Source organism: Vibrio sp. GLN_1 (genome assembly GCF_043106015.1).
GTDB classification, from domain to species: domain Bacteria; phylum Pseudomonadota; class Gammaproteobacteria; order Enterobacterales; family Vibrionaceae; genus Vibrio; species Vibrio parahaemolyticus.
In genome coordinates this window covers 287,207-344,877 of sequence record NZ_JBICMD010000014.1, presented here as the reverse complement: position 1 = coordinate 344,877, position 57,671 = coordinate 287,207, and the positions used below count along the sequence as shown (strand labels likewise).

Sequence of the window (57,671 nt, the reverse complement as noted above, 5' to 3'; positions counted from 1 at the left end):
TGGCCTTGAAGTAAAGCGCGAGCTGCTTGAAGGCGCGCTAAAATCGAAAGAAACTGCCATCTTCCCTGCAATTGCTGCGGTCGGTGGTATGTTGGCTCCGGCACTTATTTACGTTGCTTTTAATGCAAATGACCCTGAAGCGATCTCTGGTTGGGCAATTCCTGCTGCGACAGACATTGCATTTGCTCTGGGTATCATGGCGTTACTTGGTAAGCGCGTACCAGTGAGTCTAAAAGTATTTTTGTTGGCTCTTGCGATCATTGACGACTTAGGTGTTGTAGTCATCATTGCTCTGTTCTACACCGGTGATCTTTCTTCAATGGCATTGCTTGTCGGCTTCGTCATGACAGGTGTACTGTTCATGCTGAACGCGAAAGAAGTCACTAAGCTAACACCGTACATGATTGTAGGTGCTATTTTGTGGTTTGCTGTACTTAAGTCTGGTGTTCACGCAACATTGGCAGGTGTAGTGATCGGTTTCGCGATTCCGCTGAAAGGAAAGCAGGGCGAACACTCTCCACTGAAACACATGGAGCATGCTCTTCACCCTTATGTTGCATTTGGTATTCTTCCTCTGTTTGCATTTGCGAACGCAGGTATCTCGCTAGAAGGCGTATCGATGTCTGGTCTAACTTCAATGCTGCCTCTAGGTATTGCACTAGGTCTATTGATTGGTAAACCTCTAGGCATCTTTAGCTTTAGCTGGGCAGCTGTGAAACTGGGCGTTGCGAAGCTACCAGAGGGTATAAACTTCAAGCATATCTTCGCGGTATCAGTGTTGTGTGGTATCGGTTTTACGATGTCGATCTTTATCTCTTCACTGGCGTTCGGTAACGTAAGCCCTGAGTTTGATACATACGCTCGATTAGGTATTTTGATGGGCTCAACTACTGCAGCGATACTTGGTTACGCTCTACTGCATTTCTCATTACCAAAGAAAGCACAAGACTAACTTCGTATTTAACTGATTTGTAACTCAAAGCCTCCCACTTGGGAGGCTTTTTGTTTTTGAAGAGTGTTAGATAAAGCCTGATCGACAGGCGAAAAAAAGCCCAGCCGAAAAGTTGACTGGGCGGATACAAACATAGGAGTTAATAAGAAAAAAGCAGCAACGTAACAATTAGATTGAAACAAGTTTGACGGCCAGTGAAACTTTAAATGCCCTAGTTGTTACATCTATTCAGACCGAGCTATTTCAGAACAGTTCCATTTTTTTTCAAAAAATTTTGCACTAAATTTATTCGTTTCAAATTCATTCTTTTAAGTGGCTTATCTACTTCGTGGTCCGACCAATGTCTGGAAATGTGATGTTAATCATTTGTTAATCTAAAGTTTCGGGAGTATATTTTCAAACAGTTGTTTAATACGAGTGATTAAAATGGCCCCGAGAAGCACAACAAAAGAAAAAATACTCGATGTCGCAGAAGGACTTTTTGCTGAATATGGTTTCAATGATACGTCGCTAAGAACCATTACAGGCAAAGCAAATGTGAATCTTGCATCGGTGAATTATCACTTTGGTGACAAAAAGACGTTAGTGCGCGCGGTATTAGACCGGTACCTTGAAGCACTGATGCCAAGCATAAAGGCGTCTCTCATTGAGTTGAATACCCGCGAAAGCTACAACATGGACGAAGTGTTTGAATCATTACGTTTACCGCTGCGTACACTTAATGATGTTAGACCAAATGGTACAGCACTATTTATGTTGTTGATTGGTCGAGGTTACACCGATGTACAAGGGCATTTGCGTTGGTTTATCAGCACTCGATACTCAGAAGTATTGAATTTGTTTACTTTCTCTATCATGAAAGCAAACCCAGAGTTGACGGAAGAGTTGTTGTTTTGGCGATTACATTTCACGTTGGGAACGTGCGTATTTACGATGGCCTCAAGTCAAGCTTTGACCGAGCTGGCAGAAAGCAAATTTGAAAAAGAAATCGATGTGAAATCTGTCGTCGATTTACTGATTCCTTACTTGTCCGCTGGTATGTCGGCGAAATAGTCGCTCGATAACGACAAGTAAAAAGTGAAACCAATAATAAGGATTAGCCGCAAGCGGTGACGTGAACAAAAGGATCTGAACTATGAGCTCTCTACGAAGAAAATGGATTAGTGACCCAGCGTTTAAAGTGTTTAAGAAAGTTCTTCCTCCGCTGTCGAGTACAGAAAAAGAAGCGATGGAAGCCGGTAGTGTATGGTGGGATGCCGAGTTGTTTTCTGGCAAGCCAAACTTTACGACGCTACACCATTACCCAGCGCCGACGTTAACTGCTGAAGAGCAAGCGTTTATGGATAATGAACTTGAAACGCTCTTAGACATGCTAGACGATCAAAAAATCGTGAAAGAAGATCGTGATTTGCCACCGGAGGTGTGGGAATACTTGCGCAAAGAACGTTTCTTCTCACTGATTATCTCGAAAGAGTACGGTGGCCGTGAGTTTTCTGCATTGGCAAACTCAACGATTGTGTCTCGTATTGCAACGCGCAGTATTAGTGTTGCGGTATCGGTAATGGTTCCTAACTCGTTGGGTCCAGGTGAGCTTCTTTCTCACTACGGTACTCAGGAGCAAAAAGATTACTGGTTACCACGTCTTGCTGATGGTACGGACATTCCTTGTTTTGCTTTGACTGGACCGGAAGCAGGTTCAGATGCGGGCGGCATTCCTGACCAAGGTGTGGTGTGTTACGGCATGCACGACGGCGAAGAGGTGCTTGGTGTTCGAGTTAGCTGGAATAAGCGTTACATCACACTTGCACCTGTTGCGACTGTTCTTGGTCTAGCTTTCAAGCTGCAGGACCCAGACGGTTTACTCGGCGATAAGAAAGACGTAGGCATTACGTGTGCGCTCATTCCTGCTGACCATGACGGCGTTGAAATTGGTGAGCGTCACGATCCACTTGGTTCTGCTTTCATGAATGGTCCGACTCGTGGTGAAGATGTTTTCATTCCAATGGATTGGCTCATCGGTGGCTCAGATTACGCGGGCAAAGGCTGGCGTATGTTGGTTGAGTGTTTGTCTGCTGGCCGCGGTATTTCACTGCCAGCACTTGGTACTGCAATCGGCCACCTGACAACCAGAACCACTGGCGCTTATGCATACGTACGTAAGCAGTTTGGTATGTCTATCGGTAAGTTCGAAGGGGTAGCAGAAGCGATGGGCCGTATTGGCGGTCTGACTTATCTTTTGGAAGCAACGCGTACGTTGACGACTACCTCTCTCGATATGAAAGAGAAACCTGGCATTGTTACGGCTATTGCCAAATACCACATGACTGAAATTGCACGTACGATTTTGAACGACTCGTTCGATATTCACGCAGGTCGTGCGATTCAAGATGGTCCAATGAACTATCTTGCGAAACACTACTTGGGTATTCCTGTTGCGATTACAGTTGAAGGTGCAAATATCCTAACGCGTAACTTGATGATCTTTGGTCAAGGTGCGACCCGTTGTCATCCATATGTGCTTAAAGAGATGGAAGCGGCGGCGAATCCAGACTCAGAGCAGGGTGCGAAAGAGTTCGATTCTCTATTGTTCAAACATATTGGTCATGCGATGGGGAATACGTTTGGTGCGCTAGGTGCAGCACTAACAGGCTCGCGCTTTGTGAAAGCGAATATGAGTGGTCCAACTCAGCGCTATTATAAAGACATCACCCGCCTGAGCCGAGCGTTAGCAGTAAGCGCCGATTTTGCCATGTTGACGTTAGGTGGTGATTTGAAGCGTAAAGAGATGATTTCTGCACGTTTGGGTGATGGTTTGAGCTACCTGTACATGGCATCCGCGACGCTGAAGAAATACGAAGATGAAGGGCGTCAGCAAGGCGATTTAAACTTCGTGCATTACGCTGTCCAATACTGTTTGTACAACGCAGCTAAATCGCTGAACGAAGCGTACGCAAACTTCCCAGTGAAATATGTTGGTGGCGTGTTGAAAGGCTTGTTATTCCCACTAGGGAATCACTTCGACAAACCAAGTGATGAGTTAAGTGTCAGCATTGCTGAAGCCATGATGACCCCAGGCGTGCAGCGTGACCGTTTAACCCACTTGTGTTACATCGGTAAATCCGAAAATGATAGCGTAGGTTTGATGGAAAATGCCTTCCTAGCCATGTACGACGTCAAACCATTGGAGCGTAAGCTAATGAAAGCAGCGAAAGATGGCAAAGTGGCTCGTAAAGGTCTTCTTCAAGATCGCTTACAGCAAGCACTTGACGCTGGTGTGTTGACAGAGCAAGAGGTTGAAAAGATCAACGCTGCTGACCAACTTCGTTACAAAGCTATTCAAGTAGACCACTTCAGTCATGATTTCTCTGAAGTTCGTACTGATAGCCCGAAAAAATCACACTTGAATCCAGCAGCCTAATGAGTGAACCTCGGTAATGAAAAGCACCTCCTAGAGGTGCTTTTTTGTGTCTTTTATTCATGACAAGGAGAGATAGTGCTCCAACCACTTGCATTTTCGAAGCATTTTTACAGAAATTAGATGCGAACTTCGAACGAAACTTTTATCCTAACAAGGTTTTTTAAAGGAAGTTGAATATGATCATCAAACCTAGAATTCGTGGATTTATCTGTACTACAACGCACCCAGTTGGTTGTGAAGCTAACGTAAAAGAACAAATTGCTTACACAAAAGCGCAAGGCCCAATCAAAAACGCGCCTAAACGCGTTCTTGTCGTTGGTGCTTCAAGTGGCTACGGTCTATCTTCTCGTATCGCTGCGGCATTTGGTGGCGGCGCATCAACTATCGGTGTGTTCTTCGAAAAAGAAGGCACAGAGAAGAAACCTGGTACGGCAGGCTTCTACAATGCGGCAGCTTTTGAAAAGCTTGCTCGTGAAGAAGGCCTATACGCGAAAAGCCTAAACGGCGATGCTTTCTCAAACGAAGCGAAACAGAAAACCATTGATCTGATCAAAGAAGACCTAGGTCAGGTTGATATGGTGGTTTACTCACTGGCTTCACCAGTGCGTAAAATGCCAGAAACAGGTGAGCTTATTCGTTCAGCTCTTAAACCTATCGGTGAGACTTACACATCGACAGCGGTTGATACCAACAAAGACGTAATCATTGAAGCAAGCGTTGAGCCTGCGACAGAAGAAGAAATCAAAGACACAGTAACCGTAATGGGTGGTGAAGACTGGGAACTTTGGATCAATGCACTTTCTGACGCTGGTGTATTAGCGGAAGGTTGTAAGACAGTCGCTTACAGCTACATCGGTACTGAACTAACGTGGCCAATCTACTGGGATGGCGCGCTAGGTAAAGCTAAAATGGACCTAGATCGTGCGGCAAAAGCGCTAAACGAGAAACTAGGTGCAACTGGCGGCAGCGCAAACGTTGCTGTACTTAAGTCAGTTGTTACTCAAGCAAGCTCTGCAATTCCGGTTATGCCTCTTTACATCGCAATGGTATTCAAGAAGATGCGTGAAGAAGGTGTACACGAAGGTTGTATGGAGCAAATCTACCGCATGTTCAGCCAACGTCTTTACAAAGAAGATGGCAGCGCAGCAGAAGTGGATGATATGAATCGTCTACGTCTGGATGACTGGGAACTGCGTGAAGATATCCAACAACACTGTCGTGAGCTATGGCCACAAATTACAACTGAAAACCTAAAAGAGCTAACTGACTACGTTGAGTACAAAGAAGAGTTCTTGAAGCTATTCGGTTTTGGTGTCGAAGGTGTTGATTACGAAGCGGATGTAAACCCAGCTGTAGAAACAGACTTCATTCAAATCTAATTGATTGGATAGATATGCAAAAGGCGCTCATTGAGCGCCTTTTTTGTATTTGATGATTTAGTCGTTCCGCCAAAACGGTTAACTAAGAATAATCAATATGGTACCAGCTAGTGTCATTAGGATGTTGGCTATCGCATAAGTACCCGCATAGCCAAGAGCAGGGATAGTCGATTTCGCGTATTCGTTTACGACATCCATCGCTGGCGCACAAGTACGTGCGCCAATGATCGCCCCGAATAGCAATGCGCGGTTCATCTTCAAAATGTATGCACCAACAAGGTAAGCAATCACAACAGGCACGACACTAACAATAAACGCAAGGCCGATCACCTGTGGGCCAACTTGAGTCAAGTGCTCGAACATCTTGCCACCAGCACTCAAACCGATACCGACCATAAAGAACATTAAACCAAGGTCTTTGACCATGTTTAACGCGCCTTGGGGTACGTAGCCGAAAGTAGGGTGGTTGGCTCTAAGGAAGCCTAGTGTAATACCTGACAGCAAAAGGCCTACCGCGTTACCTAAGCTAAACGACACTTGACCAAATGTCATGGTCACTAGGCCAAACATAATGCCAAGAATAAAGAAGCTACAGAACGCCAATAAGTCGGCCATTTGGCTGTGAATCGAGATGAAACCGATTTTCTCAGCAAGGCCATGTACACGACTCTTCTCACCACTCACCTGAAGTACATCACCTTTGGCAAGAACAATGTCTAAATCCATTGGCATTTCGATTTGCGCACGAACTACGCGGTTAAGGAAACAACCGAACTCAGACAGGTTCAAATCAGATAGACGTTTGCCGGCAATCGCGTCGCTCTTAACGACAATCTCTTCTTCCACAATACGCAGATCGAGAAGGTTACGGTCGAACACTTCTTTACCGTTGCGGAAGCTTGGGTCCAAACGAGCGTGGCTGTCAGGGAAGCCTACCAGTGCTATTTCATCGCCTTCTTGCAAAATCGCATCACCATCAGGGTGGGCGAGAATACCATTACGGCGAATACGCTCAATGTAACAACCCGTTTGGCGATAAATACCAAGTTCTCGTAAGTTTTTGCCGTCTGTCCAATCGATAAGCTCCGGGCCAACTCGATATGCGCGAATAATAGGTAGATAAACTTTGCGCTGGCTTGAGTTACCAAGGCCACGCTCTTGAGCGATTTGTTGAGCAGAGTCTGAAAGGTTCTGCTTTTGTAACTTTGGTAGCAACTTAGCGAACATGATCATGCTGATCAGACCAATCAGATAAGCCATCGCGTAACCTACGGATAGATTTTCTAATACCAAAGAAAAATCCATATTGCGCGGTATTGTTGCAAGACCTGAGTTCAAAGCATCTTGAGCACCAACTAGAACAGGTGTCGCCGTCAATGCTCCTGCCATCATACCGGCAGAAAGACCGAAATCGAGGCCAAAGTAGTGGCTTAAACCGTAAGTTAAGCTCACTGCAGCGACAAGCACGGTCATACTGAGGATGAAGTAGTGTTTACCATCCCTAAAGAAGATGCCAAAAAAGTTAGGTCCAGCTTCTATGCCAACGCAATAGATAAAGAGCATAAAGCCGATGGTTAGCGCTTCAGCGTTAAAGGAAAAGCCTAAATGACCCATGATCAGCGAGGTAATTAGAACACCTATAGAGTTGCCTAACTGTAGGTTTCCAAAGCGAATTTTTCCGATGGCAAGGCCAATGGCTAATACGACGAAGATTAGAAGAATGGGGTTTTGATTGAGAAGTTGTACGACGTCTATGTTCACTGTGTGGCTCGGTAAAGTGTGTGCCAAAAAAGGTTTAGAACTGCGAATTGTAACTAAATATAGCAAAAAGATAAGTGAATTTTTTTAGGTTTTGCTATTAGTTGACTTAGGGAAGTAACAAGCTGAAAAATAATAAAAAAGCCGCATGATGCGGCTTTTAAAAAATCTAATGCTCATTACTCGTCGAATAGACCTAGGTGCTCTTTCGCGTAAGCTTCGAAATCGTCACAACCACCGATGTGTTCTTGGTCGATGAAGATTTGAGGAACAGTTTCAACTGGTTTGCCAACTGTCTTCTCAAGGTCTGCTTTAGAAATGCCTTCAGCTTGGATATCAACGTAACGGTAGTTAAAGTCATCACGTTTAGCTTTTAGTGTTTCTGCGTGTTCTTTAGCGCGAACACAGTAAGGACATGCAGGACGACCAAAAATAACAACGAACATATTCTTATTTCTCCTAAATCTATTCTTTTTTGAAAGCGTACAAACATAGAGGCTTGGTGCGCTCTCTTTTGTTGAAGTAACTATGCCTTATCCAGATACGGAAATAAAGCAGCAATTACCTCTTGTATCTATAGGCGAAATCTATCGGATAAAAACTAAACGAGCTTTAAACCAAAAGACGTAAATAACAGCTTACTCGGACAAAAATAAACCTTAAAAATGACATGGTAACTATGTGAAGTGACGCATAAAAACATACTTTTTGAAGGGTTATTAATGGCAAGGTGGATTGGGTCAACTTTTTTTAACGCAAACCATAGCAATCTATTAAAAGTTGTCGTTTTGGGGAGGAAGTGTATGTTTCAGTTTATGACTGCAACACGGATTATTTTCGGTGAAGGAGCGCTCCAATCTTCACTATCAGTTATCAATCAATTTGGGTATAGCGTCTTGCTCGTGACGGGAAAAGAGACTCAGCGCGCCACACCCATCATCAATTATCTCAAAGCTCAAAATATGCGTTATCAGCACGTCGCCATCAATGGGGAGCCCAACATTACGATGGTGGAAGAGACGGCGGTGCTCGGGCGAAAATTTCAACCTGATATGGTCATCGCGATCGGCGGTGGTAGCGTCATCGACATGGGCAAGGCATTGGCCGCAATCATCCCCAATCAGGGTAATGTCTACGATTATGTGGAAGTAGTTGGAAGAAACGTTCCTCTCAAAGCAAAACCGATTCACTTCATCGCGATTCCCACAACTGCGAGTACTGGCTCAGAAGTGACTAGAAATGCCGTTCTTAAGTCTGGGCAGGACAAAGTAAAAGTAAGTTTAAGAAGTCCGGACATGTTGGCTGACGTTGCAATTGTCGACCCAACATTGACTTATGGGACTGATCAATACACATCTGGACGAGGCGCTATGGATGCATTTACGCATCTGATGGAAGCTTATGTGTGCGGCGAGCCGAATCCTCTCACTGACATGGTATGCGAAGAAGGGCTTCGTCGATTGAGTCGATCAGTGATTGCAGGCTGCAAGCAGGATAATCATAAGGCTCGTTCGGATTTATCTTTTGCGGCTTTGCTTGGAGGGATGGCGATCACTAACGCTAAATTGGGCGCTGCTCATGGGTTAGCCTCTGCACTTGGTGGGAAACTTGATGCTCCGCACAGTGTGATAACTGCACGTTTAGCACCTCATGTGATGCAAGAAAACATCAATGCAGCAAAGCAAGCGGGCAGAAATGATGTGATCAATCGTTATCGAAAACTGGCTCAACTTGTCACGGACAGAGCGAATGCGAATGAACATGACGGCGTGCTTTGGGTCAAGATGGTGTTAGATAAGCTAGAATTGCCATTGCTTGGTAAGTTTGGTGTTTGCCAAACTTCGTTTGAACAGGTAGCAAACGATGCGCTTAAGTCTGTTGCGATTAAAGGTAACCCTTTACCTCTTAATCAGGAGCGTTTGGTGTTCATACTAAAACAGGTGTGCGATTGCAGTGGAGATTGCGTTGCAGAAAGCACGCCGCACATGAGTTCAGTAGAGGTATTGGAATCGAGAAGCGATTTATCAAGTGTGAATGAGTAAATACAAGTAAAGTCGTTGCGAGAAAAAATAAAAAGGGGAGCGAATTGGCTCCCCTTAATCAATGCTTAGTACTGACTTAGCTTGTCATAACGACTGTCTTTTAAGGCATCTTTCACGCGTTTTAGATTTTCGCGGAAACCTGTACCACGGCGAAGTGTAAAGCCTGTGGCTAATACGTCGATAACGGTCATTTGAACGACACGGCTTGCCATTGGCATGTATACGTCCGTATCTTCAGGAATATCTAAAGTGATAGCCAGTGAACTTGCTTTCTCTAATGGAGAGTCTTTCGCAGTGATAGCGATGACAGTTGCACCGTTCTCACGAGCCAGATTCGCAATTTCAACTTGGCTTTTCGTGCGACCAGTATGAGAAATGAGAACAATCACGTCGTTGTCGCTGCAGTTAATACAGCTCATGCGTTGCATGACAATATCTTCAAAACAAGTAATTGGGATATTAAAACGGATGAACTTGTTTTGAGCATCGCGAGCAACAGATGAAGACGCACCAAGACCAAAGAAAGAAATACGTTTTGCTTGAGTCAGCAAGTCAACCGCACGGTTTACTTGCATCGGGTCTAGGCTATTTTTAGCAACATCCAAACATGCCATTGTCGATTCGAAAATCTTATGCGTGTATGCATCTGGGCCGTCATCTTCTTCCACATTACGGTTTACATATGGCGTACCGTTAGCAAGGCTCTGAGCCAAGTGAAGTTTAAAATCCGGGAAACCTTTGGTATCCAGGCGGCGGCAGAAGCGGTTTACAGTGGGCTCACTCACGTCAGCCATTTTTGCTAACGTTGCAATGCTAGAATGAATCGCAGTTTGTGGAGACGCCATAATTACTTCTGCAACTTTGCGCTCTGACTTACTGAAATTCTCCAGATTTTTTTGAATTTTTTCTAATGTATTCATAGTGTTCACGAGGGTATAGAGAACAACTCGCTGGCTCTGTTAACGGGTGGAAACACATTGGTTTCTAAGTTAGAGATGGGCGTTAACGAAAACTACCAGCGCCATAGTTTCAGTATAAACCTGATCTTCAATCTGGCTAAACCAAATACGGTTACTATTTAGTGAGAATTTGACAGGCCTCAAACAAAATGTTGTAAAAACTACAGAATTGAATGTGGAATCGTAGTTTTGTTGCGCTAGTCGTACGAGAATGATGTTTGAGTTACATCAAAAAGAAAGAAATTTTCAAGTTGATGTAACTCATTCTTAGGCTTACGCGCCTAAAATATCTGAGGCCATTTCTTCGATTTTTGCTGTCAAACTTGGTGCTTGTTTGGCGATTTCGCGTTGTTCGTCCAGTACTGAGCTCAAGATATCCCTGGTCGTCAATGGGTTGGCTAGTACCACTCGGAATACGATGGTGTTCATTCTTTGCCATTGGTCAGGGTTCAGTCTTGTACGAGAAACAAACGATTTGCCCGTTTCACGTTGACGCTTCTGGATAAACTGCGTGAGCTGGTTGATGAGCTCGTTTAGTTTTTCCTTTTGAGTACCTTCCGCTTTATCTAGCGCTTCACGAATCAATGGCGGTAGATAGCGGTAGGTCAGTAGGCAAAGCTCCGGTTCAGAAACGAGTTCGAAGTCATCTTGCTGTTTGATGAGGTCAGCAAAGTAGCGCGCTTTCTCGATACTTTGATCGATCAATAGTTCGTAGCCTGGGCGACTAATAATGTGCATCGCCGCATACACTAACATGGCCATGCCTGAGCGAGAGCCTTCTAGTGTATGACTGCCTAAATCTTTTGAACCTTTACGTAAGATGTATTGCGCATGGTGTTCAATGGACTTCATCGCGTCGGGGTCTTTGAACAACACCATGCCTGCACCCATAGGGATGTACAGTTGTTTGTGCGCGTCGATAGTCACTGAGTCAGCCAGTTCAACACCTTCGAGAAGATGACGGTAATGATTAGACATCAACGTTGCACCACCCCAAGCGGCATCCACATGGAAGTGACAATTGTGCTCTTGGCACACTTGAGCGATCTGCGACAGAGGATCGACGCTCCCCGTTTCTGTCGTGCCAGCTACACCGATAACTGCAATTGGTTTGATGTTTTGTTCTTTAAGCTCGGCAATTTTTGTTTTTAGGTCGTCAACAACAATACGGTTGTTTGCATCGGTTTTCACTGCGACTAAACCCTCTTGACCTAAGCCAAGTACGTCTGCTGCTTTTTTCAGTGAATAGTGACCACGTTCAGAAACCAGAACTGCAAGGCCTTCGTAGCCATAGTGCTTCATGGCTTTGAATAGACCTTCTTTTTCTACCCCGTTGAAAGCACCATCTGCTTTCAACGCTTTGTTGCGTGCAACCCAAAGTGCCGTAATGTTCGCGATTGTGCCACCAGAGCAAAACGCACCAAGTGAATGGTTCGCGCTGTGCATCCATTTACGATAAAACTTGTCGTTTTGGCCGTAAATTAAGCGGTGTAACATCCCTAAAACTTGACGCTCAAGAGGTGTGAATGCTTTTGATGTTTCGATCTTAACCAAGTTTTGGTTTAGCGCGATCATGATCTTGGATAAAGGCATCAAGAAGTAGGGTAGCGCCGAGGTCATGTGACCGATAAAACTTGGGGCTGAAGTGTGAACCGAGTGCGACACTAACGTGTCTAGCAGGTGCTCGGTGTGGTCTGACACGAATTCAGGTTGCTCAGGAATCTGAGCAGAAGAAAAGTCTTTTTCGATTTCACGTAAAGGCTTTTCTTCTGCCACGATGTGTTCACGAAGAAATTGGTTTAAGTTTCGGGAGAGACTTTCGTCAATTTTTGTCAACGTAGAATCAGGACCTTCAGGTACGGTGAAGATCTTTAGCAAGCTCTCAAAGCTAACGTCAGCGGTTTTTTGTTCCTTAACCATGGCAAAGAATCATTTGTAGTTATTTTGGTAATGCGAGCGGCACAATCTAAACTAAAACGGGCGCAAAGTCCCGTTTTAATTATTGAAACCCATGTTACTGAAATGAAAGCGTGGTCATATCTAATCGCTCTAAACCGGAGGTTTTAGAGTCAGTTAGCGATTAGTCACACTTTTGTTTTTCAAGCTTCTCAATCGATTGGTTGTACTTGTTGAGTGCCGAGTCAATTTGTTGAGGGTGACTTAACAAATCAGCAAACGCTGAGCGAAGTTCGTAGTTTTTCGGATGATTGGTTGATTGACGATCGCTAAATGTTTTCTTAGCGGCTTCGCCTAAATCATCACTGCGACTTGCAAGCTGTTTGACATCGTGTTGCTCTAATTTCAACCAAGCTTCGATAGGTTGTTCTGTTGCTACGCGGCTTGGATCATTTTTAAGAAAGTAATGAACAGCCTCACGATTAAGTTCAAAGTGGTGTTTGCGACCATCTAAGAACCACTGGCTGACTTCTTTTAAGTCAGGATATTGGGAGACCGTTAAATCAACAAGATCTTGATACCATTGTAGTGAAGCATCGACATAGCCATCGTACTTGTTAGCAAGACACTGTTGATCTGCGGCAAACGTAAAAGTTGAGCTTGTAGCGAGGAGCGCTGCAACGACAAAGCGTTTCATTCTTCTTCCTTCTGGTTGTTATCCCTTCATTAACGTTAAAGCGCATCGAATGATGTTGCTCTTATCAATTGGATTTGTTGTATAAATCGTTGGGCTAAATAACAAAATTCAAATTAATAAGTTGTCAGTGTACTGACCACTTTAACGTTAACTGGGTATTTAAATTTTTGCCGTATTGTAATGGATGTTAAAGATAAAACCTGAGATCTAGCTAGCAAGTGATACAAAGAAAAGCATCATAACGGGCACAAGTAAACTCAAGATAAAACCACTAACAATAGCGACAGGGACGCAGCGGACGCCACCTGTGGTTTGAATCACAGGTAATGTAAAGTCCATCGCAGTTGCGCCCGCATAACCGATAGCTGTACAAGGGTAGCTACGGATAAAGAGTGGGATCGCGACCAGCGCTATCAACTCACGCATGAGTTCGATAAGGAAAGACGCCCCACCAAACACAGGACCAAATGCGTCGCCCATCAAAATGCCTGCTAATGAATACCAGCCAAATCCGGAAGACATCGCTAATGCTTGATAAAGTGGTAAGTCTAAAATCACAGAAGCGATAACGCCGCCGAGCATACAAGTGGCGATAACAATGGCAGCAATCGCCATGCCTTGTTTGTTGAGCAAGATCTGTCTCAGAGTTAAACCGCTGTTTCTGAGTTGAATGCCGATGAAAAAGAGCAGAAGAAAGAGGATCCATTCGCTCGCGGTATCTACCCACTCCAGACCTATCGGCAAAATGAGACCAGCAATTAAGCCTCCACCAACGACAACAATCAGTTTTACTGATTCTAATGCCATAGAAGAAAGTGGAAGCTTGTTTTGGTTGTGATTGGTCTGCAACGGAATAATCTTATCGATTATTGGCAGAGCGAGTAAGTTACATACACTCAAGCAGACGAAAAAAGTACCAGCGTACAGCAGTATACTCTGCAAGTTGCTACTCAAGTTGTCTAAGGCAGCTAAACTTAAACCCATCAACGAAAGAATGACGTAAATAAGGTATGAAGTTGATTGGTTAATTTTCTCTAGTAAAGCTGCGCGAGAAATAGGAATTAAGTACCCCACTACAAGAGGGGCAAAAATGAATAGCATCCCTGAGAACATAAAACTTGATAATTCCTTAGTGAGACAAGCCGGAGACAAAAGCCACTGACAAAACAACACTCGACCTTGAGTTTAATGTTTATCGTGGATGACGTTAGTTAACTTAATTACAAGCCGCTAGCACTGAGTACTGCGTTGATTTCGTTTCGAAAGTCAGTATCACTCATATTGCTTAGGTCATACAAGACCTCTGCACCTGTTAAATTGAATTCCACTTCATGTTCATCAATACGTTCGTCTTGATTACGGAACATCAATAAGTGGTTTGCAATTCGAGCAATGTCTAAATAACTGACTTCTGGACGAGCGGTAACAAACTTTTCGTTTGAAGAGACTTCTCGAAAATCGTTGTCGAACCCCCAGCGTTCTAGCACCAACTTACTGGTTGCAGAGCAGCGAGTTTGGAAGATTTGCAACGCGATATCAGGGTCAAGGTAATTGCCACTATCCAGATACAGGTGATATTCGTTAATGAGGCAGAACAAGCCAATATCGGCCAATAAGCCAACTAGAAGTGCCTTTTCCAGCTCCAGATGTGTGTAAACAGAAGGCTCGTGTTTGTGGAATTCTTGTACGACCAGCACCATCGTGGCGCCAAGCTCTCGAGAGACGGCCGCACTTTTTACCAGTATGTCATTGCACTCTTTACTCAGATTGACCGCGTGTTTCAATTGCTCGATAGCTTGTGCGGTCACGATGTCTCGAACGCGGAAGATGCCTAAACGAGAGACGGCGGTAGTTAAATCACTACAAGTAATGTTTCTTCGGTTAAAAATCACCGAGTTAGCTACGCGAATCACAATAGCAGCTAACCCTGGATCTTCTAAAAGGCAATTTGCGACATCAGAAACCGTGGTGTTTTCTTCTATACAAAGTTTTTGAATTTTGATGACTACATCGGGGATGGGTGGTAACGAAATTTTACCCGTAGATATGGATTGTTCGACCAATTGGGCGAATTCAGATTCAAGCGCTTGTATAAGCTTATCTTTGTTATTTGGTAGCCAAAAAAATGATAGATGTTCCATTGTGACGTGGTGTTAGAGAACTTTCGTACAGTGTACCCTTACCCGAAGAACATTATCAATGAAATGCGTACTAAGTTCTCTATAAATGGTATACGGATCATAACGATGCGTGGTTTTTGGCACGCCATGCGTCAAAAAAATATCGCTAAACACCCAATAAGTGTGAAACTAATCACGTATGATGAATTTATACTTTTTTATATGTGACCTATGTCCTAACTTATTTTTCAACGTTAAGTATGATTAAGCAAGTTGGTGAGCACAACTCACAAAAATATCGCCAACAAATCGACATTTTAAATTCGCTACAAGCTGCTGTTTATCTGGTGACATCGCTAATCGGGGTAATTTATTCAGATTAAAGAGGTCAATGGACATGACAGACCAAGCTTTTTTTAAATATGTACGCAATTTTAATGAGTATCAGAAACGTTCTATGTTTGGTGGTATCGGCTTGTTTAGCGATGACGCCATGTTTGCGCTTGTCAGCAATGATTGCTGTTATTTGCGCGGCGGTAATGGTTTAGACGAAGAATTTACTCTGCTTAATTGTGAAAAATACAAGCACGTCAAAAAACAGACGACGGCTACTGTAAACTATTATGACGTAACCGATTTATTTGAGTCCGGATTTACTGGCCTTGACGATTTGTTACGAAAATCTATTGATTGCTCAATTAAGGAGCGAAAATACCAAAAGTCTTCTGCAAGTAAACGTTTGAGAGATCTACCGAACATGCAGCTTACATTAGAGCGCATGGTTAAAAAGGCGGGTATTGATGATGTTGAAACCTTTTTGGAACTTGGTCCAGTTGAAGTGTTCAACAAAGTAAGAGTTGCTTACGGCAATGATGTTGACGTTAAACTGCTGTGGAAGTTTGCTGGTGCCATTGATGGTGTGCACTGGAAACTAATCCAAGAGCCGCGCAAAAAACAGTTACTGGCACTGTGTGAATAAGGCAACTGAACCACACAATGATTGACTCGTTTCTAATGGAGTTAGCGAGTCAGAAAAGTAAGTGTTAAAAGCAGAAAAGGGATGTTGATGTTTTTGACCACTTCATTTGAGTTAGTCATTTTATGAATGAAAAAACCGAGGCAATTGCCTCGGTTTTGCTTTTTTCACGCCAACTAGAACTTGAAGCGTGTAGTGAACATGATTTGATCACCGTAGAAATCGTTGATGCGAGCTTCAGCACCAAGAGAGAAAAGCTCTGTTGAATGGAAGCGCGCGTAAGCAGAACCTGTCCAATCGTCATCGTTGTCGATTGAAACATAACCAACTTTACCACCCACTTCAAGTTGAGGACCAAGCCATTGGCGAACGCCTAGGTTTAGCTCCATACCAACATCTGTGCTGCTTGAGCTTGTTGGCTGAACCACACGCATTAGCATTTCACCTGTAAGGTCTGCCCAGTTGTTTAGCGGTGAGTGAAAGCCAAAACCTGCTGCAGAATCAAAGTCGCTATCAAACTCAGAGTCGATACGAGCAATAACGTGCGCATTCGGGTGAATAGATTTGCTGAAGCCAGCACCAAATGTCACAGGGCTTGCGCCGATACGAGCTTCGAAATAATCGTAGCTAAAGTTGCTCATAGTTGCAGGCGCGTTGCGGTCTGCGGCTAGGGCATGGCTTGATGCCATTAATAGGGCAGCGGCTAATAGTGTTTTACGCATAACTAACGATAAACCTTGTTCTTTATTTCCATGGATTCAGGCAAATGCTTGAACCGTAATCTGATTTGTCCGACATCATAATAAAAACGAAGGTCTACGACCAACAAAAATGTGTCGAGGTTTTGTCAATTGACTTAATGGTGACGTAACAAAAGCAAAAAGCGCGCCACTAGTTGCTAGAGAGCTATTCTCAACTATTACTCTCCGAAGCTGGCTCTGCGATCTGCCATTGCATTCAAGATTGCTTCTGAATCGAGGATCGTTGTCCAAGACAACAAATTGTCATCATTTTCAATAACAAAGGCTGTTAACTGGGATGTAATGGCTTGTCTTAGCTCCTCACCTTTCCAAGGCTTGGCAATGTAATAATCTAAGCTAGCATGGTTTACCGCTTCAACGGTGTCTTCAAGACCCGCTTGTCCGGTTAGGAGTACTTTTCTTGCTGCTTTGGTGTCACCATTTTGACTCAGTTCTATAAGAAAGCTGATGCCCGTTTGTTCTGGCATGATGTGGTCGCACAAAATCAGCGCAAGCTGAACTTCTTCTTCCGCCATCTCTTCAATCACTTGCTTTGCTTCCGTAACGGACTCTGCACCCTCAACGATGAAATGTTCTTCGAATGGTGCTAAATCTTGAAGGACACTATCCAAGACTTCTCGTTCGTCATCGACACATAAAATCAGATACTTAGTCATGTTTCATCTCCTTCTTCAATGACTGGTAACCAGACGGTCATACAAGTAAAGGCATTGAGTTCCGATTGAACATCAATCCAGCCTTTGTGTGCTGCAACGATTTGTTGGCAAATAGACAGTCCAATACCTAAGCCAAAGTTGCCTTCTTTTTTGGTTGTAAAGTTGAGTTCAAAAATTGCTTTTTTCTGCGAATCCGGAATACCGCATCCATTATCTTCAAATGAAATCACGGCATAACGCTGTTGGTTTTTTTCAACTTCTCTCGTTTGTATTTTTAACGACCCTTTTTCAGGAAAGGCGTCAATCGCATTGGATATTAGGTTGGTCCATACTTGTTGCAATGCAATAGGTTGGCAAAGCATACGCGGAAGTGGGGCGTAATCTGTTGAAACTTGATGTACCTTTAGCTTGTTTTCGAAAATCACTAAAGTGTCTTCGATGCCTTCATGGATATCGGCGTAGTGCATGCGTTCATCATCAGATCTCGCGTAGCCTTTTAGGCTCTTCACCATGTCAGCGATGCGAGCGGCACAAACATTGATAGAACGGAGAGAAGCACCTGCTTGATGGTATTGTTCTAACGTCTCTAGCGTAGAGGAGGCATTGTCTTTCTTCTTGGCGAGCTGGGAAACGAGTTCGGAATCGCTCTCTAGGCCTAAATTGACGACTTTTTTGGCAATGGCACGATCAGGTAACGTGCTGTTGAGCTCTTTGACGCGTGAGCGCAGTTCCGCAGTCGAGGCTGGCTTGGCGGTTTGAGCTCTGGTTAGAAGCTGAACGCCTTTGATTTGTACTTCTGCTGTCGGAAGTTGAGTTAATAGCCCTTCGAGGGTATGAGTGAGGTTTTCTACACCACGCAAAATCGCAGCTATTGGGTTGTTCAGTTCATGGGCCACGCCTGCAACCAATTGGCCGAGCATGGCCATTTTTTCTCTTTCAATCAGTTGTTGATGAGCAGATTCAAGTGACTCGAGTGTTTTCTGCAATTGTAATTTTGTGTTGATACTTCTCTGTAATCGGCGATTGAAATGACGAAGAAGTAAGTTCGTAAATAGGGGGAGAAGGTTTGAGTCACTCTGCATTACTTTACGGAACACATTTCTATCAAGTTTAATTACTTCTGTTTCGGTAAGCGTAAGTGCAGTAGAAAAGGAGCATTCCCCAGTTACAAATGACATGCCGCCGACAATGTTCCCTTTGGTATGGCGAACCACTTCTCGCTGCATACCTTGTTCGTCTCTTTTGTAAAGCGCCACTTCTCCGCTGGTTATGAACCATAAAAAGCTGTTAGGTTCCCCTTCAACCGTCAGCAAATGCTCAGGAGAGTAGGTTCGACAAGCTTTTGTTTCGTCATTTTCTTTGAAAAATTGTTGCAAGGCAGAGATTACTTGTTCTGCCAGTTCATTATCAGACATCGAGTGATAGTCGTGTAAGAAACCTGCTTGGTAATTGCTCATCTGATTTTCGATATGAGCACGTAGCAATTTGTGCTGGTCCAAGATTTGGCTATAACTGAGCAAGTCTTCTTTGCAATTACGTAAGATAAATTGCGTCAGCTCTTTTTGAGCCGTATTAAAAAGGACGTTATCTGGTAGAGGCTTGGTCAAACAATGATCCAAACGACCTTCATTGACGGCCGTGAGTATCGCGTCAATATCTGAAGAGCAACTGATGAGAATTTTACGAGCGCGCTCGGTGTGCGGTGTTTTGTCCAGCCCAATGAGAAAATCCACACCATTAAAGTGCGCGTGATGGCTGGCGATCACTAACGCGACAGTTTGTTCTCTTTCTTCAAGATATTCCAACGCGCTTTGCGCTTCTTCTATCGACTCGACAGAAAAAATATCAAACTTGCTAGAGAAAGCCGACAGTTCCAATCGAAACTGCTCTGCACTGATTGGATTATTGTCGAGACACAATACAGCGTAACGATTCACAGGTGGTTGAGCTCCGGTTAAAACTTGGCCAAGCAAACTTTATCAATAAAACGGCGCAATGAGTGCGAGCTGCGTATGATTCCTGACTAATGGACTAGAATTAGCATCAATAGTCTGATTTATCTCAATGTTTTATCCGTTAATAGTTTCGGGTAGACTGAGCGCAAATACCTGAAAAGTGATGTTATGCAAAACTTAAAAAAACTAGGCGCCATCGGTGGTGCAATCTCATTGGCGTTGTGTTGGCCGCTTGCGGTTGGTCAAATTGGTCAGTCGATCATTGAAGACGGTATCGCCAATATGAACGATAAGATGATCAAAGGCGAAGTTGTTGAATACCAACGCGGCTACCTTTCTTCCGTTGTATTAACTCGATACTCAGTGGTTGACCCTGAACTGAAAACACAGTTTGAACGCGATGGTTTGCCGATTATGTTCGAAGTTACGAGTGATGTAAGCCATGGTTTAACTAGCCTGACAGCAGACTCTAAGTTGGTGGATAACGATTTTCTGCCGCTTACCATGCATAGCAAAACACAGCTTAATGGTAACACTGCGTTTACGTTGGATTTAGACAGCTGGAACTATCGCAATGAAGCGCAAGGCGTATCGGTTTCGACAAGTCCTGCGCAAGTGACTGGCGATGTTACCGTGCTTGGTGATTTGAAGTACCAAGTATCGATTCCTTCGGTTCAAGTCGATTTTGAAAATGGTGACGAGTTACACCTGAATGATCTGAGTGGACAAGGTAAGGGTAAGCAAGCGAAAGGTTATTGGCTTGGTGAACAAACCTTTTCTCTAGAAAAGTTAGATGTGGTTGATTCATCGCTTAAACAGGTATTTTTGATTGAAAAGGCGAGCTACAGTGGCAACACGTCGAATGACGAAACCGGTGAGAAGCTAAACAGCCAATTGAACATTAATGCTCAAAAAATGCGCCTAACGGATGGCACTGATGTTGATAACTTTAAGTTGAATTTTGCTATTGCAGATGTCGATAGTAATTCGTTCGATCAAATTATGTCGATCTATCAAAGCTCACCAGTACTTGATGAACAACAGGTGTCCGAATTAATGCCTCACATCGATACGCTATTTAGTAAGGGCTTTAAGCTTTCAGTTAATGAGCTTTCTTTGGCGTTTGGTGAAGGTAAATTCCGCAACGAGTGGCAATTATCTGTCCCTCAAGGTACAGACCATATCACGCAAGACCCAATGAAGTTGATGACCGCAACAAACGGCGAATTGAGTACTTACTTCTCAGATGAACTTGTTGAACACTATCCATTTATCCAAGAAGGCATTGATGAACTTTTGATCATGGAGTTGATTGAAAAAGTCGATGGTGGTTATGAACTTAAAGCTCAAATCGGTGAAGGCAAGCTTAAGTTTGAAAATGGTCATGAATTTCCATTGATTGGTCTGTTAATGCCCGCGTTGATGCAGAAATAAGCCGATTACGATTAGAGCTTTCCGTTAATTTGACGTTTTCAGTTTAAAAGAGGTCTTAAGACCTCTTTTCTTGTTTTTATCGCCATAAAAACGTGATATTAATTTCGTAATATTTACATAGCAGGAGCAATGAGCATCATGGAACAAAATACGGACAACGTATTTAACTTCAGTGCAGGGCCAGCGGCTTTGCCAAAAGCTGTCATGCAGCAAGCACAACAGGAACTGATCGACTGGCAAGGTCTTGGTACTTCGGTAATGGAAATCAGCCACCGAAGTAAAGAGTTCATCAAAGTTGCAGAAGAAGCAGAGCAAGATCTACGTGATTTGCTGAATATTCCAGACAACTACAAAGTACTGTTCTGCCAAGGTGGTGCTCGTGCTCAGTTTGCCGCTGTTCCGCTAAACTTACTTGGTGAGGCAGAAACTGCAACCTACATCGATGGTGGTTACTGGGCTGAAAGTGCAGTCGAAGAGGCGAAGAAGTACTGCGAACCTGACGTATTTGATGCCAAAACAGAGATTGACGGTAAAGTCGCTGTTCTACCTGCAAGCGAATGGAAAATTGCCCCAGAAGCGGCTTATGTTCACTTCTGCCCAAATGAAACCATCGATGGCATCGAAATCAATGATCTTCCAATCACCGACAAACCAATTGTTGCTGATATGTCTTCGACAATTCTTTCTCGTGAAATCGACGTATCGAAATACGGTGTGATTTACGCGGGCGCACAGAAAAACATTGGTCCATCAGGTATTGCCATCGCGATCGTTCGTGACGATCTACTCGGCATGGCGAAACAAGTGCTGCCAAGTATTCTTGATTACAAGGTTCTTGCTGAAAAAGAATCAATGTTTAACACGCCACCAACTTTTGCTTGGTACTTGTCTGGCCTTGTTTTCAAATGGCTTAAAGCACAAGGCGGCGTTAAGAGCATTGAAACAGTGAATCGCGAAAAAGCAAAACTGCTTTACGATTACATTGATCAGTCTGATTTCTACCGCAACGGCGTTCATCCATCGAACCGTTCATTAATGAACGTTCCTTTCCAATTAGCGAAGCCTGAACTTGACGCGACTTTCCTTGAGCTTGCAGATGCAAAAGGACTAAAGGCGCTAAAAGGTCACCGTGTGGTGGGCGGTATGCGCGCATCGATTTACAATGCAATGTCGCTAGAAGGTGTGCAAGCGTTGGTCGACTTCATGAAAGAGTTCGAGCAAAACTACGCATAGAGCACAAATTGAATGAGTTAAAAGCGTCGCAATTGCGGCGCTTTTGTTTATGTGCGTAACCAATTGAATGGAAGATTCTAAAGAACGAATTGCAGGATAGAGGATATGAACAAGCTGAATGTGGAAGTGCTTAAAAAACAATTCCCACTTGTAGAGCAACTGATCAACCTAGATGAAGTTTGCTGGTTTAATCCCAACGTGACCTCGCTTGAAGAAGGTTTGCCGCACGTCGGATTGAACGCAGAAGATATTCATGTCGCGAGTGCAAGGCTCAAGCGCTTTGCTCCTTATCTTATGAAAGCTTTTCCTGAAACCAAAGCCGCTTCTGGTCTCATTGAGTCGCCTGTAGTGGACATTCCAAAGATGAAAGCGGCTTTGGAAACTCAGTACAACGTCCCAATATTCGGCCGCCTTATGCTCAAGCTTGATAGTCACCTACCAATATCCGGCTCGATCAAAGCCCGTGGTGGCATTTATGAAGTGTTAGTTCATGCAGAAACACTGGCGATTGCCACAGGGTTGTTAAGTGAGAGTGATGATTACAGCAAGCTGCTGAGTGGTGAGTTCCGACAATTTTTCCAACAATACAGCATCGCGGTTGGTTCAACGGGAAATCTAGGCATGTCGATAGGCATGATGAGTGCCAAGCTTGGCTTTTCAGTATCGGTTCATATGTCCGCCGATGCGAGAGAGTGGAAGAAAAACAAACTTCGATCGCACGGTGTCAACGTGGTTGAGTACGAGCAAGATTATGGTGTTGCGGTTGAGCAAGGTCGAAAACAGGCAGAGAGTGATTCCAACTGCTTTTTTATCGATGATGAAAACTCACAAACCTTGTTCCTAGGTTACTCGGTTGCAGGTGAACGCTTAAAACAACAATTTGATGATTTAGGTATTGTGGTTGATGAACGTCATCCACTGTTTGTGTATTTACCATGCGGTGTTGGTGGTGGGCCAGGTGGTGTTGCTTTTGGGCTCAAGGTGGCCTTTGGTGACCACGTGCATTGCATCTTCGCTGAGCCAACACATTCTCCTTGCATGTTGTTGGGAGTACATACGGGTTTGCATGATGAGATAGCGGTGCAAGATATTGGTATAGATAATCTCACCGCGGCAGATGGCTTGGCAGTTGGTCGTCCTTCTGGTTTTGTTGGGCGAGCCATGGAGCGGTTAATTGATGGTTACTATACCGTTACGGATGAACGTATGTATCAGCTTTTAGGAGAGTTGAGCGAACGAGAAGGCATCAATTTGGAGCCCTCTGCATTAGCCGGAATGATGGGCGCGGTGCATGTATCGGGTTCTCTACACTACCAGACTCGTTTACAGCTTACGGATGAACGTTTGAAAAATGCCACACACTTAGTTTGGGCGACCGGGGGAGGGATGATGCCAGAAGCCGAAATGTCAGCTTACTTGGCGAAGTCTGGTCGTTAGAGCGTTCTTCAAATTTGTTGAGTTAGTCAATGAAAAAGCTCATCCGAAGATGAGCTTTTTTTAGTCTTACTTATAGAGATTGAAGCAACTGGTAGTAACGACCGTGTTGAGCGAGTAGCGTTTGATGGTCGCCTTGCTCAATGATCTCGCCCTGTTCCATAAGGCAAATGTTGTCCATGTTCTCTAATTCGATGAGTCGGTGAGTGATGAACACAACCGTCTTGTTGGCAAAATACTCGTTGAAAAGCGCCATGACTTTTTGTTCGGTACGCTTGTCGAGGCCTTCGGTTGGCTCATCAAGAAGCAAAATCGGAGCATCTCGAAGTAACGCTCGCGCAATACCAATACGACGTTTCTCACCACCGGAAAGCTGACGACCGCCATCACCCAGCCAAGCATCAAGACCCGGCTCTTCAAGCAGTGCACCCAGCTCTACTTTCGTTAGGATATCCGCCAGTTGCTCATCAGTCGCATTTGGTGACGCCATTAACAAGTTGTCACGTAGTGTGCCGTTTAACACGTCTACTCGTTGGCTCACTACGGTAATCGCTGAGCGCAGATCGGATTCGCACCAATCTTTTAGTGAAGCGCCACCAATGCGAATCTCACCTTGGTTTACATCCCAGTAGCGACAAAGTAGTTGAGTCAGAGTCGACTTGCCTGAACCCGTTTGACCAACAATTGCGGTTTTCGAGCCTAAAGGAAGTGAAAGCGAAAGGTCTTTCAGCACTTTCTGTTGTCCATCAGGGTATGCAAAATCAATGTTGATGAACTCGATATCCAGTGGCTTTTCTTCGCGTTTAGATTGCTCAGGGAAGACAACATCAGGCTCAGCAAGAATCACTTCGTTCAAGCGACGGGCAGAAGTCAGCGTTTGACCAAGGTATTGGAACGCACCCGCAATAGGCATCAAAATTTCAAAACTTGCCATTGTTGCAAAAGCGAATAGGGCGATCCAAGGATCAGGTGCCCGACCACCAACACCATCAGCAGCAAACCAAAGCATGACAACTAAAGTCAGGCCGTTCACCAACATCAGAAGTCCTGACGCCATACCAGTCAGATTAGCGTTTACAAACTGGTTTGAAAGCAGTTGTTTTTGCTTTTCAAGAATCAGGTTACGGTAGCGTTCTTCTGCACCAAAAATACTCAGCTCGCTATAGCCTTGTAGCCAATCGAGTGTCGCGACACGAAGCTGAGCTTTGTTATGCGTTAAGTGCTCACCATTGTTTTTGCCCAGTTTGTAAAAAAGCACTGGCCACACCAAAAGCATGATCGTAAGAATTGAGCCTAAAAGTAGCGCAAGATGCCAGTCAAAGAACGCTAAGACTGCGGTTAAACTCAGAATGCCAAAGATGCCAATAATGACTGGGCTGACAAGTCGCAGATAAACGTGATCCATTGCGTCCACATCGGCTACCAGACGGTTCAGCAGGTCAGCATCGCGCATTGTTGACACTCGGCCTGGGATCAGCGGAGCAAGTTTCTTGAAGAAGAAGATACGCAGGTCTGTCAGTAATTTAAATGTCGCATTGTGGCTTACAACGCGCTCACCCCAACGGCCAGCTGTTCGTGCCATTGCGGCACCGCGCACGCCAGCACCTGGCAGCATGTAGTTGAAGGTTTCACGCGCAACGGTTAAACCAGCCACTGCTGCTGCGGAGATAAACCAACCAGACAGAGTGAGCAAGCCAACAGATGCAGCAAGTGTTAGGAACGCCAATAGCATACCCAGTGACAAACCGAACCAATGTTTTTTATACAGTTTTAGATAAGGGAGTAAATCACGCATCTAGGTTCCCCTTGTCTGATTCACGCTGCGCTAGGTTGGCAGCTAACATGTCTTTAAACAAACCTTCTTGTGAGGCTAGGGTAGCGTAGTCGCCACGTTGTACGATTTGACCATCTTGCATCACGAGAATTTGTGAAACGTTTTGCAAAGGCGCAAGTTGGTGAGTGATCATCAAGTTAGTGGTGGATTGGGTATACTTATTAATTCCCTCCATCACCAGTTTTTCACTGCGCGCATCTAAGCTTGCTGTTGGTTCGTCAAGCAACCAGAAACGGCCGTTTTGTAGCATTGCTCGCGCAAGTGCAAGACGTTGAGCTTGTCCTACAGATAAACCGCCTGAACGGTCAGAGATTGCGTAATCCAGGCCATGCATTTCAACAAACTCAGCTGCGTAAGAATCGTTGAGCACTGTATTCACTTGTGCGTCTGGAATATCGTGTTTACCAAGCGTGACGTTATCACGAATGCTGCCGTGCAATAACATTGGGTTTTGACCAATCCAGCTGACAGCTTCGCGCCAAGTCGATAGATCAAGTTGAGACAACTCGCAGCCGTTAATTTTTAAACTGCCCTTGTATGGCATAAAGCCAAGAATGGTATTAACCAAACTGGTTTTACCTGCGCCACTTGGGCCAACAAGCGCAGTGCTTTGATTGGCTTCCAATGAAAATGACAGAGGGCCAGCCAATTGTTTCCCTTCAGGGCTGAAAACAACCAAATTTTGAGCTTCGATTTGAATTTGCGTGTTCTGTTCAAGAGATTGAGTTCCATCTTTCACTTGATCGACCTCTAGTTCAAGAAACTCGACAATACTTTCAGCAGCGCCCACCGCTTGTTGCTTCGCGTGATAGAAAGTGCCGAGATCTCGAAGTGGTTGGTAAAACTCAGGAGCTAAAATCAGGATGAACAGGCCAGCAAACAAGGTGACGCCAGCACCGTAGTAACCAAAGTTCAATTCACCGATGTAACTGAAGCCGAAGTAAACCGCAGTAATAGCGATAGAAATAGAAGTGAAGAACTCCAGTACCGCAGAAGAAAGGAATGCGATTTTTAGTACATCCATCGTGCGGGTACGAAATACCTCTGATGCCCCTTTTAGGGTCTCAGTTTCTGACTTTGTACGGTCGAAAAGGCGAATGGTCGTCATCGCTTGCAATCGGTCATAGAAGTGACCGGACAAGCGTTGCATTGCTTTGAAGTTTTTACGGTTCGCTTCCGCGGCTTTGATACCAACTAATGCCATAAAAATAGGCACTAGCGGGGCCGTCACAAGGAAGATTAAACCTGCCGCCCAGTTAACTGGGAATACCACAACCAAAATGATGAAAGGAACTAATACCGACAGCGACATTTGAGGTAAGTAGCGAGAGAAGAAGTCTTGCATGTTCTCAACTTGTTCTAGAATCAATGTCGCCCAACTGCCTGCTGGTTTGCCTTTAATGTAAGCAGGCCCAAGCTTGTGGACTTTGTCTAAAATGAGCTGTCGAATGTAAACTCGGATTTGTTCGCCACAGCGGTAGCCCGCAATTTCGCGGCCCCACGTACATGCAGCGCGGCCGATGACGGTTCCGACTAATCCGACAAAGTGCCAAATGAGCTCACTTTTATCGACTTGTTCGATGATTAATTGGTGAAGAATGGAGGCGAGCAGGGCTGCTTGAGCCAATAAAAACACGCTTGAAAGTACGCCTAGGCCTATCGCAATCATGAGCCAGCGCTTGGCTAACTTGCTCTGTTGCTTAAGCCACTTATTCAAGCTGCTTTGCTTTTTCTTATCCATCGTGAAGGCTTAATGATAATTGTTTTAATGAGGCGGTAGTATACAAAAGAAAACCCAGCGGGAATACCGCTGGGCTTTAAGGATATGACACAAATGTGAAAAGTTATTTGTCACTAAGTGCGTCTAGGAAGCGTTCCGCATCCAGAGCAGCCATACAGCCTGTACCTGCTGATGTGATTGCTTGACGATAGTTGTGATCCATTACGTCACCAGCTGCAAATACACCTTCAATGCTGGTTTGCGTCGCGTTGCCTTCTAGACCCGACTTCACAACGATGTAGCCATCTTTCATTTCTAGCTGGCCTTCAAAGATCTGGGTGTTTGGCTGGTGGCCGATTGCGATAAACGAGCCCATCACTTCAAGATCTTCAGTTGTGCCTGTGTTTACATCTTTAATGCGAACACCAGTTACACCCATATCGTCGCCCAGAACTTCATCTAGTGTGCGATCGGTGTGAAGAATGATGTTGCCATTTTCCACTTTGTCCATAAGACGATTAATGAGGATCTTCTCAGCACGGAATGAATCACGACGGTGGATCAGGTGAACTTCAGATACGATGTTAGATAGGTACAGCGCTTCTTCAACCGCTGTGTTACCACCGCCGACAACCGCTACTTTTTGGTTGCGGTAGAAGAAACCGTCACACGTAGCACATGCCGATACGCCGCGACCTTTGAACGCTTCTTCTGATTCCAGACCTAGGTATTTAGCTGATGCACCTGTTGAAATGATCAAAGCATCACAGGTGTACTCACCAGAATCACCTTTTAAACGGAATGGACGTTGAGACAGTTCAACTTCGTTGATGTGATCGAATACGATTTCTGTTTCGAAACGTTCCGCATGTTCTTTCATGCGTTCCATTAATGCTGGGCCTGTTAGGCCTTCTGCATCACCTGGCCAGTTTTCTACTTCTGTTGTAGTGGTTAGCTGACCACCTTGTTGCATTCCCGTCACAAGCACAGGGTTTAGATTCGCGCGCGCTGCGTATACTGCCGCGGTGTAACCTGCTGGACCAGAACCAAGAATTAATAGTTTACAGTGTTTTACGTCGCTCATTGTGGCTCCAAAGAGGGCTGAACATTTCTCTCGATTGTATGGAAATTCTTATAGCTTTAAAAGCATAAACGGCGATTGAGATCGAATAAATGGTTATAGATTAGAACTCACTATCGCGTGATAGAAATTGTCTCAATCCAGCATAAAATTCTATTTGCAGTAGAGAAATCTAGTTTCAAATGTTGCGTAAGCTTTAATCTGAAACATATACCTAATTTAGCTTTTGTTTATGGGTTTTCATCTCGTTTTTTTATTTATGTTGAAGCTATCAACGTTAAAAGCTGGCAATTGCAGAATATTTGCGTAATCTATGTTGTAAATTAAATGTTAATTAAATGTACCTCATTAAAGGAGTCAATGATGTTACATTCGCGTGAGAACACTCTACATTTAACTCAGCTCAGCATGGCAGCAATTGAGCAACTTTCGCCTTCATTTGAAGCGTTACCTCATACTGAGCACGCTGATGGGCAATATCGATTACGACGCTACTCAGTCGTGAGTTTTGAAGATGGACAAGTGATAGATTTGAACAAGAACAGCTTTGTACAGTCTTCAGATATCAACCGATTTCAGGGTGATGTCATTCGTCAATTTGAACCTATCGAGAAAGACATTTTAGCAAGTGAAGGCTTTCGCGAAATGTGTGCGCTATTCGTGAGCGCAAACCACCTTCCAAATGGTCAAGAAATCGAAATTCACCAGATTCGAATCACTGCATTAGATAGCGAAACGCAGGTCGCGCCAGAAGGTGTGCACCAAGACGGTTTTGATCATATCGCGATGGTTGGTGTTGGTCGTCACAACATCATTGGTGGTGACATCATGCTATACAGTAGCCATAACCAAGCCCCATTTTTCCGCAAAGTATTAGAAAACGGGGAAGTGGCGATGTTGGCTGACAGCAAACTTTGGCATAACGCCTGTCCAATTCGTTCTGTGATTGATGACCAAGCAGGCCACATGGATGTCTTTGTATTAACCGCAACGGACAAACGTAATGAACTTCAATCTTAATCAAATCAGAGAACAGTTTCCCGCGCTGGCTCAGTATCATAATGACAAACCAGTTACGTTTTTTGATGGGCCTGGCGGCTCGCAAGTTCCTCAATCTGTGCTTGATTCAATGGTCGGCTACCTTGGGCGTTTTAATTCCAACTTGGGTGGGCATTACTTCTCTAGCCAAGCTACAGTCGATGTCATGCAGAGTGCGCGCGAGTCGGCACAAGCGCTATTGAATGCCCCTTCGTCTGGTAATATTGTCTTTGGCGCGAACATGACATCACTGACGTTCCAGTTAAGCCGTGCAATCAGTCGTGATTGGCAAGAAGGGGATGAGATCATTGTCTCAGCGCTTGACCATTACTCGAACGTTTCAAGCTGGCAACAAGCAGCAGAAGACAAAGGAGCTAAGGTTCACCAAGTTCGAATCAATGAAGCGGACTGCACTTTAGATCTTGAGCACTTACAAAGCCTGCTTTCAGAAAAAACACGTTTGGTTGCCGTGACATATGCGTCAAACACCACGGGATCGATAGTCGATATTCAGCGCGTAGTTGACATGGCGCACGGTGTTGGTGCTCAAGTTTATGTCGATGCAGTGCATTATGCTCCTCACCACTTAGTCGATGTACAAGCGCTGGGCTGTGATTTCTTAGCGTGTTCAGCTTATAAGTTCTTTGGACCGCATGTCGGTATCGCTTACGTGGCCGACCAATGGTTGCACAGCCTTCGTCCTTATAAAGTAGAACCGGCTACGAATATTGGTCCGGGTCGTTTTGAAACGGGTACACAAAGCTTCGAAGGCCTTGCTGGTGTTACGGCCGCAGTGGAATATTTGGCTCAGTTTGGCGACAACGACTTACCACTTCGTCAGCGATTAGAACAAAGTTACGCGCTTTACAATCAACACGAACAGCGTTTAAGTGAGCGTTTTTTGCAACGACTCGACGCGCTAGAAGGTGTGAAACTGTATGGCATTGAGAGCGAAGATTGTCAGCAACGTACGCCGACGTTTGCCCTAACATTTGACAAGTATTCACCAGAGTTTATCGCTAAGACCTTAGGTGAGCACAATATCTGTGTTTGGAATGGCCACTTTTATGCACTTGGTTTGGTTCGTCAGCTTGGCATTGAAGAATCAGGTGGGGTCGTACGAATTGGTTGTATGCATTACAACACTATTGAAGAAGTGGATATGTTGTTTGATGTGCTAGAAAGCATCCTTGATGCTTAATCTCTCATCGCTCTGAACGAAGAAAAACAAAAGCTCGAGCCAGTGCTCGAGCTTTTTCTATCTAGGAAGTTTGTATAGTAAAGCAGACGTATCTACGCGCTTACTTCAACTTCGTAAGATGTAAATTTGCGGACGTTAATCACACCGGTATCAAAAATCAGATACTGACCTTTGATGCCTTGCAAAATACCAGTCACAACCGGGTTTTTGTCGAAGTTATGAGAGGTGATTTTCGTTGGGTGTTGCTGAACGGGGTAGCTAAGATCGGTAGTGGTTTCGCTCAGCACCTCGATGGCATCTTCACCAAATTGCTGTTTGATTTCAGCAATCTTGTCTTGCACAAGAGGGAGCAGTTCAGCAAAACGATCTTGTAACTCAATCGGTTCACCATCGCCTTTAAGCAAAGTGCGCCAGTTTGTTTTGTCTGCAATATGCTTTGCCAGTTCCACTTCAATCAAGCCTGAAATATGACGCGTTTTGACTTTGAAAATTGGCAGACCCTGAGTTGCACCTTGATCAATCCAACGTGTTGGAATTTGAGTGTGGCGAGTGATGCCCACTTTCAAGCTTGATGTATTTGATAGATACACGAAGTGATCCACCATACAGTTTTCTTCTCCCCACTGCGGTTCGCGGCATGTGCCTTGGTCGTAGTGGCAAGTCTCTGGCTTCATGATGCACATATCGCAGCTCGCAAGCTTCTTCATACACACGAAACAGTGACCTTGAGAATAGCTCTTCTTGGTTTTCTTACCACATGAGCAACAAAAAATATTGCCAGTATGCGTCAACGTGAGTGTTTTACCGAGAAACGGTGACAGATCGACTTCTTCATCACCCACGGGAAGACGATAGCTGACGGCACCATCGAGAGAAGCACGCATTTTGTTTAGCGTACCAGTAGCAATTAATGACATGACATTACTCGTTATTGTGTTTTTCGACAGTATATAACGAAGTGCGCTCAAGATGCAGGGTTGACAGGGTTAATAACTGGCAATGTTTCCACAATGAATGGCCATTGTTTCTCGTCGCAAAGCTTGATGGTGCCTCGCTTGAGTGGTTGTGAATTGCTTCGCAAATAACAAGTAAGTCATCAAATTGGACGATTTTAAACCGTGATAACGGTTCAAAACACGTTACCATGTATCGGAAATAAGAACTCAAGCCAAAAGTAATTTTGTTTCTTGATAAATGACTTTATTTGAAGTTCAAAATATCATTGAGTACACTGTGTTGTATATAAGTTAAGCAGGTCACTTGCCTATGAAGTGGATACACAAATTAATCTTCGCTCTTTCGATTTGTACGATCAGTTTAGTTGCTCTGTACAGTGTGTTAGGTGACACGCGTAAGCTCGTCATCACACCTGAACAATTCAATATTTATGCGACAAAAGATGCGAGCGAAGGTGGGCTAAGTACGGCCGATATCACCTATGATGCGCAAAGCTTGGTACTCAATTGTGAGCTGAAAAAAAGCAGTTATGCTTGGCCGTATTGCGGTATCTCGGTTTATACCGATGTAGCGCAGCCAACGCATGGCATCGATCTTTCTAATTACCATACCATCCGATTAAAGCTTCATTATGAAGAGGCGGGCAATGGGCAAAACCCAAGCCATGACTTGCGTCTTTATCTGAGAAACTACAATCCGGAATACTCGAAACCGGATGATGAATACACCATCAAATACAATGGCATGCAGTTTTCTCCATCGAATTTTAGTGAAACCATCGAGATTCCGATTAAGAACTTACAGGTAATGACGTGGTGGCTTGCGGATAACAAGGTCGATATTGAACATTCTGCGCCAGAGTTTTCGAACATTACGCGTATTGATATTGCCACTGGTTCAGGTGCTGCGCTTGGTCAGCACAAAATTGTGATTGATAAGATCGAATTTGAAGGTGCCTATCTTGCACAAGAGACGTTGTTGTTTGCTCTATTGTTTTCTTGGATGGCTTTAGGGCTGGCTTTCTCTCTGCATGAACTACGGAAAAACAGAGCGGCGTATGAAAAAGCGAAGCGTCGTCATCGTCATCTAGAAAAAGTGAATGGCACTTTGCGCGCGCAGAATTACGAATTTGCCGAGTTGGCGCACCGAGATGCGCTAACCGGAGCGATGAACCGTCATGCTGTACAAACTTGGTTAGAACAGCAAGCACGCCAAGTACGTTGGGGGCACTCTACATTGAGCATCCTTTATATGGATTTAGATAACTTTAAGAAGATTAACGATAAGTTCGGGCATCAAATGGGGGATGATATTCTGCGTGAGTTCGTCATGGTCGTTGCCAGTTCTATTGCACCTGATGACCGTTTGGTTCGTTGGGGTGGTGAAGAGTTTGTGGTTTTCTGTCCAGATACCAATATCGAACAAGCAGTGAAAAAGGCCGAGATGATACGCAAGAATGTCGCAAACCACTTGTGGGTTCATGGTGAGGCGCTTACTTGCAGTATTGGTGTGGCCCAAATGCAAAATGAGCGCGTAACCGAGACCATGGCAAGAGCCGATGAAGTATTGTATCTCGCTAAGCGTAATGGTCGAAACCGCGTTGAGGTGAACTACGGATTGTTGAGTTGCAAAAAGAATGAGGCATAAATAGATAGCATGACGTTCTAGCGATTCACACTTTTCGTTTAAACGCGCCGTTGTACTGAGCTTATGAAAGCAAAGTATGACGGCTTTTGTGTGTCTACAGTTTGTGTTGGTAGGCTATTGAGTTCGATTGTTCATTGAAGCTGGTATGAGAGTTTGTTCAGGCTTTAAGAGTAAAGGTTGATTGAACACTAGGAATTCCCCCTTTAGAGGGAAGAATACAAAGTGAATCTGCCAATACGAGGTAAGAAAGAATAAAAAAAGGTGGCCAACTGGCCACCAAGAGGGAAACTGCTGAACACCACTTTAGGGGAAGTTTGGGCTATCAATTCGATCACCGTGAACAGCAGTGTAGTGCTAATCGAGTCAGTGTTTCTTTACCAGAACAACCAAGCGAACAGTGTCAGTGCACCGATACAAGCAATGTTTAGTACGAAGCCGATTCTCATCATTTCTTTTTGCTTGATGTGACCCGTACCGAACACAATTGCATTTGGTGGCGTTGCAACTGGCAACATGAAGGCACAAGATGCGGCTACCGCGATAAGCGCTGACAGAATCACTGGTGATAGACCAAGTGCTTCGGCAATGGTCGCGAACACTGGGACCAGTAGCGCAGCACTTGCTGTGTTACTTGCAAACTCAGTCAAGAAGACGACAAAGGCAACCACAGAAAGGATAGTGAGTAATACACCTGCTTGCTCAAGGAAGCCAGTTAGGCTGTGCGCTAGGAAAACGCTGGTGCCTGTCGCTTTTAGAACGTTACTCAAGCAGATACCGCCGCCGAACAGGATCAGAACACCCCAGTCTGTTGTCTTTTCAATGTCCTTCCATTCGACTGCTCGAGATGCGCCTAGCAGCAAGATGGCACCAATCGCGACCAAGGTGTCGAATTTTGCAAAGCCGCCAAGCATGGTGTTGATCGGCTTGCTGAAAATCCACAAAGTGACGGTAAGTAAGAAGATTGCCAGTGTGACCATTTTGCCGTTCGTCCACTCAACAGGTTTGTGGTCAAGTTCAAACTTGTGGCTCAAATCTGGCTTGGTCATGGTGTACAGAACCAAAATCGCAATTGGCATCAAAATCAAAGAGATTGGCAGACCTAGCTTCATCCATTCCGTGAAGTTCAAACCTACTTCGGCCGCAGCAATTGCGTTTGGTGGGCTACCAACTAGCGTAGCAATACCGCCGATAGAAGCGCTGTAAGCAATACCGAGAAGAACGAACAAGAAAGTGTTGTGGTTTTTCTTCGCGTCCAGTTTCGTCATGACGCCTAATACCAAAGGAAGCATCATTGCGGCTGTTGCTGTGTTGGAAATCCACATTGAAAGACCTGCGCTCACACCGAACAGCATAAATACCGCGACAGACATTCGACCACGAGCAATCAGCAACACTTTGTCGGCAAGTGCTTGGTCAAGTTTCTGCTTGTGCAACGCAGCGGCGAGAGCAAAGCCACCCAAGAACAAGAAAATTATTGAGTTCGAGAAGTTATTCAGTGCAGCTTGGGTGTTAAATACGCCCAAGAAGACGGCAAGCATCGGGATCAGCAAAGCAGTAATGCTGACGTGAATCGCTTCTGTTAACCAAAGAATCGCAACAAAAACTAAGATGCTGATGCCGGTTACGACTTGTGGTTCAAAGGGTAGGGTATTAAACAAGATAATGAACAGCAGAATGTTGGCATTCAAAATCATGCTGTTGCGAGTGAAGAACCAATTCTTCAGTGTCACAGCGAGTGCGGTCATGGGTGTGCTCCTTTTGCATTGCCTTTTTGTCGGTTTTTTATGGCAAGGTAACTGACTTGTAGTTATTTATTGATTAAATGTTACTGCGAATGCGAAGGGCAATTTGGCCTGAATCGTAGGCGAAATAAGAAAATGTGAGGTTGAGATTTGGAAATGGGTAGAACTCTACCCATTTGTTTTTAACGAATTGTTATTCATGTGTGACGTGATGCACGAAAATGGTGCCAGCCGATTATTCTATAGGAATGTTGCGCTCAGCATTTGATGCTTCTGTTGGGTCTTCTACCGCAAGAATTGGCTCTTGAGGGCCAAGGAAGCGTGGCTGCGTATTCATCACGTAGAGATCCAAAAATGCTTTCACACGAGCAAGCAGTTCACGAATTCGCATCGAAGTTTTTTGTTTATTCGCTGTTGGGCCTGCAACCGCAAGACACTGTGCATCAATATTATACGCATCGGCAATGAACAACGCGCGCTCACAGTGAAAGCGTTGAGTCACTATTAAAAAACGCTCTGAGGCGAAGATCTTTTTTGCTCGCACTATGGAATCCAAAGTCCGAAATCCAGCGTAATCGAGATGGATGACTTCTTCTGGAACGCCGGCTTTAAGCAGATCTCGTTTCATGGTCCATGGCTCATTGTAAGAGCGATGTGCGTTGTCTCCGCTAAGCAAAAACTGTTTCACTTTGCCTTGTTTATAAAGCTCGATCGCTGCATTGATGCGATGAGTGTAATAGGTGTTGAGTGTCTTTCCGATGTATTTACTCGTACCAAGCACCACCGCGACTTCGTGCTGGGGTATTTGGTCGTAATCGATAAAGATATTGTCTTTGGCCTGCAATGCGACCCAGCGGTCGATGGCAACCACAGACAGGAGGAGTCCAAATAAAGAGATCGACAAAATCAAAGCAATTCGCTTCCACGAACACTTAAGCTTCCACTTTGACCTTATACGAGAAAACAGCAAAACGTCTTATACCCTTTAATAAATGTGTATTCCTCATCATATCTGATAGAAACAAAAAGAGAGAAGCCCATTTATGCCAAAATCTGGTTAGGATGATAAAAAACAGCTTAAAAAACAAAAGCCCCTACAGAGTAGGGGCTAATAATTATACAAGTTGTCTCAAGCTTAGAATGCTGTGCGTTTGTAGCGGCGGTAAACTGGCTGCCAGAACGCTTGGTCAATAGCATCGTTTAGCGCTTCGTCTGTGATTTCCAGTGCCACACCTTGCTCGATTGCTTTCTTCGCAACGGCAAAAGCAATCTTCTTCGATACTAGGTGGATTTCTTCCAAAGGTGGTAGAAGTGCACCACGACCATTAATCGCAAGTGGAGAACATGTAGCCAGCGCTCGGCTTGATTCCATTAGCATTTCGTCAGTCACGCGTTTTGCGTTAACCGCTAAAACGCCAAGACCGATACCTGGGAAGATGTAGCTGTTGTTACATTGTGCGATAGGGTAAGTGCGACCTTCGTGAACCACAGGATCAAACGGACTACCCGTTGCCACTAGCGCTTCACCGTTTGTCCAACGGATGATGTCGTTTGGTGTTGCTTCAACACGGCTGGTTGGGTTTGACAGCGGGAAGACAATCGGACGCTTGCAGTGTTTGTGCATCTCTTCGATGACTTCTTGACTAAATAGGCCAGGCGCACCTGATACACCAATCAGTACCGTTGGTTTCGCATTACGCATTACATCCAGTAGTGAGAAGCCATTTCCTTCATTTTCCCACTCTTTTGTGTTGCTGTGTTTTTGAACCAAACGCTGTTGGAAATCAAGCAGGTTAGGCATACCTTCTTGTAGCAGACCCCAGCGATCGACCATGTAAACTTGAGAGCGTGCTTTCTCGTCAGAAATCCCTTCCGATACCATTTGCGCAATGATCGCTTCTGCGATACCACAACCCGCAGAACCCGCACCTAAGAAAGTGATGCGCTGTTTAGAAAGCTGAGTACCCGCCGCTTTACATGCTGCCAGTAGAGAGCCTACGGTTACTGCTGCCGTACCTTGGATGTCATCGTTGAAACAACAAATACGGTCTTTGTAGCGCTCTAGTAGAGGCATCGCATTTTTCTGCGCGAAGTCTTCAAACTGGATAAGTGCATCTGGCCAACGGCGTTGTACCGCTTGGATGAATTCTTCTACAAATGCATCGTAGTCAGGGCCCGTAATACGAGGATGACGCCAGCCCATGTACATTGGATCAGCAAGACGTTGAGGGTTGTTTGTACCCACATCCAGAACGATAGGCAATGTGTAAGCAGGGCTGATACCACCACATGCGGTGTACAGAGAAAGCTTACCGATAGGAATACCCATACCGCCGATACCTTGGTCACCCAAACCTAGGATTCGTTCGCCATCAGTCACAACAATCACTTTTACGTTGTGGTTGGCTGCGTTGTTTAGTAGGTCATCGATACGATCACGGTTCGGGTAAGAGATAAATAGACCACGACCACGACGGTAAATGTTCGAGAAGTTCTCACACGCAGCACCAACGGTTGGCGTGTAGATGATCGGCATCATCTCAGAAATATGGTTTTGTACTAAACGGTAGAATAGGGTTTCGTTGGTATCTTGGATATTGCGCAGGTAAATGTGCTTATCCATGTCGCTTTCGAAACTCTTGTATTGTTGGTAGGCACGTTCTACCTGTTCTTGAATTGTTTCTGTTGTCTCTGGAAGCAGACCTTCTAAGTTGAATGAACTACGTTCTTCAGCAGAAAAAGCACTGCCTTTGTTCAATAGAGGGGTTGCCATAAGAGCCGGACCCGCATATGGAATATATAGTGGGCGTTTATCGTTGTTCATTGGGTGCCTTAATGTAGGGTTGAAGGATGCGCACGAAATTTTAACGGGTTCACCATTTAGTTGTAAACATGCGTTGACGCACATCAATGTAATGTCGCAAAAAAACTCGTTTACCGACGAAAATATCGTCAATATTTGTTGTAAGAGATACCTAAAGCAGGATTTTTTCACTTGGGTATAATGCTCAGCATTATCACAACAAAATCCATTCTTTATGTTTCAACTGCCTATCGATAGCTTACAAGCTGAATTTGACCAACACGTGAAGCACCACCACCTCGTTGTGGAAGCAGAAACGGGTTCGGGTAAGTCAACACGCCTTCCTCTTTGGGCGGCAAAGCACGGACGTGTTTTGGTCATCGAGCCACGTCGAATTGCTTGTACCTCATTAGCTGAGTTTCTTGCGGAGCAATCTGGTGAGCCGATAGGTAACAAAATTGGTTACGCGATCAAGCTGCATGCGTATTTCGATGAGAACACGGAAGTCGTGTTCGTGACGCCGGGTGTAGCGTTGCGTTGGTTTGCGGAAGACAAACTTGCAAGCTTCGACATCGTGATAGTGGACGAATTTCACGAGCGTCGCTGGGACATTGATCTACTAACCGCAATTTTGAAGCAAGAAAATCAGCATCGATTGATAGTGACTTCTGCCACGTTAGAGGGCGAAAAACTCGCACATTATCTTAATGCTCATCGTCTTCGTTCAGAAGGGCGCTGTTTTCCTGTCTCGGTGACTCATCGAGTAATAGACAGTCGTCATCTGCCCAATAAAAAAGGGTGTGAAAATGACGTGGTGAAAACAGTAAAAGAAGCCCTTGAAGATGAAGAAGGCGATATCTTGGTGTTCTTACCGGGTCGAAAAGAGATCGCTCAGTGCGCGCAGATGTTACAGCACTTGGATGATGTGCTGGTGGTGAAGCTTCATGCCTCGGTCAGTGATGAAGAGCGACATCGAGCTTTAACTGTTCAAGCGCAGCGCAAAGTGGTGCTGGCAACCAATGTCGCGGAAACGTCACTTACCATTCCTAACATCCGCGTTGTGATTGATAGCGGTTTGGAGCGAAGAACGGTTCAGCGCAACGGACGTACTGCTCTCACATTAACCAACATTTCAAAAGCCAGTGCAGCACAGCGAATGGGGCGTGCAGGGCGCGTAGCAGAAGGCTCCTGTATCCGTTTATTTGGCGAACATGCTCCATTAGAGTTGGTCACGCCACCGGAGTTGCATCGTGAAGAGCTGGTAGAGCCCATGCTTGCGGCGGCATGTTGTGGCTATCGTTTATCTGAGCTGCACTTCCTTGATGCAGTTCCAGAAAAGTCATTGAACGCCGCACTTCTGTGTTTGCAAGCGATGGGGGCATTAGACGACAACGGTGACGTAACCGAGCACGGCAAAAAAGTCTATCCACTGCCAATTGATGCGCTATTCGCCGATCTGGTGACTCGCATTCCGACCAAAGCCGAAAAAGAAGCCATGATCGATTTAGCGGCAGCGCTCTCCGTGCCTGCACAGCTGTATCAACTGCAAGGGGGAGAGGCAGCAGAGGCACTAGAGCAAGAAGAACCTTTGGGGTGTGACGCGTCGCTAATGATTCGGTTGGTGCGTGGAGAACAGCTTCCTGCAGTGATTGTAGATAGTAGTGTGCTGGAAGAAGCGCAAGGCTTAGCAAAGCAGATGCGGGACGTGTTTGAATTACCTCACTTGGAAGTGGCTTCACGTTATCGACGAGATCAACTGACTCAAGCGATAGCGGCTTTGCATCCTGAATTGGTGTTTGTGCGCAGAGAGCGTCGCCGAGATGCACTTGGCAATGGTTCGATGGAAATGGTCGTTGGTCGAAACAGTCGTTTTCCGGATAAAAGTGAAGCGGCTTTGGTGCTAGATAGCCACAGCGTACCGGGTAGGGGAGTTAAACAAACGCTCAACCTTGCATCTGTCATGATGCCGATTTCGCTCGACCTCATTAAAACGCTCGAACTGGGAGAATGGCACCAAGGTGATACTCAATACGAAGATGATACTCCGCTAGCAACTATGCACTTAGTGTACGCTGGTCGGACAATATTCACTGAGCATCAAGCGTTACAAGGTGAAGTGGCGATTCAATCTATTGCCGACATGATCGAACAAGAAATGTTGTTGCCAGGCTTTGCTCCATTGCGAAAACAACAAATTCAACACTGGAAAATCTACAACTCCCTAGGTCTGAATACTGAACTGGTGGATAAGAAAGCCCTTGATGAACTTTGTTTTTCTACTTGGCTGACCGAACAACTGGAAACGCTCGGCGTTGAAAGTGTTGATGACATCGAATTGTTCGCGGCTGATGACCTTCCATTTGAAGGCATTCCCGAGTGGGAATACAACGACTTCGCAGAGCAGTACCCTCTGAAACTCGTGTTAGCTGAGCTCAAGCTTGATGTGGAATACTTTGTGTCTCGCAAGTTGGTTCATGTCATCTACACAGAAGGAAATCGCAAAGGTGACCCTAAACGCTGGGAACTTCCAAGATGGGCTGGGTGGAAAGTTCAGTACAAAAAAGCCAGCCGTGTGGTGGATGTCAAATAAACGAATTTTATCAACGAGTTGGTAGAAATTGAGCTGTGTATCTACGGCTTATTGTAAAATCTTCAGCTAATTATAAAATCCGGAATGAAAATTGCTTTAACCGCTTTTCCCTTGCTGTTTATTGTCGAAGTTATCGATGATAAGGAATGATATTGCCGCTTTATGATTTGGCGGCAAAAGGATAACGATGAAGTATAAAGTAATTCCGCTCTTGTTGTGCCCCGTACTTGCTTACGGAAAAGACATTACCCATATCTCAACCTACGAAGACAACTACGTTCTAGGTACATACACCACAGACATCAACCAAAGCGCCTATAGCGAAATGGGCTCAGAGATGGATTCACTGCAAGATTTTGAAGTGAAGTTTCAGATCTCAGCATCAATTCCATTTTATCGCTTCAGCTCAGGCACTGCTTTGATGGGGGCTTATACTCAAAAGTCCCTATGGCAACTGGCAAACTCTGATATCTCATCGCCATTTAGAGAAACAAACTACAAGCCGCAAGTGTTCTTAGCACATCAATCGAACATGTTGTTGTTCAATCATGTTGAAGCCGGTTACAAACATGAATCGAACGGTCAATCCAGCAAACTGTCACGCAGTTGGGACCGTCTATATGTCGCTGCCGAGCGTTTTTCTGGCCCAGTCGAATATGGCGTACATGCATGGTGGGTGATTACCACAGAAAATGACGACATGGAAAATTACTACGCACCTTACGAGTTGTGGGCGAAAGTTTATACCCGTGCGGGCGTGGTCAATACACGCGGTTTTTACAACTTTGCTGATGATAAAGGTGGGATTGAACTAGGTTACACATTCTATTTCAATGACATTCTTGGTGTATATCTTCAAGGTTACCATGGCTACGGTGAAACGCTGATCGACTATGACCATTCTCAAACCCGTGTTGGGCTTGGTATTAAGCTGATGAATCTATAAGCTTTTGGTATTGACTTCATCGCTTAAGCCCTGTTTTTAGTTTGCTGTTTGAAATATTAATCAATTGAATGCTTATATATGGCGAAGCTGTGCATCACTTGTTACAAAGCTGGTTTTAATATTTCCTTTTGAATGTAATTAAGGGCATAAAAGACTATTCTTTTATATCCCATTGCTATATCAAAATAGTTGAACGATATTTGGTATATCTCATTTTCGAGTGTCGGGGGCAGAGAATGGATCAACAAGGAAAGACATGCATTGAGTTCGACTACACCAGCTTTTTAGGAGCTACAGGAAGTAAGAAATGGACCTTCTTAGAGGCGTTTGCCACCATTGCGCCCATTTTTGGTTTGATGTGGAAGCAGAACATTGCAGAGTTGAGCCGACCGGAAGATCGACTCTGGGATGCGGCATTAAAATCGATGTCTTCACGTCAAAGTGACGAATCGAACTTAGTTCGTTTAACTCAGCTCGCAAAGCATGAAGGGATAAATGAATTACGTGTTGTCATGCCATATTCACTCGACTCAAAGCAGATTGAATATATTGAATCTCGCAGTAAGTTAAAGGTCGATGCGTCGGAGCAAGATGTTCTGAATATCAAGTTTTAAGCGTGGCCTTCTAATCTCACTTGTACGCTTAAATAGAATCACCACAAAAGCGACCTCTCTGGGTCGCTTTTTTCGTATCTCAAGCGCCATGCATTCCACCTACTCTGTCTAGCTCATATTATTGATTGGCTTAGTCCAATGCGACTTTTGTTGGAAGTGTGATGAATATAGAGTATTTACACTTAATTTAACAAAAATGTAACCTTTGGAAATGCAATTGTCATAACTAGCTTCTAACTTAGTGTTTTTAGGACAAATTACCGACCCAAATCATCGGCGCTGTGAGCTCGAATCAATACTCTTTTGTCTACGGATAGGGAGATTTTTATTCGTTGCGTTATTTGGGCAAAAACAAAAACACAATAAGAAAGGAAGTCAGTATGTCTTTGTCTCGTCGAGACTTTATGAAAGTTGTCTCTTCAACCGCCGTTGCTACCGGTCTAATCGGTTGTGGCAGCGACGATAATGAATCCGTTGCCGTTAGTTTTGAACATGGTGTTGCCAGTGGCGATCCGACTCAAACACAAGTGATTATTTGGACGCGGGTGACTACAGCCGCGAGTTACGTGGATGTGAGCTGGCAAGTCGCATCCGACATGGAGTTTTCCAATGTCGTGCAAAGTGGCGTATTCACTACCGATACAGGACGTGATTTCACGGTAAAAGTGGACGTACAAAACCTCAACGCCAATTCTCAGTACTACTACCGATTTATGGTCGGCGAGATGATGAGTGAGGTAGGGCAAACTCAAACTCTGCCTGAAGATGGTGTCGAAAAAGCATCGATGGCGGTGGTGTCTTGCGCCAACTATCCAGCGGGTTATTTCCACGTTTATCGCGAGATCTTAAATCAACATGAACAATCGCCATTCGACGTTGTGTTACATCTTGGTGACTACATTTATGAATATGGGGCTGGAGGCTATGCCAGTGAAGATGCCGCTGCATTAGGGCGCGAACCGAGCAAAGGCACAGAATGTATCACGCTGGACGATTACCGAAAAAGATACGCCCAATATCGTCAAGATGCCGATCTGCAAGCATTACATGCCAAACTGCCCATGATTGCAGTTTGGGATGATCACGAGTTAGCTAATGACACATGGAAAAATGGCGCAGAGAACCATCAAGACGACGAAGGTAGCTTTATCGACCGTCGAGCCGCCGCTGCGGCTGCATGGACTGAGTGGTTGCCAGTTCGTGAGAATACATTCTCAAACATGTTGATTTATCGTCAGTTCTCATTTGGCAACTTAGTGAATCTCATGATGCTCGATACGCGCCTTGTCGGTCGTGATAAGCCGTTGGATTACTTCTCACTCAATGCACCAACAATGGAAGCTATCGGTGGGTTAGTTGCTCAATCACGCAGTGCAGACAGAGAACTGCTAGGCACTGAACAACTTGCTTGGTTGATGAATGAATTCAACACGCACGATGCAAAATGGAACGTTTTAGGCCAACAAGTTTTGATGTCGCGAATGGAGCTACCAAGTTCAGTGATGACGGCGATGTTCCAACTGTTTACGTCAACAGAAGAGAAGAAAACAGAAGCTTTGTTGGCGGTGAATACAGCGATCACAGGTTATCTTGCCGATCCAAGTGCAGATCCCATTTCTCTGCCTTACAACCTCGATGCTTGGGATGGTTACTATGTCGAGCGTGAAAAAGTCTACCAACTGGCCAAAGCAAGTAGTGGCAATTTTGTGTGTTTAGCGGGCGATACTCACAACGCGTGGGCAAGTGAGTTAAAAGATGTGTCAAACAATCCGATAGGGGTCGAGTTTGCGACGAGCTCGGTGAGCTCTCCGGGGTTGGAAGAGTATTTGGCGTTGGACCCGGTGGCGATTGCGCAAATGGAATACACCTTGCCGCATTTAGTCTCCGAGCTGCAATGGGCTGACATCAAACAACGTGGCTTTATGCGAGTGACCTTTACTGCTGATGCCGCTCAATCGACGTGGTACTTGGTGTCGACCATCAAAGATAAAAAGTATCAGGTGACGACGAAGTCGGCGTCTACGACAAATGGCACAACGTTAGACATTATCTAATCTAAACTGGCGAAAAAAGTAAAAGTCCGCTCATCAAGGCGGACTTTTTTATTGGCAATTTTCAATCAGCTTTCAGATAGCTAGTCGATCAAACCGTACTCTTTGCTGAGAATTTCGATGATTTCAGCTTTTGGATTTTCGCTTAACGTAATTGGTTTACCTGTAATTTTCTCGGCGATACCAATGTAGGTTCTTGAAATATCCATCAAAGATTCAACAGGAAGATCGTTATCGCGTGCAAGAGCTTCGCGCTCTGGCATACGTTCTTTGTTTAATAAGATATCTGGGTCAGGGAAGTGGTTAAGTAGGAACTGACGGAAACCTTCTTTCGAGTTTTCAACGATGTTACCTGCTCGGTACTCCTTTGCATCCCAAATACGAGAAGAATCTGGCGTGCCAACTTCATCCATGTAGATCAGCTTTTCATTACCTGCGGCGTCATGAACATAACCAAATTCGAATTTGGTATCGACAAAGATTTGGTCGATTTCTTCTAACGCTTGGCTGATAACGTTAAAGCCTTCTTTCAACAATTTTTCGTACTGAGCGATATCTTCTGCACTTGAGAAGTTAAACGCTTCATAGTTGTCCACGATATTTTGGCGAGTGATGTTCACATCGTCTGCTTCTGGTACACCAGGAATGCCTTTTAGGATGCCTTTGGTTGACGGCGTCATTAGCAAATCCGGTAGAGCCTTATCTTTTTCTAACCCTTCAGGAAGTTGGATACCACAAAACTCGCGCTCACCATTTGCGTATGCACGCCACATGGAACCAGTGATGTATTTACGGCAGATTGCCTCAATTTTTACCGGTTTTGCTTTTTGAACGATCCAAACAAATGGGTGAGGAATATCTAAGATGTGGCTGTCAGCTAAGCCGTTGTCTTTAAAAAGCTTAAACCAATGATTTGAAATGGCATTCAATGCGGCACCTTTACCCGGTACACCTTTAAGCCCACCTTCACCATGCCAAATACAATCGAAAGCAGAAATACGATCGCTGATCACCATGATGGCCAAGGGCGCATCTGGTGCGACATCGTATCCTTTCTCTTTGATCAGTCGGGCACTGTCTTCTTCAGTTAACCAGTAAACTGAACGAACTTTTCCGCTGTGTACGGGTTTGTGGGTGCGAATTGGCAGGTCGTCATTGACGGCAAGTACTTGATTAGCAAGGCTCATTGCGACATTCCTATCATCTTAATCAAACGTCTTAAGGAGAAGATATTCAGCGGAAAATATCAGCTGAATAAATCGAATGAGGGCATCATACCAGAACTATTTTAACTCGCCAGAGAAAAAAGCAAACGTTTGCCTTTTTTCTTTAATACAAAAAATGCCCCCTTAAAAGGAGGCGAGATGCAGGATGGATAACGTCGATCTTGTTAGTGATACTGGTTTACTCTGCCTTCGACGAAAAAGACTTCACACTGATAACGCTGAGCGATGTCACGCAACATGGATTGGTTCATAAGAGCAATTTTGTTTGATGCGACAACCGCGCTGGCATTGCCAGACTGAATGGCTTTGATAACGATTTCGACTTCAGAAAGCTGTTGAGACGGCTTCATCTGAATAACGTTTTTGCAGCAAATATTGGAAGCAGTGAGTTGCTCAAAATCAGGACGAGGACACTCAGCGGTAAACAGAATCCATTGTTTTTGCTGTGACAATACTGCCAACTTAGAAAGAAGCTGATCAGACACATCCATTGGTTGAGTGGTTTGTGCCAGTACGTTGTAACGTGAGTATGTACGAGATTGACTTTGTAACTGCATCTTACTGTTCCTTTATACATGCTGTATGTGTATACAGTAGTTTGTTTTGGGTATCTGATCAACCCATTTTTACTGATGAGTACGTGAGATAACGCTCGCTGATAGTTGAATTATTTTTTAAGGTGTTGATTTTTAACGAATTGTCTTTGTTCTTGATATGTTGGGTATGGATTGAAAAGTGTGAAGTTAGCAACATTATCCGAGTGATATATACAGGTGTTTACTACTGTATATACAGTGCTTTTGTTGGTGTTATACAGTGGTTTTTGATGGTCGATACAGGTATGAGTTACACGATGAGCATGTTTACGTCGTGATTATGGGGAAGAGATGTGAATCATAAGCGATCAAAAAAGCGCCCTAGAAGGCGCTTTTGAAAATCAGTTCCATTGATTCTAACCGGATTAGCTCGCTCGTTGTGCCATGCGCTCACGCATTTGCATTTCGCCTTGGTTAAATAGACGAACATCGATCTTCGCCATGTCGTAGCAGGCTTGGCAAGAGTGATGATATTTGCCATCTACATAATCGTGACGAGTAACAAAACTAGGTTTTTTACACCAATCGCAGGTGCCTTCTTCAGTGAACATTGATTTTCTCCCCACCTAGATAAATATGAGTCGTTAGGTGTTATTTTTCGCCGGACATTATGGCATGAAAAAGAGATTGACGTTAAATGTCTGTTAATTTGTTTGAGAGCGAGATCGATTGCGAACCTTGTTTTACTTAGACTTAAAGCTAGCCATCAAGCGCCCTCTAGTTGTGATTTACGATTTTGTAACATTTTGTGAGATGATTTTAAACGCCTGGTTCAAACGTTTCATTTCTTCTTCACTTCCACGAGTATCTGGATGATAGAGTTTTGAAAGTTGTCGATAGCGGAGTTTCACTGCTTGGTTATCAGGAATGGTTTGTGGTGTGTAACCAAACATCGCGCAGGCAACCGCAACTTTGTGATTGTCGGATTGGCTGTGAGTCTTTTTAAACTCTTTGAATACTTTCTCCAACTGACGCTTCAATTGTTTATTCGTGAACTCTAACTCTTTTACTTTTGCATTAAGTTCCTGAGTTTGGTTTGCCTCTTGGGAAGACTGTGCGGCCAAGGCTCGTTGCTGCTTTCTTAGAACTACGCATCCACCGAAGCCTGCTAGAGCGATCACCAATCCACCAATAGCCAACCACATAATCGTGCCATTATCAGACGTTACGGTTGATTGTGGAGCGACAGGCTGCTCTTCTTTTGTCGCTTCTTTATCTAATTCGACAATTTCGGAGACTTGCTTTGCACGCAGTTGATTGAAGCGCTCTTCGAGATAATGATTGTAAGCTTCTTCCGCTTGAGGATTGGTGTCCGAGGCTAATTGGTACCATGCCTCAACGAGATCGCTGGTGGTGATGTCTTTTTGGTGATGCTGAACAAAGTCCGCTAACAAAAACCCGCGGTCGCGAGGGTCATTCAACGCTACAGAGGTAAACCAATACGTTGCCTGTGGGTAATTGACCGCACCGGTCAATCCTCGGGAATAGTCTTCGGCCAGCTGTTTCTGCGCAGGTAAATAGCCTTGGCTTGCGGATTGCTCTAGCCAATAGCGAACATCCGATGGCGAATCTGATTTTGGAGAAAGAGCCAGTTGCTGCGCCAGTTCAAATTGTTCTGCTGGGGATGTTGGTGCTTGAGAAGCAAATGCAGATACAGAAAGACAGCTGCTTAACGTAAAGGATAGGGCGATGGTTTTGAATGACATTGAATGTGTCAGGCCTAGCGTAAGTTGCTAGGCCTGCTCCGGTAATTTTTGTTATTACCGTTATGGTGCTACCAAATTACTTCAGTGGCAAGATCTGGATTTCAACACGGCGGTTGCAAGCTCGACCTTCAGAAGTTTGGTTTGAGCAAATTGGATTGCGCTCGCCGTAGCCACGTGCAATTGCACGGCCTGGAGCCACTTTTTGAGACACTAGGAACTGACGAACAGATTCCGCGCGACGCTCAGAAAGCGTTTGGTTGTATGATTCGCTACCAGTGCTGTCTGTGTAGCCATCAATGACTAGGCTTGTATCTGGGTATTCAACCAGAATACGAGCAACACCACGTAGAGTATTGTGGATGCTTGCATCCAGTTGGTATGAGCTTGAAGAGAAGCCAATGCCATTTTCCATGCGAAGTAGAAGTTGGTTTTCACCTACACGCTGTACTTGTACGCCAGAGTTTAGCAACGCACGACGCAGTTCTGCTTCTTGTTGGTCAAAGTAGTAACCGACGCCTGCTCCAGTAGCACCGCCTGCCGCCGCACCAATAAGAGCATGTTTACGACGTTCTTTTGCGTTATCACCAGTTGCCAAACCGATCGCTGCACCAGCAATAGCACCAATTAGCGCGCCTTGCGTGGTAGAGTTCGTTTCGTATTCACCCGTTGTTGCATTTTGGCGTTGAGTAGCTTGACAGCCTGTAAGAGCTAGCACTAGTGCCAGTGCAATAGACATCTTTTTCAAGGGAAAATCTCCGTATAAAACTGAGGCGAAACAGTGCCTCATAATGGGACGCGAATTATGAATCAGTAGATATTGATATTTGTTATGCGAAAGTAAGATTGATAGAGAGCTGTGTAAGAATTTTCTTATAACGCTCAATATCAACCCACTTTTACGTATCTAGTTGAGTATGTTGCGCTTATTTCGAGGTGTTGCCCAACATTTTTCTGGCTTGTTCTCCACCGACACCACGGTTTACAGAGACTTTTCTGCCTTTCTTTAATCCGACTTCGTAGTCTTCCGTCAGATTCTTCATGGCTTCTCTTAATTGCTTTTTGAACGTTTCACGGTCGATGTTCTGAAACTCTTTATCAATGTAATCATTGATTTTGTTTGCAGACTCTTCATCCGGTGAGATCACTGGCAGCTTTTCAAGTGCGCCTTCTACCCAGCCAGAAACAAAAGAGTTAACACGGCGAGTCACTTCCATTGAAGACGTACCAGAACCTGCAAAGCTATTACGGAACTGACCGGTGCTTTCATTCAATTCTCGATAGATGATGTCGAAAGCAAAGGCAGCAAAGATAGCGCGATCGGCTTCACCAATAAACTCAACGCGTTTAAGCCCTTTGTGATTCAACAAGACGGCTTCAACACCAAACTTAGTGTTAATGCCACGAATCACGCGCAATAGGGTAGAACTGATGTTGGACGGCAACAAATGGGAAGATTGAGTTTTTCCCATTTTGATAAACTCAATATCGTCTTTGTCCAAACCATATTTGAGCATAAGGCGATGCGCCATCTTGATGGCGTTTGCCGCCTCATTCACGTTGGCGGAGTTACCCAGTTCCAAACACTTGGCGATTTTTTTCAGAGCTTTTTGTTTATCCATCGACAACCAGTAACGAAAGCAGAAAATTTACGAAGTCAGACATATTACCTTTTTTGACATAAAAACGAAATACAAGGCGAGGTGGAAGTGGGTTCTTCCGAGAAAAAATAAGCCCCGCGAGGAGCGAGGCTAGGCGTTTTTAGGTCGTCTTAATTAGGCGAAACGATATTACCTTATCGAGATGACTTCTCTTGGGATGGCGTGGCTGACGGTTACAAACCCAGTTGGCTCAGTAAGTCGTCAGCGTCATCTTTAGAGTTCGAAGATTCCGACTCTTTTTCTGCCATGTTTTTACGCGCGGCTTCTAAGATGTCATCTGGGTTTTCATCTTCTGCAATTTCAAATTCTTCAAGCTGGATGAACTCTGTTTTGTCCATCGCTAGCTCTAAATAGAAAATGTTGTTGTTCGCGGTCGAGAACGTCACACGACGTGCTTGAGGGCGATCCAAATTGGTATCAACTTGCAAAATTACCTGTTTGTTCAGCGCCAGCATCTTCGGTTGGTTTTGCGTGATGTTGGTTTGCAGTTCTTTACGGATTTTATTGGTAAAGTCACCGACCAATTGGTTCATGAGTTCACCCAATACGTCTGCAACTTCATCAGAAGTATGGGAGATAGCCAGTTCTTCTTCTGGCATGCCCATGTTACGCATGTAGTTGGTGTAAATCTCTAAAGCGGCTTTTGCAGTAAAGTTAATCACTACAAGTCCGGTAAATCCGCCATCAAATAGGACAAAACAGCCAAAATCTGGTTTGAGGCTGGTCTTGTTGATCTTTTGAACCATTGCGGAGTAATTAACTTGAGAAGAGGTGGCCGAAGTAAGAACGCCAGAAACAGACTGGCAAAGTTTTAGAAGGATATCTTCCGTGGTAACAACTTTATTTTTTTTCATTCTGAAAGCTCATCTAGAAACGCGATTTCTATCCCAATGTAAGGCATCAAGCCTCAAAAAATAAAGCATAAGTTTAATTATTGTATTGAGATTCTGATTTGATCGCCTTTTTAAATGTTGTAAAGTGACGAAATTCAAAGAATATTACTCCTCTCACTTTTTTGCGGCGTCTTGTTGTGCTGATAGCTGCGCTGTATGAGAAATGAGCAAATAATTAGATAACCCGCAGCTGATGGGATCAGCGTCGTAGGGGCAGGAAGCAAATGTTACCAAGATTACACTCGCAAACTGATGTCGATCCTCTTGTTCTTCGTTTTCTGAAAGAGCTTGAACAAGCCGGATTCACTGGCGACATCGAAAGCCAATATTCAAGTCGTTTAGCTGTCGCTACTGACAACAGCGTTTACCAGCAACTTCCTCAAGCAGTCGTCCATCCTCGAACGACTCAAGATGTTTCTCTCATCGGAAAACTGAGCAATCAAGAAAAGTACGAAAGAATCACGTTCTCCCCTCGTGGTGGCGGTACCGGTACAAATGGCCAGTCGCTGACCAAAGGCATTGTGGTGGATTTGTCTCGCCACATGAACAAAGTATTGGAAGTGAATGAAGATGAAGGGTGGGTTCGCGTTCAAACTGGTGTAGTGAAAGATCAGTTGAACGATGCGGTTCGTCCTTACGGCTACTTTTTCTCTCCAGATTTGTCGACCAGCAACCGCGCAACGATTGGCGGGATGGTGAATACCGACGCCTCTGGTCAAGGCTCTCTTAAATACGGGAAAACGTCTGATCATGTACTGTCGTTGCAAGCGGTGTTTGCTGACGGCTCGATTTTAGAGTCTGATTTGTCTCATGGTTATCCAAAAGAAGGCGAGTTTGCCGCTACGGCGTTACAAGTGACGGAATCAGTTTGTCGAGATAAACGTCAACAGATCGTGGATAAATTTCCTCCTCTCAACCGCTTCCTAACGGGCTACGACTTAAAGAACGCGTTAAATGAAGAAGATGACCGCTTCGATATCACACGAGTGCTGTGTGGAGCAGAAGGCTCATTGGCCTTTATTACGGAAGCGAAGCTAAACCTGACGCCAATTCCGAAAGCGCGTACCTTAGTTAACGTGAAATACAACAGCTTTGACTCTGCACTGCGCAACGCGCCATTTATGGTCGAAGCGAAAGCACTTTCTGTCGAAACTGTTGACTCAAAAGTACTTAATCTCGCGAAGCAAGACATTGTCTGGCACACCGTGAGCGATCTGATCACCGACGTGCCAAACAAAGAAATGCTTGGCATCAATATGGTGGAATACGCAGGGCAAGACGAAGAAGAAGTTGCTGCGCAGGTCGCGGCGTTAACCGCCAAACTCGATATCATGTTGGAAACAGAAGAAGCGGGCATTATCGGCTACCAAGTTTGTAATGATGTAGCGAGTATTGGACGTATCTACAACATGCGTAAAAAAGCGGTGGGTTTGTTAGGCGCTGCAAAAGGCCGCGCTAAACCGGTCGCATTCGCTGAAGATACGTGTGTACCACCAGAAAACTTGGCCGATTTCATTGTAGAGTTCCGCGAACTATTAGATAGCAAATCTCTGAATTACGGTATGTTTGGTCACGTTGATGCAGGGGTGCTGCACGTGCGTCCTGCGTTGGATTTGTGTGACCCGCACCAAGAAGCATTGATGCATGAAGTCTCTGATGAAGTCGTCAAGCTGGTAGCGAAATACGGCGGCCTGATGTGGGGTGAGCACGGTAAAGGTTTCCGCTCGGAATATGGTCCGGAGTTCTTTGGCAAAGAGTTGTTTACTGAGCTTCGACGCGTAAAAGCTGCATTCGACCCACATAATAAAATGAACCCAGGCAAAATCTGTACGCCACTTGATAGCGATGCAGAGTTGGTAAAAGTAACCGACACCAAACGTGGTTACTATGATCGCCAAATTGACGTACAAGTACGTGACAGCTTTAAGCAAGCGATGGAATGTAACGGGAACGGTTTGTGCTTTAACTACGATACCAGTTCGCCGATGTGTCCATCGATGAAAGTGACGGCTGATCGTCGTCATTCGCCAAAAGGGCGCGCTGGATTGGTTCGTGAGTGGTTGCGTCAGCTTACTGAGCAAGGTATTGATATTCTTGACCTAGAAAAGCAAACGTTAGAAAACAAAACATCGATCAAAACCATGATTGATCGTGTGCGTCATTCCATTAATCGTCGTCACGAATACGATTTCTCTCATGAAGTTTATGAAGCAATGAACGGCTGCTTAGCGTGTAAAGCGTGTGCGAGCCAATGTCCGATCAAAGTGGATGTTCCAAGTTTCCGTTCCCGCTTTTTAAACATTTATCACTCGCGCTATCAGCGTCCGGCAAAAGATTATTTGGTTGCCAACATTGAAACCATGCTGCCAATGATGGCAAAGGCACCAGCAGTCGTGAACGGCGTATTGAAACAGTCGTGGGTGAAGAGTTTAACGGCTTCAACTGTAGGGTATGTGGATGCGCCGTTGCTGTCTGTTCCTACGTTGAAACAGCGCGTAGAGTCGCTGACAACGCCGTATGATCTGCAAGTATTGAGTGGTTTGTCTTCGACTGAAAAGAGCAAGCACGTATTAATCGTTCAAGACCCATTTACCAGTTATTACGATGCGGACGTTGTTGAAGACTTCGTCAAGTTGGTTAAAAAGCTAGGTATGCATCCAGTGCTTTTGCCATTTAAGCCAAATGGTAAAGCGCAACACATCAAAGGTTTCCTACGCCAGTTTAAAGAGACCGCGGCTGATACGGCGAAGTTCTTGGCTATGGTGGCGGACTTAGACATTCCGTTGGTCGGCGTTGATCCGGCATTGGTGCTGTGCTATCGAGATGAGTACGCGGAAGTACTTGGTAGCAAGCGAGGCGATTTCGATGTGCTAACGGCTCACGAATGGCTGTACCCAAGGTTGGAAGCGTTTGAAGCAGCAGAGCAACGGGAAAACCAGGAACCGTGGTACTTGTTTGCGCACTGCACTGAAAAAACCAAAATGCCGAACGCAGAGAAAGAATGGGGCGCTATTTTTGCTCACTTTGGCGCGGTATTGAACACAGTACCGGTTGGTTGTTGTGGCATGGCGGGTACATTTGGCCACGAGGTGGATAAGCTGTCGATGTCGAAAGACATATACAATTTAAGTTGGAAACCAAACCTAGATAAGTTAGATAACGAAAGATGTTTGATTACTGGTTATTCTTGCCGAAGCCAAGTAAAACGCTTTGAAGGAACAAAGCCTAAGCATCCCGTTCAAGCACTGTTAACTTTGGTATAATGACATCAAGCCCAGTCCAACTGGGCTTTTTGCCCAATGATGAACATTCCATTTCAAAGGATCTGAACCTTGAGAAAACTTGAACTCAAAGTCCCACCTGTTGCGGTGTTTTTGCTGGTCATACTTCTGATGTACGGGCTTAAAGTCTTGACGCCGAGCATGAACATTCGAGTGCCCTTTGTTGAGTTTGTAGTCGGCGCACTAACTTTGTTGTCTGGCTACATGGGGATTGCCGGTGTATATGAATTTCGCAAAGTAAAGACTACCGTGAACCCAGTAAAACCTGATGCAGCATCTTCCGTTGTAAGAACTGGCGTGTTTGCCTTCTCACGTAACCCAATGTACATGGCGTTGTTACTGCTCATCATTGCGGTGGGTTTATGGTGGCAACATTTAAGTGTGGTGCTTTGCGGTGTGTTGTTTGTCAGTTATATGAATCGATTTCAAATCAAACCAGAAGAACATGTATTGGAAAGGTTGTTTGGTGATGAATACTTGGATTATAAAAACCAAGTTCGTCGCTGGATTTGAATACCGAGCTGCCATCGACTCATTTTTTAAGTAAAAAGAAAGCCCAACATCAATCGTTGGGCTTTCTTTTTGGTATCCGATTGTTATCGCTAATTCGGCAGTCTGTTACGCTGCCTTAACGAACTTTGCTAGGAATGCATCCTTACGCTCATTAAAGCGGTGTACAAGGTCGTCAACGGCTTCTTGGTCGTATGGCTTCAAACCACTCGCTACCATGCGTTTAATACCTTTACCGACCACTTCACCGTCTTCTTTGAATGCGAAGTTCAAAGTCACCACGCCGCGCTTACCGTCTACATCAAACGTCGCGCCAGTGAAATCCACTTCAGGATGTGTAAGGTCTAAACGAGAGAATTCCACTTCCATGCTTTCATAAATAACCAGTGGACGCTGGCAGTTGATCATCATTTGTTTCTCTTCCATAAGAGGAACCATGATGTGCGGGAAGTTCATGCCAGAAAACTGCACGTAATTTGTTACCACGTGCTCAATGAAAGCTGGGTTGTGGTTGGTTTCGCCTTCACGAGACATGTGTAAGTATTCTTTGCCTGCCTCATCTACGACTGCGCTTTCTTTTTCACACTTATTTTCAATATGCAGCTCAATGCCATCATTTACCATGCCAGAGAAACGAAAACGCATTTTTTGGCTGATGCCTTCTTTACTTAGTAGAACGGCAAATAGCAGGTCGCCAGGCACACAAAAGCGTTTGTTATCTTCATCATGAATAGGGTTGTAATCACCAGCAACGCGCTTAGCAAAGTGACTTGCTTGTTCGCGAGTGAATTGAAATTGATGATTATTGTTTGAAAAGTAAGGTGTTAGAAACATAATTATTAAGTAGTAACCAAAACTGTAAGGGATTATATGCGAATATCTGAGTAGCAATGGTCCATCCAGTAGAAAGTTCACTGCATTTTGACAATGCGCACCCAAATCAGCAGATAAACGTTTAAAAACAAATGCTTGAATAGCTTATCCATTTATGATGCGAATAAGTGCGTCGTGTGACTCTGATATCACTCACGAATCGTTAAGAGTATAGACACAAAAAAGGCTCCACGAAGAGGTGGAGCCTAGACTGAAGTTTGCTTCTACAGATTAATGTACGCTTGGCAGAAGGTTCTCTGGCATCAGTGCGTTATGTAGAGCGAGTTTCAACAATGTGTTTGCTTGCTCGATATCGGGTGCAAAGTAACGGTCTTTATCGTAGAACGACACTTTTTCACGCAGCATCTGTTTTGCAATTTCGATTCGCTCAGACGATTTATTTGGCGCCCTGAAATCCAAACCTTGCGCCGCCGATAGATATTCGACAGCCAGAATGCCACGAGTGTTTTCACCCATTTCTCTCAGTCTTCGAGCCGCGAATGTCGCCATTGACACGTGGTCTTCTTGATTTGCTGATGTTGGTAAGCTGTCTACTGAGGCTGGGTGAGCAAGGGTCTTATTTTCACTTGCTAATGCCGCAGAGGTTACTTGAGCAATCATGAAGCCAGAGTTCACGCCACCATTATCGACTAAGAATGGCGGCAGTTTTGATAGCGCGCTGTCGATGAGAAGTGCCATACGACGCTCGGACAAACTGCCGATTTCTGCAATGGCGAGAGCTAAGTTGTCGGCTGCCATCGCAACAGGTTCTGCATGGAAGTTACCGCCAGAGATGATGTCGTTATCTTCTGCAAATACTAATGGGTTATCAGAAACGGAGTTCGCTTCTACTTGCAATACTTCAGCGGAGTTGCGGATTTGCTGCAAACACGCGCCCATCACTTGCGGCTGACAACGCAGTGAGTATGGGTCTTGCACTTTTTCACAGTTGGTGTGCGATTCACCAATTTCACTTGATGTATCCAGTAGGTGACGGTATGCGAGTGCTGCGTCCATTTGGCTACGATGACCACGTACGCGGTGGATTCGAGGGTCGAACGGACGTCGGCTACCTAGTGCGGCTTCTACAGACATGGCGCCACACACGGTTGCTGACGCGAAAAGATCCTCGGCAATAAACAGACCTTCTAGCGCGAATGCTGTTGAAGCCTGTGTACCATTGAGTAACGCCAAGCCTTCTTTTGGCGCTAGTGTAATAGGCTCAAGACCAGCAATTTTTAGTGCTTCGTAGCCGGATACGATTTGGCCATTGTGACGTGCTTGACCTTCACCAAGCAGCACCGTACTCATGTGGGCTAGGGGAGCCAAATCGCCTGAAGCGCCCACCGAGCCTTTTTGAGGGACGCATGGATAAACTTGTGCATTGACCAAATCAATCAACATGTTGATGACTTTCAAACGAATGCCAGAAAATCCACGAGCCAAGCTGTTGATTTTTAAAACCATCATGAGGCGGACGGTTTCATCAGACATGAATTTGCCGATACCCGCAGCGTGAGATAAAACAATGCTTCTTTGCAGCGTTTCTAAGTCTTCTGGTGCAATTCGTGTGTTTGCTAAAAGACCGAAACCGGTGTTGATACCATAGACGGTACGGTCTTCCGCAATGACACGGTCGACAACTTGAGTACTTTCTTCAATGCCCGGGATGGCCTCTGGGTCCAAAGTAAGGTTGACCGGGGAACGGCTCACTTGACGCAGTTCGTTTAAGCTAATATGACCTGGCTTTAGCGTTAAATTTAACATCTCTTTCATCCTTACTTGAGCTTCTTCAGTTCTTCGTTGAGCATTGGTAAATCCAGTCCTTGCTCGGCTGCACATTGTTTGGCGATATCATATCCCGCATCAGCATGACGCATTACACCTGTTGCAGGGTCGTTATGCAGTACGCGAGCAATGCGTTGAGAAGCATCGTCACTACCGTCACAACAAATGACCATACCCGAGTGTTGGGAGAAGCCCATTCCTACGCCACCACCGTGATGAAGTGATACCCATGTTGCGCCGCCAGCAGTGTTCAATAATGCGTTTAATAGTGGCCAGTCTGATACTGCGTCAGAGCCGTCCATCATGCCTTCTGTTTCTCGGTTCGGGCTTGCTACAGAGCCTGAATCTAAGTGGTCGCGACCAATAACGATAGGAGCTTTTAGTTCACCATTTTTCACCATTTCGTTGAACGCTTGACCAAGGCGCTCACGATCTTTCAAACCTACCCAACAAATACGAGCCGGAAGACCTTGGAACTGAATACGCTCACGCGCCATATCTAACCAGTTATGCAGATGTGGGTTGTCAGGAATTAACTCTTTTACTTTTTGGTCGGTTTTGTAAATGTCTTCTGGATCACCAGATAGAGCTGCCCAACGGAAAGGCCCAATGCCTTCACAGAATAAAGGACGAATATAAGCAGGAACGAACCCTGGGAAATCAAACGCATTTTCTACGCCTTCTTCCAGTGCCATCTGACGAATGTTGTTACCGTAATCGAGTGTCGCCGCGCCACGGCTTTGCAGATCAAGCATCGCTTGCACTTGTACTGCCATGGATTTCTTCGCTGCTTTTACAACAGCGGCTTCATCTTGTAGGCGCATTTCTGCAGCGTGAGACATACTCCAACCTTGTGGTAGGTAACCATTTAGTGGGTCATGCGCAGAGGTTTGGTCAGTAACTACATCTGGTGTGATATTGCGCTCAACAAGCTCAGAGAAAACGTCGGCCGCGTTACCTAGAAGACCTACAGATACTGGCGTGTCCGATTCGGTGATGATTGCGAGTGCTTCGTCTAGGGAAGTCGCTTTTTGGTCAACATAACCAGTACGCAGACGGTAATCGATACGTGATTCGTCACACTCAACGGCAATCATTGAGAAACCAGCCATGGTGCCCGCAAGTGGTTGAGCGCCACCCATGCCACCAAGACCACCAGTTAGAACCCAGCGACCTTTTGCATCGCCGTTAAAGTGCTTTTTCGCAACTGACACGAAGGTTTCGTAAGTGCCTTGGACGATGCCTT

The 57,671-nt window shown here is 44.9% G+C and carries 45 protein-coding genes (2 of these 45 running past the window's edge); 18 read left to right on the top strand and 27 right to left on the bottom strand.

Translation table 11 applies throughout. The features are described 5' to 3' along the window. The 4 genes from nhaA to fabV all read left to right on the top strand — a co-directional run. Window positions 1-952: the 3' portion of a Na+/H+ antiporter NhaA gene (gene nhaA / locus ACF8OV_RS06465; protein ID WP_203502763.1), read on the top strand. 200 nt of this gene lie to the left of the window's left edge; the window shows 952 of its 1,152 coding nt (coding positions 201-1,152); the start codon falls outside the window, past its left edge; its stop codon occupies window positions 950-952. Between the two features lie 426 nt (window positions 953-1,378). Next, window positions 1,379-2,005 carry a TetR/AcrR family transcriptional regulator gene (locus tag ACF8OV_RS06460; protein WP_005462382.1) on the top strand — a complete coding sequence of 209 codons (627 nt, stop codon included), beginning with the start codon at window positions 1,379-1,381 and terminating at the stop codon, window positions 2,003-2,005. A gap of 82 nt (window positions 2,006-2,087) precedes the next feature. Next, window positions 2,088-4,370, top strand: coding sequence for an acyl-CoA dehydrogenase (locus ACF8OV_RS06455; protein ID WP_140274703.1), 2,283 nt, complete (start codon window positions 2,088-2,090; stop codon window positions 4,368-4,370). 176 nt (window positions 4,371-4,546) lie between these two features. Then, window positions 4,547-5,749, top strand: coding sequence for an enoyl-ACP reductase FabV (gene fabV / locus ACF8OV_RS06450; RefSeq protein ID WP_005462412.1), 1,203 nt, complete (start codon window positions 4,547-4,549; stop codon window positions 5,747-5,749). 78 nt (window positions 5,750-5,827) lie between these two features. Here fabV and ACF8OV_RS06445 read toward each other — a convergent pair whose 3' ends face one another. Together ACF8OV_RS06445 and ACF8OV_RS06440 are read right to left on the bottom strand one after the other, a co-directional pair. Then, window positions 5,828-7,510, bottom strand: a complete 1,683-nt coding sequence (locus ACF8OV_RS06445; protein WP_203502761.1) for an aspartate:alanine antiporter — start codon at window positions 7,508-7,510, stop codon at window positions 5,828-5,830. Between the two features lie 176 nt (window positions 7,511-7,686). Beyond that, window positions 7,687-7,953 (bottom strand): GrxA family glutaredoxin, encoded by a 267-nt coding sequence (locus tag ACF8OV_RS06440; RefSeq protein ID WP_005459605.1) that lies wholly within the window; start codon window positions 7,951-7,953, stop codon window positions 7,687-7,689. A 357-nt stretch (window positions 7,954-8,310) separates the two neighbouring features. Here ACF8OV_RS06440 and ACF8OV_RS06435 point away from each other — a divergent pair, with 357 nt between their 5' ends. Continuing rightward, window positions 8,311-9,549, top strand: coding sequence for an iron-containing alcohol dehydrogenase (locus tag ACF8OV_RS06435; RefSeq protein ID WP_024699881.1), 1,239 nt, complete (start codon window positions 8,311-8,313; stop codon window positions 9,547-9,549). 65 nt (window positions 9,550-9,614) lie between these two features. Here the strand turns inward: ACF8OV_RS06435 and ACF8OV_RS06430 are convergent, their stop codons facing one another. The 5 genes from ACF8OV_RS06430 to ACF8OV_RS06410 all read right to left on the bottom strand — a co-directional run bounded on the left by ACF8OV_RS06430 (window position 9,615) and on the right by ACF8OV_RS06410 (window position 15,242). Then, window positions 9,615-10,469: a MurR/RpiR family transcriptional regulator gene (locus ACF8OV_RS06430; protein ID WP_005483567.1), complete on the bottom strand. Its 855-nt coding sequence runs from the start codon at window positions 10,467-10,469 to the stop codon at window positions 9,615-9,617. A gap of 312 nt (window positions 10,470-10,781) precedes the next feature. Beyond that, complete coding sequence (panP, locus tag ACF8OV_RS06425; protein WP_005483514.1) at window positions 10,782-12,428, bottom strand: pyridoxal-dependent aspartate 1-decarboxylase PanP; 1,647 nt, start codon at window positions 12,426-12,428, stop codon at window positions 10,782-10,784. A gap of 160 nt (window positions 12,429-12,588) precedes the next feature. Then, window positions 12,589-13,101 (bottom strand): hypothetical protein, encoded by a 513-nt coding sequence (locus tag ACF8OV_RS06420; protein WP_005485575.1) that lies wholly within the window; start codon window positions 13,099-13,101, stop codon window positions 12,589-12,591. Between the two features lie 207 nt (window positions 13,102-13,308). Beyond that, on the bottom strand, window positions 13,309-14,214 hold the full coding sequence (locus ACF8OV_RS06415; RefSeq protein ID WP_005483516.1) for a lysine exporter LysO family protein: 906 nt from the start codon (window positions 14,212-14,214) through the stop codon (window positions 13,309-13,311). A 107-nt stretch (window positions 14,215-14,321) separates the two neighbouring features. Further along, complete coding sequence (locus ACF8OV_RS06410; RefSeq protein ID WP_017448658.1) at window positions 14,322-15,242, bottom strand: HDOD domain-containing protein; 921 nt, start codon at window positions 15,240-15,242, stop codon at window positions 14,322-14,324. A 370-nt stretch (window positions 15,243-15,612) separates the two neighbouring features. Here ACF8OV_RS06410 and ACF8OV_RS06405 point away from each other — a divergent pair, with 370 nt between their 5' ends. Beyond that, window positions 15,613-16,200 (top strand): TfoX/Sxy family DNA transformation protein, encoded by a 588-nt coding sequence (locus tag ACF8OV_RS06405; protein ID WP_005459593.1) that lies wholly within the window; start codon window positions 15,613-15,615, stop codon window positions 16,198-16,200. Window positions 16,201-16,373: 173 nt separating this feature from the next. On the opposite strand, the gene ACF8OV_RS06400 is transcribed toward ACF8OV_RS06405, so the two are convergent. The 3 genes from ACF8OV_RS06400 to ACF8OV_RS06390 all read right to left on the bottom strand — a co-directional run bounded on the left by ACF8OV_RS06400 (window position 16,374) and on the right by ACF8OV_RS06390 (window position 19,551). Then, window positions 16,374-16,919, bottom strand: coding sequence for a hypothetical protein (locus ACF8OV_RS06400; protein WP_005459590.1), 546 nt, complete (start codon window positions 16,917-16,919; stop codon window positions 16,374-16,376). 197 nt (window positions 16,920-17,116) lie between these two features. Beyond that, window positions 17,117-17,614 carry a response regulator gene (locus ACF8OV_RS06395; RefSeq protein WP_005483573.1) on the bottom strand — a complete coding sequence of 166 codons (498 nt, stop codon included), beginning with the start codon at window positions 17,612-17,614 and terminating at the stop codon, window positions 17,117-17,119. Continuing rightward, on the bottom strand, window positions 17,611-19,551 hold the full coding sequence (locus tag ACF8OV_RS06390; RefSeq protein WP_005495578.1) for an ATP-binding protein: 1,941 nt from the start codon (window positions 19,549-19,551) through the stop codon (window positions 17,611-17,613). Before ACF8OV_RS06390 ends, ACF8OV_RS06395 begins: the two co-directional genes overlap by 4 nt. 186 nt (window positions 19,552-19,737) lie before the next feature. Between ACF8OV_RS06390 and ACF8OV_RS06385 the strand changes: the two genes are divergently transcribed. From ACF8OV_RS06385 to ACF8OV_RS06375, 3 genes are all read left to right on the top strand, one after another. Beyond that, window positions 19,738-21,003 carry a DUF945 family protein gene (locus ACF8OV_RS06385; RefSeq protein ID WP_005483545.1) on the top strand — a complete coding sequence of 422 codons (1,266 nt, stop codon included), beginning with the start codon at window positions 19,738-19,740 and terminating at the stop codon, window positions 21,001-21,003. A 138-nt stretch (window positions 21,004-21,141) separates the two neighbouring features. Further along, window positions 21,142-22,236 carry a 3-phosphoserine/phosphohydroxythreonine transaminase gene (serC, locus tag ACF8OV_RS06380; protein ID WP_203502759.1) on the top strand — a complete coding sequence of 365 codons (1,095 nt, stop codon included), beginning with the start codon at window positions 21,142-21,144 and terminating at the stop codon, window positions 22,234-22,236. Window positions 22,237-22,341: 105 nt separating this feature from the next. After that, window positions 22,342-23,673 carry a D-serine ammonia-lyase gene (locus tag ACF8OV_RS06375; RefSeq protein WP_203502757.1) on the top strand — a complete coding sequence of 444 codons (1,332 nt, stop codon included), beginning with the start codon at window positions 22,342-22,344 and terminating at the stop codon, window positions 23,671-23,673. A gap of 70 nt (window positions 23,674-23,743) precedes the next feature. On the opposite strand, the gene cydC is transcribed toward ACF8OV_RS06375, so the two are convergent. The 3 genes from cydC to trxB all read right to left on the bottom strand — a co-directional run bounded on the left by cydC (window position 23,744) and on the right by trxB (window position 28,308). After that, window positions 23,744-25,465 carry a cysteine/glutathione ABC transporter ATP-binding protein/permease CydC gene (cydC, locus tag ACF8OV_RS06370; protein ID WP_203502746.1) on the bottom strand — a complete coding sequence of 574 codons (1,722 nt, stop codon included), beginning with the start codon at window positions 25,463-25,465 and terminating at the stop codon, window positions 23,744-23,746. Next, window positions 25,458-27,245 (bottom strand): cysteine/glutathione ABC transporter permease/ATP-binding protein CydD, encoded by a 1,788-nt coding sequence (gene cydD, locus ACF8OV_RS06365; protein WP_140073611.1) that lies wholly within the window; start codon window positions 27,243-27,245, stop codon window positions 25,458-25,460. Before cydD ends, cydC begins: the two co-directional genes overlap by 8 nt. A gap of 103 nt (window positions 27,246-27,348) precedes the next feature. Then, window positions 27,349-28,308 carry a thioredoxin-disulfide reductase gene (gene trxB / locus ACF8OV_RS06360; protein WP_203502736.1) on the bottom strand — a complete coding sequence of 320 codons (960 nt, stop codon included), beginning with the start codon at window positions 28,306-28,308 and terminating at the stop codon, window positions 27,349-27,351. Window positions 28,309-28,668: 360 nt separating this feature from the next. Between trxB and ACF8OV_RS06355 the strand changes: the two genes are divergently transcribed. Both ACF8OV_RS06355 and ACF8OV_RS06350 read left to right on the top strand, forming a co-directional pair. Continuing rightward, window positions 28,669-29,325, top strand: coding sequence for a 2OG-Fe dioxygenase family protein (locus ACF8OV_RS06355; RefSeq protein ID WP_015296577.1), 657 nt, complete (start codon window positions 28,669-28,671; stop codon window positions 29,323-29,325). Continuing rightward, window positions 29,309-30,544 carry a cysteine desulfurase-like protein gene (locus ACF8OV_RS06350; RefSeq protein ID WP_069501603.1) on the top strand — a complete coding sequence of 412 codons (1,236 nt, stop codon included), beginning with the start codon at window positions 29,309-29,311 and terminating at the stop codon, window positions 30,542-30,544. The genes ACF8OV_RS06355 and ACF8OV_RS06350 overlap by 17 nt, the downstream gene beginning before the upstream one ends. A 92-nt stretch (window positions 30,545-30,636) precedes the next feature. On the opposite strand, the gene ACF8OV_RS06345 is transcribed toward ACF8OV_RS06350, so the two are convergent. Continuing rightward, window positions 30,637-31,461 (bottom strand): DUF2797 domain-containing protein, encoded by an 825-nt coding sequence (locus tag ACF8OV_RS06345; protein ID WP_025542344.1) that lies wholly within the window; start codon window positions 31,459-31,461, stop codon window positions 30,637-30,639. Window positions 31,462-31,810: 349 nt separating this feature from the next. Here ACF8OV_RS06345 and ACF8OV_RS06340 point away from each other — a divergent pair, with 349 nt between their 5' ends. After that, on the top strand, window positions 31,811-33,148 hold the full coding sequence (locus tag ACF8OV_RS06340; RefSeq protein WP_140052000.1) for a diguanylate cyclase: 1,338 nt from the start codon (window positions 31,811-31,813) through the stop codon (window positions 33,146-33,148). Between the two features lie 374 nt (window positions 33,149-33,522). Here the strand turns inward: ACF8OV_RS06340 and ACF8OV_RS06335 are convergent, their stop codons facing one another. From ACF8OV_RS06335 to ACF8OV_RS06325, 3 genes are all read right to left on the bottom strand, one after another. Continuing rightward, window positions 33,523-34,893 (bottom strand): DASS family sodium-coupled anion symporter, encoded by a 1,371-nt coding sequence (locus tag ACF8OV_RS06335; RefSeq protein WP_005462594.1) that lies wholly within the window; start codon window positions 34,891-34,893, stop codon window positions 33,523-33,525. Between the two features lie 232 nt (window positions 34,894-35,125). Further along, window positions 35,126-35,860 (bottom strand): vancomycin high temperature exclusion protein, encoded by a 735-nt coding sequence (locus tag ACF8OV_RS06330; RefSeq protein WP_005462605.1) that lies wholly within the window; start codon window positions 35,858-35,860, stop codon window positions 35,126-35,128. Window positions 35,861-36,025: 165 nt separating this feature from the next. After that, window positions 36,026-37,714, bottom strand: a complete 1,689-nt coding sequence (locus ACF8OV_RS06325; RefSeq protein WP_005462599.1) for an NAD-dependent malic enzyme — start codon at window positions 37,712-37,714, stop codon at window positions 36,026-36,028. A gap of 214 nt (window positions 37,715-37,928) precedes the next feature. Here ACF8OV_RS06325 and ACF8OV_RS06320 point away from each other — a divergent pair, with 214 nt between their 5' ends. The 4 genes from ACF8OV_RS06320 (at window position 37,929) to ACF8OV_RS06305 (ending at window position 43,897) form a co-directional block, all read left to right on the top strand. Further along, the gene (locus tag ACF8OV_RS06320) at window positions 37,929-40,283 is read left to right on the top strand and encodes a helicase-related protein (RefSeq protein WP_203502734.1); all 2,355 of its coding nucleotides are present in this window, start codon (window positions 37,929-37,931) and stop codon (window positions 40,281-40,283) included. Between the two features lie 187 nt (window positions 40,284-40,470). After that, window positions 40,471-41,229 (top strand): phospholipase A, encoded by a 759-nt coding sequence (locus ACF8OV_RS06315; protein ID WP_017448646.1) that lies wholly within the window; start codon window positions 40,471-40,473, stop codon window positions 41,227-41,229. Between the two features lie 236 nt (window positions 41,230-41,465). After that, window positions 41,466-41,843, top strand: a complete 378-nt coding sequence (locus tag ACF8OV_RS06310; protein ID WP_005462601.1) for a hypothetical protein — start codon at window positions 41,466-41,468, stop codon at window positions 41,841-41,843. 380 nt (window positions 41,844-42,223) lie between these two features. Beyond that, complete coding sequence (locus tag ACF8OV_RS06305; protein WP_031812326.1) at window positions 42,224-43,897, top strand: alkaline phosphatase; 1,674 nt, start codon at window positions 42,224-42,226, stop codon at window positions 43,895-43,897. Window positions 43,898-43,977: 80 nt separating this feature from the next. On the opposite strand, the gene ACF8OV_RS06300 is transcribed toward ACF8OV_RS06305, so the two are convergent. The 7 genes from ACF8OV_RS06300 to ACF8OV_RS06270 all read right to left on the bottom strand — a co-directional run bounded on the left by ACF8OV_RS06300 (window position 43,978) and on the right by ACF8OV_RS06270 (window position 49,934). Continuing rightward, window positions 43,978-45,081, bottom strand: coding sequence for a phosphoribosylaminoimidazolesuccinocarboxamide synthase (locus ACF8OV_RS06300; RefSeq protein ID WP_024702689.1), 1,104 nt, complete (start codon window positions 45,079-45,081; stop codon window positions 43,978-43,980). Between the two features lie 203 nt (window positions 45,082-45,284). Beyond that, complete coding sequence (locus ACF8OV_RS06295; protein ID WP_005462595.1) at window positions 45,285-45,677, bottom strand: cell division inhibitor SulA; 393 nt, start codon at window positions 45,675-45,677, stop codon at window positions 45,285-45,287. A gap of 404 nt (window positions 45,678-46,081) precedes the next feature. Further along, complete coding sequence (locus ACF8OV_RS06290) at window positions 46,082-46,267, bottom strand: hypothetical protein (RefSeq protein ID WP_005462602.1); 186 nt, start codon at window positions 46,265-46,267, stop codon at window positions 46,082-46,084. 177 nt (window positions 46,268-46,444) lie between these two features. Beyond that, a complete protein-coding gene (locus tag ACF8OV_RS06285) occupies window positions 46,445-47,422 on the bottom strand; it encodes a J domain-containing protein (protein ID WP_203502733.1) in 978 nt (325 codons plus the stop codon). Between the two features lie 76 nt (window positions 47,423-47,498). After that, complete coding sequence (locus tag ACF8OV_RS06280) at window positions 47,499-48,158, bottom strand: OmpA family protein (protein ID WP_005495535.1); 660 nt, start codon at window positions 48,156-48,158, stop codon at window positions 47,499-47,501. Between the two features lie 187 nt (window positions 48,159-48,345). Beyond that, window positions 48,346-49,041 (bottom strand): DUF2786 domain-containing protein, encoded by a 696-nt coding sequence (locus ACF8OV_RS06275; RefSeq protein WP_005462644.1) that lies wholly within the window; start codon window positions 49,039-49,041, stop codon window positions 48,346-48,348. A gap of 212 nt (window positions 49,042-49,253) precedes the next feature. Continuing rightward, window positions 49,254-49,934, bottom strand: a complete 681-nt coding sequence (locus tag ACF8OV_RS06270) for a DUF3334 family protein (protein ID WP_005462648.1) — start codon at window positions 49,932-49,934, stop codon at window positions 49,254-49,256. Between the two features lie 263 nt (window positions 49,935-50,197). Between ACF8OV_RS06270 and ACF8OV_RS06265 the strand changes: the two genes are divergently transcribed. Then, the gene (locus ACF8OV_RS06265; RefSeq protein WP_140341872.1) at window positions 50,198-53,236 is read left to right on the top strand and encodes an FAD-binding and (Fe-S)-binding domain-containing protein; all 3,039 of its coding nucleotides are present in this window, start codon (window positions 50,198-50,200) and stop codon (window positions 53,234-53,236) included. Between the two features lie 69 nt (window positions 53,237-53,305). Beyond that, window positions 53,306-53,767 (top strand): isoprenylcysteine carboxylmethyltransferase family protein, encoded by a 462-nt coding sequence (locus ACF8OV_RS06260; RefSeq protein WP_024702686.1) that lies wholly within the window; start codon window positions 53,306-53,308, stop codon window positions 53,765-53,767. A 105-nt stretch (window positions 53,768-53,872) separates the two neighbouring features. On the opposite strand, the gene ACF8OV_RS06255 is transcribed toward ACF8OV_RS06260, so the two are convergent. From ACF8OV_RS06255 to hutU, 3 genes are all read right to left on the bottom strand, one after another. Next, window positions 53,873-54,598 (bottom strand): DUF3581 domain-containing protein, encoded by a 726-nt coding sequence (locus ACF8OV_RS06255; protein ID WP_005462640.1) that lies wholly within the window; start codon window positions 54,596-54,598, stop codon window positions 53,873-53,875. Window positions 54,599-54,868: 270 nt separating this feature from the next. Further along, window positions 54,869-56,404 (bottom strand): histidine ammonia-lyase, encoded by a 1,536-nt coding sequence (hutH, locus tag ACF8OV_RS06250; protein ID WP_025502080.1) that lies wholly within the window; start codon window positions 56,402-56,404, stop codon window positions 54,869-54,871. A gap of 11 nt (window positions 56,405-56,415) precedes the next feature. Then, window positions 56,416-57,671: the 3' portion of a urocanate hydratase gene (gene hutU, locus ACF8OV_RS06245; RefSeq protein ID WP_005462647.1), read on the bottom strand. 442 nt of this gene lie beyond the right edge of the window; only the last 1,256 of its 1,698 coding nucleotides appear in the window; its start codon lies off the right edge, out of view; it ends in the stop codon at window positions 56,416-56,418.

What these genes read in the sequence shown, in the direction of transcription:
- ACF8OV_RS06315 (WP_017448646.1), top strand. Translation starts at nt 40,471, where the DNA reads ATGAAGTATAAAGTAATTCCGCTCTTGTTGTGCCCCGTACTTGCTTAC.
- ACF8OV_RS06440 (WP_005459605.1), bottom strand. Translation starts at nt 7,953, where the DNA reads ATGTTCGTTGTTATTTTTGGTCGTCCTGCATGTCCTTACTGTGTTCGC.
- ACF8OV_RS06460 (WP_005462382.1), top strand. Translation starts at nt 1,379, where the DNA reads ATGGCCCCGAGAAGCACAACAAAAGAAAAAATACTCGATGTCGCAGAA.
- ACF8OV_RS06375 (WP_203502757.1), top strand. Translation starts at nt 22,342, where the DNA reads ATGAACAAGCTGAATGTGGAAGTGCTTAAAAAACAATTCCCACTTGTA.
- ACF8OV_RS06455 (WP_140274703.1), top strand. Translation starts at nt 2,088, where the DNA reads ATGAGCTCTCTACGAAGAAAATGGATTAGTGACCCAGCGTTTAAAGTG.
- ACF8OV_RS06280 (WP_005495535.1), bottom strand. Translation starts at nt 48,158, where the DNA reads ATGTCTATTGCACTGGCACTAGTGCTAGCTCTTACAGGCTGTCAAGCT.
- hutH (WP_025502080.1), bottom strand. Translation starts at nt 56,404, where the DNA reads ATGTTAAATTTAACGCTAAAGCCAGGTCATATTAGCTTAAACGAACTG.
- ACF8OV_RS06255 (WP_005462640.1), bottom strand. Translation starts at nt 54,598, where the DNA reads ATGTTTCTAACACCTTACTTTTCAAACAATAATCATCAATTTCAATTC.
- ACF8OV_RS06340 (WP_140052000.1), top strand. Translation starts at nt 31,811, where the DNA reads ATGAAGTGGATACACAAATTAATCTTCGCTCTTTCGATTTGTACGATC.
- ACF8OV_RS06395 (WP_005483573.1), bottom strand. Translation starts at nt 17,614, where the DNA reads ATGACTAAGTATCTGATTTTATGTGTCGATGACGAACGAGAAGTCTTG.
- panP (WP_005483514.1), bottom strand. Translation starts at nt 12,428, where the DNA reads ATGGTTAAGGAACAAAAAACCGCTGACGTTAGCTTTGAGAGCTTGCTA.
- ACF8OV_RS06325 (WP_005462599.1), bottom strand. Translation starts at nt 37,714, where the DNA reads ATGAACAACGATAAACGCCCACTATATATTCCATATGCGGGTCCGGCT.
- ACF8OV_RS06270 (WP_005462648.1), bottom strand. Translation starts at nt 49,934, where the DNA reads ATGAAAAAAAATAAAGTTGTTACCACGGAAGATATCCTTCTAAAACTT.
- ACF8OV_RS06300 (WP_024702689.1), bottom strand. Translation starts at nt 45,081, where the DNA reads ATGAGCCTTGCTAATCAAGTACTTGCCGTCAATGACGACCTGCCAATT.
- ACF8OV_RS06275 (WP_005462644.1), bottom strand. Translation starts at nt 49,041, where the DNA reads ATGGATAAACAAAAAGCTCTGAAAAAAATCGCCAAGTGTTTGGAACTG.
- ACF8OV_RS06295 (WP_005462595.1), bottom strand. Translation starts at nt 45,677, where the DNA reads ATGCAGTTACAAAGTCAATCTCGTACATACTCACGTTACAACGTACTG.
- ACF8OV_RS06385 (WP_005483545.1), top strand. Translation starts at nt 19,738, where the DNA reads ATGCAAAACTTAAAAAAACTAGGCGCCATCGGTGGTGCAATCTCATTG.
- ACF8OV_RS06435 (WP_024699881.1), top strand. Translation starts at nt 8,311, where the DNA reads ATGTTTCAGTTTATGACTGCAACACGGATTATTTTCGGTGAAGGAGCG.
- ACF8OV_RS06400 (WP_005459590.1), bottom strand. Translation starts at nt 16,919, where the DNA reads ATGCGTAAAACACTATTAGCCGCTGCCCTATTAATGGCATCAAGCCAT.
- ACF8OV_RS06355 (WP_015296577.1), top strand. Translation starts at nt 28,669, where the DNA reads ATGTTACATTCGCGTGAGAACACTCTACATTTAACTCAGCTCAGCATG.
- ACF8OV_RS06335 (WP_005462594.1), bottom strand. Translation starts at nt 34,893, where the DNA reads ATGACCGCACTCGCTGTGACACTGAAGAATTGGTTCTTCACTCGCAAC.
- ACF8OV_RS06420 (WP_005485575.1), bottom strand. Translation starts at nt 13,101, where the DNA reads ATGAAACGCTTTGTCGTTGCAGCGCTCCTCGCTACAAGCTCAACTTTT.
- ACF8OV_RS06430 (WP_005483567.1), bottom strand. Translation starts at nt 10,469, where the DNA reads ATGAATACATTAGAAAAAATTCAAAAAAATCTGGAGAATTTCAGTAAG.
- ACF8OV_RS06405 (WP_005459593.1), top strand. Translation starts at nt 15,613, where the DNA reads ATGGACATGACAGACCAAGCTTTTTTTAAATATGTACGCAATTTTAAT.
- ACF8OV_RS06310 (WP_005462601.1), top strand. Translation starts at nt 41,466, where the DNA reads ATGGATCAACAAGGAAAGACATGCATTGAGTTCGACTACACCAGCTTT.
- cydC (WP_203502746.1), bottom strand. Translation starts at nt 25,465, where the DNA reads ATGCGTGATTTACTCCCTTATCTAAAACTGTATAAAAAACATTGGTTC.
- ACF8OV_RS06265 (WP_140341872.1), top strand. Translation starts at nt 50,198, where the DNA reads ATGTTACCAAGATTACACTCGCAAACTGATGTCGATCCTCTTGTTCTT.
- serC (WP_203502759.1), top strand. Translation starts at nt 21,142, where the DNA reads ATGGAACAAAATACGGACAACGTATTTAACTTCAGTGCAGGGCCAGCG.
- ACF8OV_RS06350 (WP_069501603.1), top strand. Translation starts at nt 29,309, where the DNA reads ATGAACTTCAATCTTAATCAAATCAGAGAACAGTTTCCCGCGCTGGCT.
- ACF8OV_RS06290 (WP_005462602.1), bottom strand. Translation starts at nt 46,267, where the DNA reads ATGTTCACTGAAGAAGGCACCTGCGATTGGTGTAAAAAACCTAGTTTT.
- ACF8OV_RS06285 (WP_203502733.1), bottom strand. Translation starts at nt 47,422, where the DNA reads ATGTCATTCAAAACCATCGCCCTATCCTTTACGTTAAGCAGCTGTCTT.
- fabV (WP_005462412.1), top strand. Translation starts at nt 4,547, where the DNA reads ATGATCATCAAACCTAGAATTCGTGGATTTATCTGTACTACAACGCAC.
- ACF8OV_RS06345 (WP_025542344.1), bottom strand. Translation starts at nt 31,461, where the DNA reads ATGTCATTAATTGCTACTGGTACGCTAAACAAAATGCGTGCTTCTCTC.
- ACF8OV_RS06410 (WP_017448658.1), bottom strand. Translation starts at nt 15,242, where the DNA reads ATGGAACATCTATCATTTTTTTGGCTACCAAATAACAAAGATAAGCTT.
- ACF8OV_RS06320 (WP_203502734.1), top strand. Translation starts at nt 37,929, where the DNA reads ATGTTTCAACTGCCTATCGATAGCTTACAAGCTGAATTTGACCAACAC.
- ACF8OV_RS06415 (WP_005483516.1), bottom strand. Translation starts at nt 14,214, where the DNA reads ATGTTCTCAGGGATGCTATTCATTTTTGCCCCTCTTGTAGTGGGGTAC.
- trxB (WP_203502736.1), bottom strand. Translation starts at nt 28,308, where the DNA reads ATGAGCGACGTAAAACACTGTAAACTATTAATTCTTGGTTCTGGTCCA.
- cydD (WP_140073611.1), bottom strand. Translation starts at nt 27,245, where the DNA reads ATGGATAAGAAAAAGCAAAGCAGCTTGAATAAGTGGCTTAAGCAACAG.
- ACF8OV_RS06305 (WP_031812326.1), top strand. Translation starts at nt 42,224, where the DNA reads ATGTCTTTGTCTCGTCGAGACTTTATGAAAGTTGTCTCTTCAACCGCC.